The following is a 55452-nucleotide window of genomic DNA, read 5'->3' on the forward strand; positions in this document are numbered from 1 at the left end:
TGATTCATATGTGGACGCCGCCTATGGCAAGGGTTGATTTTGTCGGTTGCGGTGATCGGTTGCTTTCATATGTCCGGCCTGCTTGCGCGGCTGTCTTCTGCCGCTGGCCCTGATGGAAATCCGCCGGTGAGGTCCCTGATCAACCTGGCGCGCTTTGGAGGCGCGTTGAATCAGACGGGTTTGCTTCACCTTTGGCTCGATCGTTACGCATCATCGACTGCCATTGCCAATCTGGTTTCGGCCGGTGCTGTCAAACGGGTCGCCCGTAGGGCCTGTAGGTCTCGCCGCGCGTGAGCAGTACCCATGCGATGCGGGCGAGTTTGTTTGCGAGCGCGACAGAAACAAGCCGAAACGGCTTTTTCTCCAGCAATCCGTTCACCCAGTCCGTCATCGGCGTCGGGTTTCGCTTGGCGTGCCGCATGACTGCCGTGGCCCCGACGACCAGCAATCGCCTGAGATAGCGGTCGCCCTGTTTCGAGATGCCGCCAAGCCGGGTCTTGCCACCTGTTGAGTGCTGCTGCGGCGTGAGCCCAAGCCAGGCAGCGAACTGTCTGCCGGAGCGAAATTGATCCGGGTCCGTAACGGTCGCTGCGAGGGCGGTCGCGGTGATCACACCGACGCCGGGGATGGCCGCGAGCCTGCGGCTTGCCTCGTTCCCGGCATGCCAGGCCTTCAGGTCCTGATCCAGTGCGCCGATCTCTTCGGTCAATTCAGCGATCCGGCGGATCAGGATCTCAAGCGCCCGGTGGGCATAGGCTGGCAGGGCTTCATCGGCAAATGCCCGATCCGCCAGCTTCACCAGATTGGCGATGCCCGGATTTGCGACAAGGCCATATTCGGCCAAATGCGCGCGAAGCGCATTCGCGGCCATGGTTCGTTGGCGCACGAGTAGCGATCGGGTCCGGTGCGCCATCAGGATGCTCTGTTGTTCTACCGTCTTCACAGGAACGAACCGCATCGTCGGACGCCCAACGGCCTCGCAGATCGCTTCGGCATCCAGAGCGTCGCTCTTGCCGCGCTTCACGTATCCCTTGACGTAAGACGGCGGCATGATCCGCACGTCATGGCCCATGGCGATCAACGTCCGAGCCCAGTGATGCGCCGTGGCACAAGCTTCCACACCGATCAGGCAGGGTGGCAGCTTCGAGAAGAACGGGAGCATCTGTTTACGATGCAGCTTCTTCACCAGAACGGTCTTCCCGGCCCCATCCACGCCATGTGCCTGAAAGACACTCTTAGCCAAGTCCAATCCAATTGTTGCTATGTTCATCGGAACGCTCCTTTCCTGCTTTTGCGTGGTACTCCGCACCACATCTGGCGCTGAGCTCGCAGCGGCGTCCACATCATCAACATGGAGCGCGCCTCGATGGCGGCATCGATGGCAAAAGGCGCGACAGCCTCGAGAACAGCTTCAGTGATGAGCTTGTCGGGCCGGAACCCACCAAAGGTGATGCAGCGTTTCTGTCCGAGAAGAAGGTTTGGATTGTCACAGCGGTAGACGGGGCGTGGCGTGCGGCCTGTATAGACCACATGCAACCGCCGCCCGCATCTCGCACAGCAGAGGAGACCGGCCAGGAGCGCGCCGCCGCCGCGACCGGATTTGACCCCGCCAGCACGTCCGAAAGCGTTCTTGGCCAGTTGCGCCTGATTGCGTTCATATTCCTCCCAATCGATATAACCGACATGGTGGTCTCTGATGACCACATCCCAGTCTTCGGGCGACTTGCGGTTCTTGTAGGTGACATGCGCGCGGCCGTCCCGGATTTTTGCTTGCCGCCCGGTTTTACCATAGGCGTAGACCCCAGCATAAAACATGTTCTTCAATACGCTGATCACGTTGCGGTAGCGAATGGGCTGCCATTCGAAACTTGTCAGTCGAATGCCATCGGAAGGCCTGGGGAAATGAATGCCCTCACCGGACATGGCCAGAAGAACCTGCCGGGCGCTTCCGAGTTCGCGGAACCGGCAGAAGATCTGCCGGACGACCTCCTGGGTGCGGCGATCGGGATCGAACATCACCCCGGCGTCGCGGTCCCACAGGTAGCCGATCGGCGGCGTATAGCGCAGTTCGCCTCGGCGCGCTTTCGCTCTTGCGGCTTCAACCATCCGCGTGCGCAGGACGCCGAGCTCGAACTCGCTGATGCTGCCCTTCATGCCCAGAAGCAGCCGGTCATTGGGATGGCGCGGGTCGTAGACGCCGTCATGATCCACGACACGCGCATCTACCAGGCCGCAAAGCTCCAGCATGTGATGCCAGTCGCGCCCGTTGCGGGCCAGACGCGACACTTCCAAGCAGAAGACCGCGCCGATCGACCCAGAACACAGCATGGCGACAAGCCGTTCGAAGCCGGGCCGGGCCTCGCACCCGCTGGCTGATACACCAAGATCGTCGTCGATGACATCAATCCCGGCAAAGCCATAGCCACGGGCCATCTCGACAAGATCGTATTGCCGGCGCTGGCTTTCGAGGTTCGTCATGACCTGACTCTGTGTCGACTGGCGCACGTAGATCACAGCCTGCCGCTTCAGCAGCTCCGGTGGAAACGTGAGGGCCATGTCATTCATCACTTTGCCCTCCCGGACCGGTTCTTGCCGCGGTCAGGAGCACCTGGGCCAGCGCTGTCACGATCGACCGGTATTCCGGTTCCGTCAGCAACGCCGGCTGGGTCAAAGGCAGTGGCAACTGGGTTGGTGTCAGGATCTCGCGATGCTTCATTCGGGGCCTCCATGGGTGAATCGTCACCCTTGAAGCCTCGCCGAAAACCAAGGTGCCCGAGAACCGAATGAAGTTCGAAAAGCGCATCCGCGGACGCCAATGGAGCGCCAAGCTCGAAACCCTGACAAACTGTTGCATCCAAAATCCATGCAGGCGCGAGGATCGCAATACCTGGATCGCGCTCGAGCCCGACATGTTGGCCATCACCGCGATTGAGCGTCCGGAAAACCTTCACGTCCGCGCCAAAATAGGCATGCCATCGATAATGAACCCGATAAACCTGCCCGACATGGGCAGAATGAACGGGAACTGGCATTGACGAGGAAGAATGCGCTTTTTGCCGGCCACGACGAAGGCGGCCGCACTTGGGGCCGCATCGCTTCGCTCATCGCCACGGCGAAAATCAACGGCGTCGAGCCCTTCGCTTACCTCAAGGCCACCCTCGAGGCCATCGCTGCAGGTCATCCCGCCAGCCGGATCGACGAGCTCCTGCCCTGGAACTACATGCCGTCAAGCTGATCCAGGGTGAGGTGCAGACATCGCTTACTCTGGATCGCGGCCGGCGCGACAAGGGGCTGGGCAAGGGCGTCAAGAAAGGCCGGATCTGGGCCTATGTCCGCGATCAGCGCCCCTGGGCGGGCACGGCTCCCCCCGGTGCGGTCTACCGGTTCGCCCCGGACTGGAAGGAAGAGCACGTCCTTGCCCATCTCGGCGAAACCCGCGGCATTCTCCAGGCCGATGGCTACAAGGGCTATGCCAAGCTCTATGCCGCCGATCCGGACGGCAAGAGCCAGTTCCGGGAAGCCGCATGCTGGGCGCATCTTCGCCGCGACTTCCACGATGTCTGGACCGCGACGAAATCCGAGATCGCGCGCGAGGCGCTCGACAGGATCGGAAAGCTATACGACATTGAACGGGAAATCAGCGGCAAGCCCGCCGAGGTGCGGCTTGCCGTGCGCCAAAAGGACAGCAAGCCCAAGGTCGATGCGTTCCGGGACTGGGCCGAAAGGCAGCTCACCCGCATTCCCGGTAAGAGTGATCTGGCCAAGGCGTTCCGCTACGGGCTTAGCCGCTGGCCCTCGTTCACGCTGTTCTTGGAGGACGGGCGCGTAGCCATCGACAACAATCCCGCCGAGCGCGCGCTGAGACCGATTGGCGTCGGAAGGCGGAACTGGCTATTCGCTGGCTCGGATACCGGTGGTGAAACGCTCGCCCGCGCCATGACCGTGATTGAGACCGCCAAGTTGAACGGGCTCGATCCGCAGGCCTACCTCGCCGACGTCTTGGATCGCATCCACGATCACATGAACAATCGCCTGGCCGAATTGCTCCCCTGGAATTGGAGCCCGACAGATCAATCACGCAACGAGGCCGCGTGATGTCCGCAACGACCTACGTCTGCTCGATCGCCCATGTCGCCACCCGCCTGGGCGAAAATCCCGAGCTGCTTGAGGCCATCGTCAGCAACGACGACAACCTAACCTACGGCAATATCGTCAGCGTCCATGTCGGGCACGACGACTACATCACCGCGCTGACCGACGACGGCATCGACGAGATACGTGATATGCTCGCATCCGCACGCGTGTCCGTCGAAGAATGGCACAGCTTCCTCGACGACTTCGTCGCCGAGCCGGACATTATCGCCCGCGTCAAGGACCAGCCGCTGCGGTAGAAACCGGGCGGTTACTGATTTCATGACACCCGAACTCTTCAAAAGAGTGCTTTGATGTTGGCTGCGGAATGATCTGATCCGTCCGATAACGGAAAACGATTTAATAACAATAGGTTATTGCGTTTTTGTATTCGCGATGAGAAATCATGCCCATAATAGCCTTCATCGAATTGGCTTCCCTTTCCAGGATGCCGATCCGCTAAATCGACGGGAAGCCAAAGGATCAGCACGCTTTACGAAGAAGTTGGCAGTTGCGGGCCGATTGAGCGGTCTGGGCTATCTCGTGAAGAAGAAACCGCCACATGTCTTGCCGATAGGCCCTGTGGAAGTTCTGATCCCGTCGTGCCAGTACAGTTCGGTGGAGGTTGGGTATTTAATGGGTTTGGTCCACGAAAAGTAAAAGTGTTCTTCGGGTTTTGTGACTGACGGATGAGGGCCTTTGGGGTCCCTCGGATGGGTCCGGGCCGGGTTCCGGTCTGCCGTTCCTGATGAAGGGCATTCCCATGCAAACAGGTGTCTTGCGCGTGTTACGCGCGACCGCTGCCTCGTGGTGGTGGCACAAGGAACTACGCCGAACCGGCCAGACGTTGCTGGCACAGCGGCTCGAACGCCAGACCGTCCTGCGTGATCTCGGCTATCTCAGGCAGGCAGCGACGCTGCCGAATGCCCATATGATCTGCGGAAAGGGCGGCACGTTCATCCATCTCGGTTGGACCACCGTTTCAACCCTCGCCCCGATCGAGCGCTTTCCCTTGGCCGCCCTCGCGGTCGCACGAGGAACGCCGTTCATCGATATCCGACACGTCACCGATGTCATCGCCTTCGCGAACCTGCCGCGGGTGGTGCGGGACGGATCAGTCGACCCTGTCCATTCAGGTGCCGGCAGGTCTGTCTCGCTGACCTCCTACATCGACATGGTCGAAAAGCTCGGCGCGCGGATCACCAACAATCCACGGCCCCGTCAGTCAGCCTGATCACCATTCCCTCTCACCAACACTCGAAAGGAGGCCAGCCATGGCCCGTTCCCGCACGCCCAAATTCGATGCCTCCGAGGTCATCACGAACGAAATCATCCGCATCATCGAGCGCGGTGTCCTGCCGTGGCGCAAGCCCTGGACGGCAGGCGGCAGCTCACGCCCCCTGCGCGTGGGCGGTGAGCCCTATCAGGGGGTCAACAACTTCCTGCTGACGATGCGCACCGTGATGGCGGGCCACAGCTCGCCCTTCTGGATGACGCTGCCGCAAGCCAATGCGTTGGATGCGAAGGTCCGCAAGGGCGAGAAGTCCTCTGTCGTCGTTTACTACGGCCAAAGCCGGAGGGACGCCGGCGGCGAGGATGACCACGGGGAGAGGGATGATCGCTCCGAGGAGGCCCGCGTATTCCGCTTCCAGAAATCCTACCGCGTGTTCAACGCCTGCCAGATCGATGGCTTGCCTGACAGCTTCTTCCCCGACCCGGAGCCCGTGCCCGAGCATCCACCCTCCGAGCCCATCCCGCACATGCAGGCGTTTTTCGATGCCATCGACATCACAACCGTCTTCACGGGGACGGAGGCGTACTATTTGCCGCCCGTGGACAAGGTCTACATGCCATCTATCACGCGGTTCCAGGACCCGCGCAATTTCTACGGGGTCTGGGCGCATGAGCTGGCCCATGCCACGAAAGCCCCGCATCGGCTGAACCGCGATTTCGGGCTCTCGAAATTCGGCAACACGGCCTACGCGCGCGAGGAGATCGTCGCGGAACTGACCTCGGTGTTCCTGGGACAAACGCTCGGCTTCACGGCCCATACGCTCGAGATGAATGCCGCCTACCTGCACAACTGGTTGCGTGTCCTTCGCTCAGATAAGGCCGCGATCTTCCGCCACGCCGCTGATGCGCAACGTGCCTGCGACTACCTGATTGCCAGATCGGAGACGGGCAGGGCCGGGGAGAACGCCGAGGCCGCTTGAGGGTTGTGCGTCGGCAAAAGTGAAAGAAGGCTTTGGGAAGGGTGTTTCAACTTCTCAAAGGAGAGCCCTATGACCATCACTGCACAGCCCCAGACAGAATGCCCGGATCCGAGTGTGATCGCCGCGCAGAACGACGCGTTCCGCAAGCTCGCCTGCCTTGGAGTGCCGCCCGCGCAGCGCATCCAAGGCCGGATGCATGTCACCCGCTCGCTCATGGAGGCCGGCGATGGCTTCATGGCCGAGGCGGTGAAGGCAACCGGTGAGTTCGACACCTTCGAGCCCGAGAACGACCCGGACGGCTGGCACGATTTTGGGGCGGTCACGGTCCGCGGCGAAACCGTGTTCTGGAAACTGGATTTGTACGAAGCGGATTCCGATTTCCGCTACGGGGCCGAGACCCCGGACAACCCTGCAACAACTATGCGCGTACTGACCATCATGATGGCGCGGGAATGGTAGGGCAGGGGGGAGCCTCAAGTCCTACACCTCCGACGCGGAAGGCCCGCTGCCCCCAAAAAGGCAAAGCGGGCCTTTTTTCGCGGTGATCCCCGAAGCCGGGGATTGGTCCCGCGCGTAGAGGCGCGGGCCACCCCTAACCCATCTGGAAGGATATCCCATGACCACAAGCTTTGCCCCCCTCACCGTCGCCATTGGCGATCTTATCGCCCACCCCGCCAATGTGCGCAGCAACTCGCCGGAAACCTACGACCCCGAGAACATCGCGCATCTGAAGGCCAGCATCGCTGTGCTGGGCCTGCTCCAGCCGCTCCTTGTCCAGAAGCTCGACGGCAAATATGCCGTGCTCGCCGGTGGTCGTCGCCATGCCGCGCTGAAGGAGCTGGTCGCGGACAAGGCCGCAAAGGGGTTCACGGCGAAAACCAAGGTGGAATGCCGCCTTGTGCCGGAGGATTGCGACGTGACGACGGCGCTGTCGCTGGCTGAGAACATCACGCAAGCGCCGATGAATGCCATCGACGAGTTCGAGGCCTTCGCCCGGATGATGGAGATCGATGGCCAGACGCCCGAGACCATCGCTAAAACCTTCGGCACCACTGTTTCCGCCGTGAAAGGCCGGCTGCGCTACGGGCTGATCCACCCCGATATCCGCGCCGCGGCCCGGGCCAAGGTGATCACGCTCGATACGATGAAGGCCTTTGCAGAGCATCCGAGCCAGGAGGTGCAGCGCGAAGTCTTCGAGGCGCTCACCAAGGAAGACAGCTACCTGCAGGCCTACACGGTCCGTCAGGCGCTCAAGTCCCGCGGCGTCCAGGTCAGCGACGATATCGGGGCCTTCGTGCGCGCGGACTACGAGGCGCGGGGCGGCGCTGTCGCGGCTGACCTTCTGGAAGAGCATTCCGTGCTCGAGGATGCGGCGCTGGTCGAGACCATCCTGCTCGAGAAGCTCGGGGTCGCCGCCGAAGAGGCTCGCATAAAGCTGGGCTTTGCCTGGGCCGATGCAATGGTGCGCTATGATTACGCGACCATGGCCGACTATGGCCGCGTCTATCCCGGCCCAATCGAGCCGGATGAGGCCGCCCAGAAGCGCGTGGATGAAATCACCGCCGAGCTTGAGAAACTGCAGCTCGAAATGGAGGATGAAGGGCTTGAGGACGATGCCTACAACGCTCTCTACGACCGTGTGGATGCTCTGGAAGAGGAAGCCCGCGACCTGCAGGAGGCCTACAGCGCCGAGGACCTCGCGCGGTCTGGGGTGATCGCGTCGTGGCAGGGTGGGCAGATCACGCTCCATGTTGGCCTCGTCCGTCCGGAAGACACCGTCAAAGAGGCGGGCTCGCGCGGCTCCTCGGCCAACCCGACCGAGGAGGAGGCCCCTGACCCGGGCGAAATCACCTATCCAGCCTCACTGGCTGAGGACCTCAAGACCGAGCGGGCCATGGCGCTCGGTGCCGCGATGGCGCTACATCCGGAGGCCACGCTCGATCTGACGCTTTTCAAGCTGGTGAGCGACGTCCTGGCCAGCGGTATGAGCGTCACGCAGGCGATCAAGATCGACGCCCGCAAGGAATACCGCAGCCATGCCAAGATGGACGAGATCGACGAGACCTCGCTCGAGCAGGTGGCGGCGGCGCATGATGCGCTGGACCTCTCGTGGCTCGATGACAGCCGCTCGCCTGCCGATCAGTTTGCGGCGTTTCGCGCGCTGGAGGCAGGGGAGAAGGCCAAGCTCGTCGCCTATGCGACCGCCAGCACGACGCAGTCCTGCTTCGCACGGGACCGCCAGCGCGACAGCCTGATGCATGACTTCGAGATCGAGATCATGCCCGACATTCGCGCCCATTGGACGCCGAACGCGGCGCTCTTCAACCGCTTCAAGAAGGCTTGGCTCCTGAAGATCCTCGGAGAGGATCTGGGTCTCGCTCAGGAGGCGGTGACGCTGGCCTCGTCGAGCAAGAAGGAAATCGTCGCCTTCTGCGATAAGCTCTTTGCCGAGCCCTTCGCCACGCTCACCGACGCGCAGCGCGCTGCCGTGGCCGCCTGGTGCCCGCCGATGATGCAGACCGCCGGTCTCGCCTTTGATGAGGCGGAGCCCACTGCGGAAACCCCGCAGCCTGACAGCGAGGTCGCGCAAGCGGCCTGAGCCATTACGCGACCCGCGCGAGGCATTCCCGCGCGGGTCGACCCTCTTCCAAACCGAACAGAAAGACATCCCCATGGCTATTCTCAAGTTCTCTTCCTCCGCTGTTGCGGCACAAATCGCCCACGCGCGCGCCTGCAAGACCTTCCTTCCCAACTGGAACGGACCCGTGGACAGGCCCGCCTTGATCCTCATCGTCGGCAATGGCGTGCATCTGCGCTCGAACGGCATTGATGGCACAACCACCCGCATCGTCACGACCGAGCAGGCGGATCCCTCCTTCGCCTTTGCCGACGGCATGAATCCGTTTCGGGATGCCGATTGGATGGCGCAGCGGCGCATGGCGTTCCGCGACCTGACCGGTCAGTTCTACACCGACATCCTGGACGATGTGCAGGCGCTGATTGACAGGGGGCAGGGCACGATCCGGCTCGCCACGGATGGCCACAGCATCCGCGTCTTCGTGCGCCGCGCCTCGGACTATCTGATCGGCGGGACCTACGAGGTGCCCTCGGGCCTCGGCGGCACCTTCCGAGGCATCCTCAAGGATGCCTGCGACACCTTCGCGATCGTTCAGAACTGCGGCAATTGCGAGGATTTTGACGCCATGCAGCCCTATCGTGTGCCGCTTGATGCGCTCATGGAGATCGACGATCGGAGGGCGGCATAGTGGGATGGCTTTTCTACACCGACCGCCGTATCAAATCCTACGCGGATGAGAAGGCGGAAATTACACGGCTCTGTACCTTCGAGACCGACATCCGAAAGACAGAACTGCTCAAGGCCTGCAAGGTGGGTTCGACCTGGTATGCGGCGGCAAGGGTCACAAACCTCCACGGATCTCCGGTCGAAGATGCGACCTATGTCACAGACCCTGACGGCACCGTCACCTTCGGTGCCGTATTCCTCACCCGATACGACGACGGCTGCTGGGGCTACAAGGACATGGAGGAAAGCGCTGGTCCCGTCGAGTCGCGCGCTCCGCTCAGCCTTCTGGCGCTGCTCTCGGAATTGAAGGACCCAGAGAGCTATGCCCATGCCTGGCGCCAGCGCTGCCGGGACTGGGCTTCGATTCCGGACTACGAGGAAGGTGACAGGATCAGGCTCGCCGCGCCCGTGACGCTCACCGATGGCAGCACCTGCCAGATCGTCACCGTGACGCACTACAGACGCGGGCGGCAAAAACGCCGCTGCTACCGCATCGAGGAAACCGGCGGGCTCGTACGCCTGTCGAAAGCGACGCTTTCCGGCTCGGAGCTGCTCAGCTCCGCGAAAGGTGCTGCTAGCCCGGTGCTGGCGGAGTATCTCGCGGGGCAGGGTGGCTGAGTTTCCCGCTGAGACAACACCACGGGACCACGCGCACACATACTGCCGACTTGAAATCGTATCTCAAATGAGATACATCACGCCCATCAACTGGAGAACCATCCATGCCTGCCCAAACATCCATGCTTCATGTCCGTGTTGACGATCAGCTGAAAGCACAGGCTTCGGACGCACTTGCGGGCGTCGGTCTGACGCTCTCCGACGCGGTGCGTATTCTTCTGACCCGCGTGGCCGCAGAAGGCGGATTGCCTGCCGGATTGACCGCTGATCCAGATGCCTATGACGCCTGGTTCCGGGCGAAGGTACAGGAAGCGCTGGACGATCCAAGCCCCACAACGCCCCATGCCAAGGCGATGCAAGACGCCCAAGCATTGATTGACGGGAAGCGCCTTGCCAAATCTTGATGGGCCCGATCTTGAATGGAAAGCCACGGCCATCGCCGACTTGTTGGCAATCATTGACTACATTTCCGACGACAACCCGGATGCCGCCCAAGTTCTCAAAGATGAGATTGAACGCAAGACGTCCCTCCTTCCAGAACGCCCTCAAATGTATCGTGCGGGCCGTGTCGATGGGACCCGTGAGATGGTTATTCGGCCAAACTACATCGTGGTTTATGTTGAAGGCCCTGAGATGGTGACCATTTTGCGCGTTCTTCATGCTGCGCAGCAGTGGCCATGATCGGGGTGCAGGCCCCCCGCTAAGAAATTGCCCGTTCTCCGCCTTCAAAGTGTAGAGCGGGCTTTTTGTCCTTTGGAACTCAGACCCTGATCCAAAGGAAATCCCCATGACCAAGCCCAAACCGGCAAATCCGGCTCTCTCAATTTCCGACGCTAACCTCGCATCTGCCCTCGCGCAGATCGGCACGGAGATCGACCGCCAACCCCTGCGTAGCTCAGCGCTCGCGCGCATCATGCGCGAGACGTTTCATGGCAGCGATGCCGGCGGTGCCTGGGACTGGCGCATGGCCTATGACCTGATGCAAGCCGCGGCCGTCCAGGTGCTGCTGCGTGGGGACGCAGCGGCAGGTGACATCGCCGCTGCAAAGTTGCTTGCCTCGCGGCTGCTGACAGAGACGCGCCGCTCAGAGCAGCAGATCCGGCTGCAGCAGTTTTCCACGCCGCTGCCATTCGCGGCGCTGGTGGTGCGGGCCGCAGCGATCCGCAAGGGCGAGACCGTGCTCGAACCATCCGCGGGAACTGGCGCCCTGGCCGCTTTCGCCGCCCGGGCCGGTGCCACCCTTGTGCTCAACGAGATCGACCCCTTTCGCCAGAGCCTATTGCGCGCTGTCTTCGGTGGCGAGGTGACGAGCCATGACGGCGAGCATATCGACGATCTGTTGCAGACGCCGGTTCTACCCGACATCGTGGTGATGAACCCGCCTTTCGCCTCCTCGGTCGATCGCTCCCGCGACAAGCACATCGCTGCCAAGCATCTCATCGCGGCTGCAAAGCGTCTAGCACCCGGTGGCCGGCTGGTGGCGATCATGCCGCCGGGGTTCAGCCCGGAGCGTGATGGCGCGCACTGGTCCCGCGCCTGCGGTCTCCTGACGCCACGCTTGGCGCTCACGATGCCGGGGCAGGTTTATCGCAAGCTCGGCACTTCTGTCGAAACCCAGCTGATGGTCTTCGACAAGGTGCTTGAGGACGGCGAGATGATCCGCGCCACAGTCCGGAATCTGGAGGAAGCCCTTCCTCTTGTCGACGCCGTGGCCGCAACCCGGCCTGAGATGCGCCCCGCCCAACGGGTTGAAGCGATCCCTCATGCTCGACCGACCGTTGCATCCTCTGCCCCGCGCAAGACCGCCGCTGCGCCTGTCGCCCCCTCCAAATCCCGGGCCAATGCCGTTGTCCCGCTAGTTTTCACGAGCCTTGATATCCCGCGCGACAACACGCCGATCTCGGACATCTATGCGCGCTACCGTCCGCAGCGGATCGAGATCGCGGGTGCGCAGGAACATCCCACCCCGCTCGTCGAAAGCATCGCCATGGCCTCGGTTGCCCCGCCCATGCCCTCAAACACGGGCAGTGATGACTTGCGCCTGCCCGCACGGTTGATCGAGGAGGGAGATCTCTCCGAGGCGCAGCTCGAGACCATCATCATGGCGCATGATGCCCATGCGGGTGCTCGGCGTGTCCGAGGTGATTGCCCGCTACGAGGGCTACGGAGATTCCGGCAATTTCGAGGAGCTGGCGCTCCAACCGGACCAGACCGACCTGCCGGACGACTTGGAGACCGCGCTCCGCGATTTCGCCTGGTCGTTTGCCTATCACCTGCACCCGGGGTTCGAGAACAACGAGGGCGGCTATGGCGAGCTGACCTGGGACGTCAGCGCGGACAGCATCACGCTCGATCACGCGGACCGGTATGTCGAATGTTCCCACAGCTTCGACGAGGGGCTCTGAGATGGCCCATCCCCTTCATCACGCCGAAAGCTCTGCCCGGAAGTTCGGCGGCACGCCGGCCGACTACCAGGCGATCCACAACTGGTTCGATGCCAGCAAGGCGCATCTCGCGCTCTTCACGCATCGCGCCCTGCGCCACCATACGCAGGGCATATTCGAGGCCGAGCGTGTCTTCGGGGCGGTCGTGACCAACAACGCCGGACGTCACGTCCCGGTGCGCTGGATCGGCGAGCAGCATGTCCGCGAAGATTGCCAGGGTCGCATCCCGAGCCTTGCGGACTGGCTCACACGCATCCAGCCCGAAGCCTGGATGGCCAATGGCCACATCGACCTGCAAGACGGCGGGCCCGGGGCCGATCCGCGTTCGGATTGGCTGGCCGAGGTCGCCCAAGGCCGGACCATCCTCGGCCTTCAGGACTGGATGGCCGCACGATCCCCTGCGGTCTGAGGGCCTGGCCCGGCATAGGGCCTGTGACGGCGCAAGGCCATGTCCGCGCCAGGGGTCCGACCGTCGGTCGGGCCTCCAACGATCAGACATCATTACATGAATTGGAGAGTCAGATGACCCTCGCCGAAATCAAGGCCGCCGTGGATGGCGGGCAAACCGTCCATTGGGCCAACGAGGGCTACCGCGTGATCAAGGATCGTCTTGGTCAATACCTCGTCACCTATCTGCCGAACGGCAGCGCCATCGGGCTTACCGATCGGCGCGGTGACAGGTTGATCGGTCGTGAGGCGGACTTCTTCGTCTCCCGAGCCGCCGAAAGTCCAGCCGCAGGTCAGGGAGGCCGTGCGCATCTGGAGGGCGCGACCTCCCCACCAACTTCACCGCGAGCTGACCAGCGAGGCTGAAAGGAAAGAAGGCTTCTGGTTTTTGCGATCCCATGAGGGGTCAGAAAGCAAACTGGGGTGCTGGCACGAGGTCAGGCCCCGCAACCTCAAGAAAGGTAAGACCCATGTTCGCAGGAACCCTGACCAAAACCGCCGACACCGCCGCCGCAGCCTTTACCGGCATGATCCATTCCTCGCGGTTCGACATCGCAATCCAGCTCGAGACCCGGACCAAGATGTCGGAGCGGAGCCCGGACTTCGATGTCACCGCCGTCAACAAGTCGGGGCGCAAGGTGCGCATCGGCACGGCCTGGAGCGAGACCGGCAATACCACCGGCAACCCCTACCTCTCGATGCAGATCGACGTGGGCCTCGGCCCGTTCCGCGTCAATGCGGTGCAGAGCAAAGAGGCGCGGGAGGCGCAGAGCGACGACTACGAAATTATCCCGCTGGTCTCGAATGGCACCATGAAATCCGGCTCGATCTCGGGCGAGCTGACGGCGATGGATGCTGACAACGCCTTTGCCGGATACGTCGCCAACATGATGTTCGATCTCGACTTCATGCTGATCGAGAACGCGTTCAAGACCGAGGAGACCCATCCCGACTACCGCATCGAGGTCAGCTCGCCCAAGGGACATCCGATCCGCGTCGGCTCGGCCTGGATGGCGAAAAGCAATCGCACCGGGAACGACTACGTTTCGCTCCTGATCAACACGCCGGACGGTGATCTGCGGGTGAACGCGGTGCAGAACGAGGAGCAGCGCGGCGGCCAGACCTTCTCGATCATCCCCTTCGTCGAGAGCGCCGGGCCGGACCGCCCGGGCAGCACCGGCCTGGCCCTCGTGGGGTAGGAGGCCTCGCAAGGCGCGCCCGGTCAAACGGTTTTGAGCAGGCGCGCAATCCAGCCCAGAGAGGCCGGGCCCGGGAGGGGAGCCGCGGGATCGCGGTTCCCCTTTTGCCATTCCACGCACAAGAAAGGAAAATCCCATGTTCAACTTCGACCATCCCAAGCTGGCCGCGCTGGCTGAGACCGAAGGCTACAGCGATATCGTCGACTTCATGGAAGACTGCGCGCTCGACAGTCTCGTTCCCGCGATCTGCATGGCGCCCGGATGCGATTACACCGCCGAGCTTGAGCCCGATCAGAGGACCGGGTTTTGCGAGCTCTGCGGCCGCCCTTCCATGAAATCCGGTCTCGTCATCGCCGGCTTGATCTGACCGCCTGCCTTCCGCTCCCCTCTCATGACTGGAAACCTACTGATGCCTCGCAACACAGCAGACTTCGCAACGACACCCGCCCCGGGGTTTTCCGAACAAGAGATCGCCACGATCGATGCGGCGACAGTGATCCTGCGCCGCCATGTCCGGGCGACTACTTCTCTCCACTCCTGGGACAAGCTGACCGACTATCTCGCGCTCACCGCCGTTCGGGAACGGGTGGAGGTCTTCCGGGTGCTGCTTCTGGACCGCAAGAACAAGCTGATCCGCGACAAGGTCATGTCCCGTGGCAGTGTCAGCCATGTGCCGGTCTATGTCAGCGAGGTTCTTCGCGCCGCGCTGGTCCTCGATGCCTCCGCTGTCATCCTGTGCCACAACCATCCGTCCGGCGATCCCCAGCCAAGCCAGGCCGATATCGACATGACCCGGAAGATCGTTGACGCCTGCCAAGTGATGGAGATCACCGTCCACGATCATCTCATCGTCGGTTATGGTCGGGAGAAAGCCGCGTTCAGCATGCGGGCGGCGGGCCTCCTCGGCGCGTGAGGCCAGATCATCGACGCTGGGGTTGACGGAAATGGCGGATGCGATGCGGACGTGCGCTTGCGAGACAGTCGCAGCAACCTGCGCGGACGGCTCGGTGGGTCGCGCGTTCACTTTGGGACGGACGTGCTGCGCGGTGGAGTAGAGTGCATTTACACTTATTTCGATTGTTTCTCTTATTTCTCTTGAAGAGTGTGATCTGCAGGCGCATATCTGCATCAAACCCAAGGGAGAAAACCATGACCGACACCACGCACGCGGAGGTTGAGAAGGGCTTGGAGAAGCGCCTTCCTACTCCAGAGGAAATCAGCTCTGCTGCGCATGCGGCCACGGCCATCGCCATCGCTATGGATGCCGACGGAAACCTGAAGGTTTCCGGTCAGGATGGGGACCATGTTCACATCGCGCCCGCCGTCGGCCATCTGATCATCGACCTGCTGGGTCATGTGGCCTCTGGCAATATGGTGACCCTCGTCCCGGTCGGTACGATGCTGACCACGCAAGAGGCAGCGGACATGCTGAATGTGTCTCGGCCGCATCTCACGAAGCTCTTGAAGGCGGGGGAAATCGAATTCGAGGAAGTCGGCAAGCACAGGCGCGTCCCGCTCGAAGCCTTGACCGCCTACCGGGAGAGAAAGCGGCAGGAGCGTGAGGACGCGCTCGATGAGCTCGCTCGGCTCGGCCAGGAGTTTGACGCAGCTTGAGTATCGTCGCCAATCCCTTTGTCGTGATCCTGGACGCGAACGTCCTGTTTCCCTTCCGCGTCCGGGATGTCCTGCTGACCTTCGCGCATGAAGGCCTGTTCCGCGCACGCTTCACGGACGAGATCATGGCCGAATGGACGGAAAACCTGATCGAATTGAAGCCATCGCTTGAGGACAGCATAAATTCTCAAGCCCGCATGATCCGGCAGACCTTCGACGAATGCTTCGTGACGGGACATATGTCTCTGATCGAGGGCCTCGATATGCCGGACAAAGATGATCGACACGTCCTCGCGGCCGCGATCCGGTGTTCCGCCCAGGTCATCGTGACGGAAAACAAGCGCGATTTCCCGTCGGGTCTTCTTGATGACTATGACATCCAGGTACTGGGCGCCGATGATATGCTCGTGAACACATACGAGCTCTTTCCCGTCGAAGCTGCTCGTGCGCTTGGGCGGGTTCGTCGCCGGTACAGGAACCCGAGCATGACCGTGAGCGAGTTTCTTCTCGATCTCACCCGGGCAGGCCTTCCGAAACTCGCAGCGGTCGCGCGACGAGACATCGAGGCGCTTTGACAGCCTACGTGGAGTGTGCCGCAAGGACGCAGACCAGGAAGGTCGGCCCGAAGGTGGCGAGCTTCAAACGTGATCGACGCGTCTCGCATGCGGCGCGGTGGTCACCGCCAGCCTGACGGCTCTCCCCTGCTCGGCTTCGCGTGTCGCAGGGGAGATATCGGCCCTTGGCCGATCGCGCATTCGGCCATGCGGCCTCACCGCGGCGTTGCGCTTGGCGTCCCGGTTTGCCCGCCTCGCGAGCACGTCCCTCCCCGGCCGCTCCGCCGGATTGCGCTCAGGTCTGTTTTGCGGGGCAAAACGATCCCGCCGCTTCATCCGTCTCCCGCGTCCGGTCGGGCCGTTTGCCTGCTCGGGTCGGGCAAACCTACCGTCAAAACACACACACATGAGCGTGGAAGCATATCCTCCGGATGGCCCCCAAATCAGCCCGCGTCAAGGATCGCAAAACTTTTCGGCGAGGGCAGAGCCCGTGGCGCGGGGCGGTCCCGTGCGTGAGGGTGCGCGTGTGTCGGGTGCTGCGCTCGGAAAACTTTTGCGCCCGGCAAGCCGGCGGCTGCGCCGTCCCTGACCCGGGCAGATTCGGAAACCAGACATTCGGCCATGCCACCACACTCACGTGGTGGTCGAACCCAATATCTGGAGAAAGAACATGGCTTACGACACCGTTAACACCTACGAGACCATCGAGCTTTTCGGGCTGACCGAGAAGGACGCGCAGCTGCCGATCCCGGAGGATCACGTCCTGACCGACCGCATCATCCGCGAGAGCTTCGAGTCTTTGCTCGGGCCGCTGCGCGGGACCGGGCTTGAAGCGGAAATCGAACCGCTGGCCCATGGGCTGGCGACGATCCTGCAGCGCCGCAAGGTGGCGCTCGGCAAGGAGGTCGACCGCACCGCCGACAAGATCGGCGCGCTGGCAAAATCTCACGATGGATCGGAGATCGCCGAGACCGCGCTCGAAGAGGCGCAGGCGCGCTTTGTGCAACTGCGCGAGATCGTCGGCGCCATCGAGGTGATGAGCGAGGCGGCGGCGGAATGCTACGAGGTCGAGACGGGCCACGCCTTCATCCCGGCAGCCGGGTCGCGCGCAAGCGTCCGGGCGCAAGAGACCGGGGCGGTCTTCGAGGCGCGGCAGCTGCTCGAACAGCATGATCGCGAAACCGCCGAGAAGTCGAAAGTCGAGGGGGTTCCCCTGATCGTCTCGGGCGCCACCGACTGGACCGATATCGACCTCATCTTCAACACGCTCGACAAGGTTCGGCAGCGCATCCGGCAAAACCGTAACCAGGAGATCTTTCTCTGCCACAAGGGCGGCAAGCATGGCGCCGAGATGATCGCCGCACGGTGGGCGCGGGCGCGCGGCGTCGCGCAGGCGCGCTTCGATCCGCGCTGGTCCGCACATGGGCGGGCGGCTCCGTTCAAGTGCAACGATGAGATGCTCGACGACAATTTCGCCGCGACGGGTGTTGTGCTCTTCGGCGGCAACGGGGTGGCGCTGAACCTCGGGCAGAAGGCCGAGGCAAAGGGACTGACCGTGATGCGGGTCGCCGATCCGGCGAAGAAGGCATCGGATGAATGACCGAGAGAGGGTCGCGCACGGCGCGGCCCTTTCTTCCCGTCCTCTCGGGTTGCCTTCCAGCCGTTGGAAGGGACGGACTGAAGATCATTTCCCTGACCGGCGAAAGGGCGTTCCGGCCCGGCTTCGGCGGGGTTGTTTCGTTTGGGACGGGCCTTTTGGTGTCCTGCCGCGTCAGAGCCCGAGGCCCTGCCGCAGTAGGACTGGCGCTATCCGCGCGGGAGCCGCTGTCACGGCGAAATGGCCCCAGAAGGGGCCATTCCAATCCGTGAGCTAATGGCTCGCAGGTATAGGAACGATCAGCACATCCTCATCCGGGCACATCTGGCTGTGATACTGGATCATGGCATCGGCCGAGCGGAAGTGCTTGTGCTCGCCGGACGACGTCGTGAACACCGGCTCTTCCGTCTCGTCCGGGAAGACACCCATGACGACCCAGACGGTTTTGCCGTTCGCAGGGTCTTTGTGGGGTTCGTAGCGCAGGCGGCCCCCGCGTTTGATGAACTGGCGCACCTTGTTGCCGAGTAGCAGGGCGCGCTTCGGTTGTCGGACAGCCTCGCTCGATTGGTCCATTTATGCCTCCTTCTTGGTCCGTCTGTGTCGTGCCACAGGTTGGGTGACCGGCGGCGCAACGGGTCGTGTCGGCTCGCCGCTCAGGAAGAAGCGGTCGGCTGAGAACGTCATGCTGGCTCTCGGTCATGAACCCATGACGCGGGTCTTCGCAGCGTCACTGAGACAGTCGCGAAAAGCGGTCACCGTGGGTACTCACCACCAAGAACCAAGCCCGGAATTGCTACTTTGAATCAGGCTCAGGTTGAACCTTGCTGTTCCTTCGTTGCGCGGAAAGACGCCAATCAACGTCAGGGCAAGGCACTGAAAGTCGATAAGTTTTTGAATGTGTCTCAGTTTTTGGGGGGCCGCTGAAGATCAGCTTTGACGCGTATTCCTCGTTTGGATGGCGCACTGGGACTGCAATTCAGCTCCAAATTTCCGCCGGGTCGATTTGCGACGGACGGATGGGGGCGAGCGGTTTTCCAGCCTGGAATGGAGCGACCTTGGGAGCGGAGTTTCAGGCCGAAGCAGGCCCCGAACGAGACCCCAAGTATCGAGAGAGGGGCTTGTGGGAAACCGCGGCGGGACGTTGGGTCTGGGCGAATCCCGCGCTGGCGCGGGACCGCGTGCCGAGGTTCCGGCCGGCGGTGCCGACCTCCACCCCGTGCCGGACACCCCCGCGCTCCCTTCGACCAAGGGCGCTGCGGTCTGTCTCTCCGAGCCAGCCCTCAGCGCGGCCGAATGGTCGCTCAGGGGCCTCCGTCTCGGCCAGAGGTCTGGCCCGCATTTCGCGATCGGTTCGGGGCGGCAAAACCACGCAGAAAGGAACGCGCAGGTTCGGGCATCCGCCAGTGTGCGGCAGCGCCTTCGCGGTGTGGCGATTTGATTGGGAGAGCATGCGTCGGCCACGTCCCGGTGCAAGGGCGAGCCCTTCTCCACTGCGCTGCGCTTTGTTGCGACCGCAGGCGGTGCACCCGTCCGGTCTGGGCCGTCGCGGTGGTCTCCCGAAGTCGTCCAACATCGAAATGAGCACCACAATGAACAAGATCATCGCCCGTCTGCGCTCAATCCTGCGAAGCCTTTCCACCATGGCGAACCTCAAGATCTCGGTCGCGCTCAGCGCCCCCGGCTTCCTGAAGGTCGAGGTCAGCTATTCCCGCAACCTGGATCGGCCACCGGAGGAGGGCTGATGGCCGTCGTCGGCCTCGGCCAGCTGACCTTCCCGCAAAGATCAGAAGAGACCTGCGCAGTTTGCGCGGGTCACATGTCATCAGAGGTCAGGACAGGGGATCGACGGGCGTGCGCCCGCTCACCCCCGCCCTGGCTGTTTCCTTTGATCTTGTCCGCCCAACAGACCTGCCCCGGAAAGTCAAAAGACAAGCGCCGCGCAGGCGCGTCGTCTCCGACGAGGACCGTGTCCTCGGCCTCCGGCCTGCGGGCCGCACCAACCTCGTCTCCGATCCTTTGACTGTCCGGTTCAGGCCCGTGGGTCGGGCTTCGCCCTCTCCCACTCTGTTCCGCCGAAAACATGCGTTTTCGGTCGGATCAGGTGGCCGAGGCGCAGCCCATCGGCGGAAGGAGGGCACCAAGCCTCCCCGTCTCACCTTGAAGGAGGCCACAAATGGCTAAATCGGATTTCGACATCTACCAGCACGTCACCAACCAGATCATCGAGGCGATGGAGGCGGGCGTTTCGCCTTGGCGCAAGCCGTGGTCTGGTGGCGAGCGGGGCGGCACATTCCCGCTGCGGGCGAATGGCGAACCGTATCGGGGGATCAATGTGCTGATGCTCTGGCTTGCCGCCCATGCCAACGGGTTTGCTTCGGCGCATTGGTTCACCTTCAAACAGGCGAAGGACCTCGGCGCGCATGTGCGCAAAGGTCAGAAGTCGTCGACGGTGGTGAAATACGGGACCGTCGAGCGCGAGAATGATGATGGCGAGGCGGTCGCGATCCCCTACGCCCGCGCCTATCGCGTCTTCAACGCCGACCAGATCGAAGGCTTGCCGGAAGAATTCTACAACCGTCCCGAGGTGCAGGAGGATCTTGGCACGCGTCCCCTGCCGGAAGTTGATGTTTTCTTCCAGGCGGTCGGGGCCAATGTCACGCATGGCGGTGCAAGGGCGTGCTATATCCCGTCGGAAGATCGCATCCAGATGCCGCCCGTGTCCGCGTTCATTTCTGCGCAGCACTATACGGCAACGCTCTGCCACGAGGTCACGCATTGGACCGGGCATCGGTCGCGGTTGGACCGCTTCAAGGTCGGTAGCACCAAGGCGGACTATGCCCGCGAGGAGCTGATTGCCGAAATCGGTAGTTGCTTCCTTGGGGCGCACATTGGCGTGGAACCGACCATAAACGAGGCCGCGTCTTATCTCGATAGCTGGCTCGGAGTGCTGAAAGAGGACAAGCGGGCGATCTTCAAGGCGGCGAGCGCCGCGCAGAAAGCCGCGGATTTTGTTCTGGAGGCGGCCGCCGCCGGCGGGGCTTTACGCGCCGCCTGAGCAGATCGGCAAGACTTCGCAAGGGGCCCGCATTTGCGGGCCCCATCTGTTTGAAGTCCATACATATGTATGGCTCTATGGACGCCACTAAAGGCACGCGGCCTGGCCTCAGGAAAAATTTGCCGCGCCGAGACAGATGTCTCGCCGCGGCGGCCTGTGGCCTAGGTCTGTCGCCCTGCATCAGGGCGCCGCGCATATGTCAGCCGAAATCCGACTGCGTTTTGCGGAGAGGTCGATGCGCAATCCCACACGCATGTTTTCCATGAATATCCCCGTCGACGTGCATCGCGCCCTGAAGCGCGAGGCCTTCGAGCGGGACACGACAATGGGCGAGATCGTCCTGGAGGCGCTCAGCCAATGGGGCTTGCGCCAGAAGACCGACGAGGAAGGAGCAGACCGTGAAGACGATCGTCATCGCGAACAACAAGGGCGGCGTCGGCAAGACCACCGTGGCGAGCCAGATTGCCTTTTACCTTGGTCGCGCAGGCTATTCGGTAATTGCCGTTGATCTGGACGGGCAACGCAACCTGACCAGCGCCATGGGCGGCGCGCGGGTCGTCGGAAACGCGTTGCAGATGCTCGAGAGCGGCGAAGCGCCAAGCTTTTCCGTCGTTCCTGGCGAGGTCGTCCTGATCGAAGGAGACCGCGACGTGCCCGTCAGTTCGGACGATACGGTGCTGCAAGGCACCGTGGCGGCGCTGGACGGGTTAGCGGGTGCGGACTTCTGCATAATGGATACGCCACCGACATTCTCGGCGCTGGTCTACGGCGCGCTATTGACGGCGGATTTCATGCTGTCGCCCATCGAGCTGAAACGGTTTTCACTCGATGGTGTCGAGGGCGTTCTGAAAGCCTTCGTGCAGGTACAGGAGATCAACGAGGGTATCCAGTTCCTGGGCCTGCTGCCGTCGCGATTTGACGCCGTGAAGAAGAACGAGCGCGAGACGCTGCTCGCCGTTGCGGAGTCCTATTCCAACCTTCTGGTGCCGCATGCCATCCGGAACCGGGTCGGCTATGAGGCGGCGGAGGCGGAAGGGATCCCGGTGTTCGAGGTGCCGACCGCAAGCGGCAAGGAGGCCGCCGCGGAGTTCGGTGCCTTTTTCGACTGGTTTATCGACGCTGTCGAGAAGGAGGATTGAGCTATGACTGACAAGAAATTTGGCAGCACGATGCAGACGCTGGACCGGCTCAAGAAAAGCGGCGATCTCGCGGCCCTGACACGGAAGAACAAACCGGCGCAGGCAGGGCAGCGCGACATCCCGATTGACGACATCGTGCCGGACCCCGAGCAGCCCCGTCGGCATTTCGACAAGGATCAGCTGGCCTCGCTGGCGGAGAGCATTCGGACCCAGGGGGTGCTTCAGGCGATCACGGTGCAGCCTGTCAACGATGCCGGGAAGCACATGCTGATCATGGGCGAGCGGCGTTTCCAGGCCGCGAAGCTGGCGGGACTGACCAAGATCCCGGCCGTCGTTCGCGAGATGACGGACGCGCTGCGCATCGCGCAGCTGACCGAGAATGTGCAGCGGGCCGATCTGACGACCCTGGAGGTGGCCGAGGCAGTCGCCGCCATGCGGGCAGCGGGCCAGTCGCGCAGCGCAATTGCCGAGGCGCTTGGCTGGAACGAAGGTGAGGTGTCGCGCTTCGCCTCCCTGGCCAAGATGCCGGATGCGTTGCGAGATGCAGCCGCCCAAAATGCCCCGATCCGCGCCCTGTCGGATTTGAACACGCTCTGGAAGAAGGACGAAGCCGCCGTTCGGCAGTTTCTTAGCGAGACAGACGCCGGGGATGTCTCCCGCGTGACGGTCGAGCGTCTGAGGGGCATGATCGAAGGCAAAGAGGCCGTGCCCGACGTGGGTGCTGCGGTGTCGCTGGCCCCCACGGTTCCCCAAGCTGAAGGACCGAAGCATACTCCTGATGCAAGCCTCGACGCGGCGGAAGCGGCAGGGCAGGGGAGCGCGCCAGGCAAAGCGCCTGCGGCCTCATCTCAGACTGTGCCCCGGCCGCGCGTCGCCAGCGCGTCGCCCGCCCTTCTGGTCCGTCATGCAGGACAGCTTGGCCGGGCCCTGCTCGATCAGCCCGCCTCGACCAGCCGGACCGTTATCATCCGCTTCGAGGAGGAGGGGCGGCTGGCGGAGGTCCCGCTGGCCGAGGTCGAGCTGGTGGAATTGCTGCGGGACTGAGGAGGAAAAGAGATGGTGAAGATCGCGCTTTGGAACGCAATGCTGCTGATCCGCACGCCGGTTCAGGCGGCCCTCACGGTGCTGATGGTGCTGCACTTGGTCGCCGCGCTGGCCGGGGCGGTGATGATCTTTACCGGCTATGGCGTTGATGCCGTCGATAAGATCCCGTTCGTTTATCCGGTCATCGCGCCGGTTTTGATGGCCGGCGTGTTCGTTGTCCTGAGCGCGTTGTCCTTCTACCTCGATAGCCTCGTCTTCCGTGTCACCCCGCGCAATCGCCTGCTGCTCCTCTGGGGCTAGCGCTCGGCAAAGCAGGCCTGACGGATCGAAACGCACCGCCCCCGCACGGTGCGTTTTTCGTTGGAAGCAGCGTGGTATCATGCATCTTCGATGGGGGCGTGGACCCCATCTCCGACCCGCGGCGACATCTTGCCCAGCCTTGACGATGAACGCGGAAAACGTGGTCCGGGACCACGTTTGGGGCTAGGGTTGTGACTAATGCAGGATAGGCTAAGCGCCAGCAAGTAATGCACCTTTGAGTTAGAATGCCGACGAAGAAGAAAGCCGCGATGACCTACCTGCCGCCTGAGCGCCATGCCCAGCTGGCGGCCTTGGCGGCATCGGAAGGGCAAACGGTGTCGGTCTTCCTGGGGCGTCTGATCGGTCTGGCGCTGGATGGGGACGAGGCCGCGCCGCCGCCGCCAAGCCGACCGACATCCCGCGCGCGGCGGGAGGGCAAGGTGACGGTGCGACTGGCTGCCGATGTGCGGCAGGATCTGGAGGAAGAGGCGCGCTCCCAAGGCGTCACAGCATCCACTTGGGCTGCCGCTTTGCTGTCGGCTCGGATGCGCAATGCACCGCAGATGGTGGCGGGCGAGAGACGGGGCGTGCGTGCCGCCTATCGCCAGCTTCGCGGCCTGGCCGTCAACGCCAACCAGATTGCCTATGCGCTGAACCGTGGTGTGCTCATGGGGGCAGGCGCAGATCTGACCAAGGCTGAAGTCGAGGGCCTGCGCCAGGACGTCGCCAAGTTGCGCATGGCGCTCAGCGTATATGCAGAAGGTCGCTTCCGGTTTCAGTCCGGGGAAGGTGAGCAGCCATGAGCGACTTCAAGTCGGAGCTGGGGTTTCAGGACTGCTGGGACTCAGAGGTCAACAGGAAGCTGAACAAACCGGCTGGGGGAGCCGTCGAAAGCCGGAGCAGAAAGCGTATGGCCGGCGCCGAGGATGCGGATCGTGCAACTGCGCAGGCACAGACGATTTCGGCGGCAGACAAGGCCCGGCTGGCGCGTGTCGTCAAAGGCGTGCCGGAGGTCATGGTGAAGGTGTCCAAGCCCGCCAAAAACGACAAGTCTGGCAATCCGATCAAGGTCAGCCGAGCGTCGGAAGCGGTTAGAGCCTCGGAGCATCTCGCCTACATCAGCCGGAACGGAAAGATCGAGGTCGAGAACGACCGGGGGGAGGCCTTCAACGGGCGGCAACAGGTCGGCGCGATTTTTCGTGAGTGGATGGAGAAGCATGACGAGGATCGCCGCGAAGGCTCTGCCACGGATCGCACCAGGATCACGACCAGCATCATGTTCTCGATGCCCGGCACGTCGAATGCGGAGGCGGTGAAAGATGCAGTCAGGGCGTTGGCGAGGCAGGAGTTCCAGGGGCGGCACGACTATGCGATGGCCCTGCACACGGATACGCACCACCCCCATGTGCACCTGACGCTGCGCACCGTTGGCGAGGACGGTCAGAAGCTGAACCTGCGGAAAGCCGATCTGCAGCGCCTGCGGGACACGTTTGCCGAGAATCTCCGGACCCGCGGTATCGAGGCGGAATCCACTCCCCGCCATGCCCGCGGCGTAGCGCGTCGGGGCGAGGTCACGCCGGTCTACAAGATCAGGCAGCGGGGCGGTAAGCCTTTGGCCGATGCCCGGAAGATGCGCCAGGTTCGACGCGATCTCGAAGACAATGGTGGTCGCTTGCCGCAGAAGGCATGGGATGACGCGTTGATCGCGCGGCGCAACAGGGTGATGGCGACGTATGATCAAGCCGCAACGATCTTGGCTGGATCCGCCGACCCGAAGGATCGTGATTTGGCGCGGGAAACCAAACGGTTTGCAGCACGACTGACCGAGACAACCACGCAACGCGCAGAGATTGCGCGCTCTCTGGTGGGGCAGGGCGCTACGCGCTCCGGGTCGCGCGGACGCGAAAACGCGGTCGATCGCCCAGAGCGTCAGCAGGATCTGTCAAAGGGGAACCCAGGCAGGGGTGGTCGTCAACGATAGAGGCTGTTGCGGTGTGCGAGGGCTGCAACAGCCCGTCGACGGCCTCGCAAATTTCAAAACCTGCCGTTCGGTCGATCAGCGGAGAATGGCAAGTTTAAGCCCGAACTATCCGCGTCCATGCCGAAAATTCGCGGCCGCGGCATTCGGCCGTTCCCAGCCCAGTCTGGACATTCGAGAGGTCCTGGCATCAACTGGTGCCGTCCGCAGGTCCCCGGCGGAAGCGGACTTTCGCTGCAGGTGCGAGTCTTGCAGCCCATCCATGGGAATGATGACATTGCCAATCAGCATGAAGCGCTGCCGCATGATCACTGCCAGCCCTCGCATAGACGGCGGATGAATCTGATAGGATCCTACTGAAAAAGGCGGCAACAGGTTTTCCGAAAGCCACCAAATTTGGGCCCATCTTCCCAAAAAAAACCTCGGCAATTGACAATGCAACTGGACGGCGAAGCTGTATCGTCGGATGTTCGCCGCCGAATGACATCAATAACCCTCGGTGCCACGCTATGCCTAACGCCAGCAACTACGTCGAACTTAGCCGACAGTTTGTCGAGATTAGCCTGCTGGATGTCGCACAGGCAGACATCGAGGCACAGATTGCGTGGGGGCACCTCTCACTTCCGACATGGCCCGACATCATCAAGCAGCACCGCGTCGTCCTTCTGTCCTCCGCAGGCACGGGCAAGACGTGGGAAATCGCGCAACAATGCCGCAAGCTGCGTGGGGAGGGTAAGCCAGCCTTTTTCATCCGGCTCGAATATCTCGCATCCGGCTTTTCCGATATTGTCTTTGAGGGCGACGGCGATCTCGCTTCCTTCAATGACGCCGTTTCAAAAGATGAAGAGATTTGGATCTTCCTCGACTCTATTGACGAGGCGCGCCTTGACGGACCAGCAGCGTTTGACAAGGCACTCAGGACATTGAGCCCCCATATCAGAAACAACCTCCAGAGAACGCATATCATCCTGACCAGCCGCGTCGGTGCTTGGCGACCGACAGATGATGCTGCCCGCGTCGATAGCCTGTTTCCCTACAACAAGCCAAAGGAAGCGGATCAGTCCAACAGCACGGACGACACAGACGTCGATGATTTCCTTGACGATCCAGAACCAGACGCTGTGGATGCGGAGCACAAATCGCCGATCACCTACTATACGCTTCGGCACCTGACACCCGACCAAATGCGTCTCTATGCAGACGCCAAGGGAACGCCAGATGCAGAAACCCTTATCTCAGAAATCGTGCGTCGTGACTTTCAGAATCTGGCGGGCCGCCCTAAAGACCTCGATGACATTATTGCTTTCTGGCGCAAAGAACGACGTTTAGGCAACAGGCGAGAAATCGTTGAGGCCAATATCGAGCGCAAACTCAAAGAACATGATCTGAATCGAAGCACGCGTGTCGATTTGACACCGGATAAGGCGCTCACAGGGGCAATGAAACTTGCAGCAACCGTTGCCCTAACGCACCAAGCAAAGATCATCGTTCCGGACCAAACCGACCACGACGACGGTTTTGCGGTAAGCGACGTGCACGCTGACTGGATGCCTACAGAGTGCTCGGCCCTACTCGAACTGCCGATCTTTGAGCCTGAAACCTACGGCTTTGTGCGGTTTGACCATCGTGATAGCCGCGAGTTTCTGGCGGCTCAGTGGTTCTACGAACTCATCAAACTGGGGCAGTCGCGCCACGTCGAAGGACTGTTCTTCAAGACCCAGTACGGGGTCGAAATCGTGATACCCAGCTTGCGACCGATCCTGCCATGGCTTGCCTTGTTCGATACAGCCATCCGAACCCGTCTTCTCCGTGACTGGCCCGAGATTCTCCTTGAGGGCGGCGATCCGGCATCCCTCCAGGCAGAAGACCGGACGAAGCTGCTGGAACGATTTTGCGCGAAATGTGCGGCTACACCGGAGCCGTCACTGTCCTTCGACCTTGCGACGCTACAAAGGCTTATCTCGCCGGAGCTAAGCGATGTCTTTCGGTCCATCCATGAGCGGTACGGCAGCCACGGCGAGGTTGAAAGATTCGTCTTGCGCTCCATCGAAATCGGCTTGCTCGCAGACCTCGCCGATGTTGCCCTCGCTGCTGCCGGCAAGACGGGCCAGTCCCGATACACCCGCTTCGCCGCAATGCGGGCTATTTCTGCTGTTGGTACAGATGCGCAGATTAAATCGGCAGTCGAGGCCATCGCCAAGGACCCTGCGTTGGGGGAGCGGCGCGAACTGGCGGATTTCATTGAAACCTTCGGTGCGCGTTATCTTTCGTGCGATCTTGTCATGGGGCTGGTTGAAAAGGCTGGCGGAGGGGAGCGATACAGCGCGGACGGTATCAACCGGGCGATGCAAGGCTATGTGCGCGCCTGTTCGGTCGAGGACACCTTCGCAATCGTTTCGAGGACAGCGCGGAACCTCAAGGCAGAGCCGTACATAGAGCGTCGATACTTCGAGGTATCAAAAGACAATGCGTGGATGCTGAATTTTGGCATTCCGGCCTGTGAGCGCCTTGTTGAAGAGCGCAATCCGCTTGCGCTCCAAGAACCCGCCTTGAGCATTATTGCGTCAGTTACGCTCGCCCAAGATTACGATATTCGCGACTCCAAGTCCAGACTTGGTGAGCTAGTTCCGGCGTGGCGCGAACTCAATGCCGCCTTGTTCTGGCACGACATCGAGACTGTTCGATCCTTCAATCAGCGCGGCGATGGAGAACGCGTAACCGATTGGTGGCGTGCGCGCTTCTATCGTGATCAATGGCGTTTCACCGCCGAAGATATTGAAGAAGCCATCGCATGGATTTCGGATAAGGAATTTCAAGATGACAAGATGGTGGCTCTGACACTTGCATTCAGCCTGTACCTCGAAGCGGGCCGACCGCCCGCGATCCGCAGGCGACTATGGGCAACCGTCAAAGGGAATGCAGAGCTATCCGAATTGCTCAAACGCCTACTCAATCCACCACCAGAAAGCGACGAAGAGAAGCGCTACAAGCGTTCCGAAGCTAGCTGGAAAAGGCGTCAAAGGGCACGCGAAGAAGCCAACGCTGCTGCACGTGCAGGATGGCGCGAACACCTGCCTATGCACCTCGATCATGTGCGTGAGGTCGAGCCGCCGCCCGAGGGAAACTTTTGGAACTCGCAGGGGTATCTCTTCGATCGTATGCGCGAACACAGAGGGTCGAACAGCAAATGGAGCCAGACGAATTGGCGAAGTCTCGCAGAGGAATTCGGACAGGAAACCGCCGAAGCGATGCGGGACGGGCTGATGGCGATGTGGCGGCGGTTCAATCCGGTGCTGGCTTCGGAAAAAGGAGAGAAAGGAAACTCCTATCCACGCCTTCAGATTATGGGCTTGTCCGGTCTTGAGATAGAAGCCCGCGAAATCGAAAGCTGGCCCGCCGACCTTTCGGACGACGAAGCGCGGCGAGCAGCTCGCTATCTGTTCTGCGAACTGAACGGCTTCCCATCCTGGTTCAAGCTGTTCGCGGACCAGTATCCCGAGATTACGTTGGATGTCGTCGGTCGGGAAGCTGAATGGGAATTGTTCGACGTGACCGCCGACGATCCCCCGCATTATGTGATGAACGACCTCGCGTGGGATGCACCGTGGTACGGCGAACGACTCGCACCACACCTTCTTGAACATCTCCGCACCCGGAATCCGGTTTTCGTTCAGCCGCTTGGGATCGCACTCGGCGCAATCTTGCGGTGCGAGGATATTCCGGACGGGGATGTGGCATCACTGTGTTTAGGGAAGATCGATGCCAGTACAACGCCGGACACGCACATCCATCTTTGGTATGCGGCGTGGGTGTCTGTCGATCCTGCACCCGCCATCGAACGTCTGTCGGAGGCACTGGCGGCGCTGGAGCGCGAAGAAGCCACCGAACTTGCAATTGGCTTCATTAACGCCCTCAACGGTTCTCGCCGGGATCAGGGCATTGGCGTGCGGAAAAACCATGTTGCCGCCCAGCATTTGAGCGACCTCCATAAGCTCATGCACGAACATATTCGGCCTGATGAAGACATCGAACGAGCAGGAGGCGGTGTCTACAGTCCGAACTCCAGAGACGACGCTCAAGATGCGCGCGGTCACATCTACGAAGCGCTACGCGACATTCCGGGCAAGGAGACATTCGATGCTTTGATGGAAATCGCGCAGGCTGCACCGACTGAACAAGCACGAGCATGGCGAACAGGGCAGGCGATCATGCGTGCAAAGGCAGATGCCGATACACCATGGTCAGTCAATAGAGTGAACGAGTTTGCATCGCAGTTGGAATGCACACCGACTAACCCACGCGAACTGTTCGACATCGCCGTCAGTCGGCTTCTCGATCTGAAATATGAATATGAAGATGGGGATTTCAGCCCCGCTGAAGTTATCATCGAGACCAATGAGGAAACAAAGCTCCGTAACTACCTTGCAGGTGAACTTCAAAGGCGCTCGCAGGGTCGCTATTCCATCTCTCAGGAGGACGAAATGCCGAACAAGCAGCGAACGGACATTCGTTTCATGCGTGCGGGCATTCAGGGAATGGTTCCCGTCGAGTTAAAGATTGCTGACAACAAGTGGTCAGGGCCGCGGCTATTCGAGAAGTTGCGTGACCAACTCTGTGGTGACTACCTTCGAGACGAAGGTAATAAAAACGGTGTGTTCCTGCTTGTCTCACGAGGAAAACAGCAGCACTGGCAGACTCCCACCGGAGAACGGCTTGACTATGAGGAACTTGTCAAAGCCTTGCAGAAATATGGTCTCGAGTTGCTTTCAACGGACAGTGACTTCAAACCAGCAGCCATCGAAAACATTCAAGTTGTTGGGATCGATCTCACGAAGCGTCGTGAAGTTCGACAGAATTAGACGATCAAAGTGCAAGAATCCCGATCTTGGTGTTTCGCCCTCCCAACACCCGGGCTGTTGCTATTCTGGCGGAGGTCATTCTCCATGGCGCAAATGGAGCACTCAAATGACCTTGCGAAGGTCTGGATTGGCGAAGCTGCGCCGCAGCATCGCCGCCCGGAATCAATGGCCGGTACGGGCCGGGCTCTCCAGTCGTGTCTCCTGAAGGATGCACCATTTTGGATGGCGGAAGGCAGCGTTTCGACTAAAATAGATCTGCGCTTGGGCAAGCCAAGACCTAGCCAGTTTTTCGGTTAGATCTTGACCAATCACCCCCTGAATGCTCAAGTTGTGTGGCAAGCGTTTGCGCAATAGAAGCATCCATTGGCATTGTAGCCTTTGGCTTTTGCGGCAGAAACAGCTGAGTGGCAGTCCGAATGCCAGCCGAGTGAAACCCTGTTCCACGATGACGCTGGATTTTGACAGCCTACCTCATCGCTCCGATGCACTTCATTGTCGCCATTACCTTGAGCGTTTGAATTCACGTAATAGTCCGGCAATTTCTATCCTCCCGGTTAGTAGTGACTTCGATGGTCACCGCCAGGACGATTCGAGTCCAGTAATTTCAACTAAGGGATAGCAAGCGACCGCCGTAAAGGACTGACACCGGTTATCCACCCTGGCTCGCACGAACGTCGGCTCAGGGACGTAGGCGACCCGCCCTCGAGGCGGCAAGCCGAACCTCTGCCGCACCGCCGCAGGTCGAATTCAGATCCATTACTGCCTTCAAGGTGATCATCTGGTTTATTTTATTTCTGGACTATGATCGACCGCGAGACCAGCTTATCTTCATGCGAGCGGAGCCAAGTCAGAGTATTACAAGAGAATATCACGAAATATGAATGAGTTATACACAATTATCCTTAGCGCACTTGTTTCGGTCATCGTTGCATACGCAACAGCGAAGGCGTCTGGTTACTCAAAAGATGTAGTTGAAGAGCGCAAGGAGTGGCGTGTCCGAATACGACAGCTTACGACCGAAGCGGTAAAGTTGATGTTGAGAAAAGACACTCAATCACCTGATTTTATTTTAATTATTGGAGAGTTCCAGATTCGCCTCAATCCCAATGACAAGGATGACAATGACATCCTTGAAACTCTCCACAGGGCCGTAGAGACACCTGATGACTTCTTGAGAAGAAAGTTCTTGGCCCAAACTGCCCGGCTTCTTAAGCACGACTGGGAGCGAGCCAAAGCTGAAAGTCGTCTGCTGGGTTTTTTCAACAAGCCAAATGGGCCAGACACAAGAAGGCTTAGGTCATCTGACTATATGGGTTCATGATTTAAGAATAGTGTCCGAAGGGTAGTTTAAAAATTTTTCCTCCAATCACCGACAGCTCTATCCCGCACAGCCGACCTTCACCCTCCAAAATGCTGCACGATGGACGAACGGCCGGTCTCGCGAAGCTTCACCGCAGCGCTCGGCCACGAGGCGAACGGCAGGTCAGGGCCGCGTTTTCCTTCAACGGTACCCTCACCGCGTCAGTTTGCAAATGTCGCTATCTGCGCATTGCCGACGCTCGACACGCCGCAGACTGCGCGTGCGGCGAATGGCAGGTTCGTCCGGATAGGGTGAGTTCGAGCGCGGCGCAGCGAGGGTCCGTATCGGCGAAGGCCGCTAAATCTAAGGCCTTGCTTTTGACAAAGAGGCAGGAGCGAGCGATGCCGCCCGGCGGTTCTACTTCGAGCGGCTGCCTTTGGTCTGATCCGACATCTGACGCTCAGGAACAGGTCTTATCTCCTTGGCTGTATCCGGACGCACCTGGGCCTCTTGTTCCTTGGTGACGTTGGCGAGTTTCTGGACACGGACCTGTCTTCCGGCCTTCATGCTTTGTGACAGCAACTTTGCGGCATGGTCGCGGGCCGTCTCACGGTCCTTTTCCGAAACCCCTTCCGCCCGGAGCCGCGCGTCCATGTGAGCCAGAACGCTGGCCGGACCTTTGGCGGCATGGTCGCCGGGTTCGTAGCGCTTGATCCGGTCTTCGAGCCGGTCCGACTTGGTGTCCTGCTCGCGCTGCTTGGCGGCCATCGGTGTTTCCTCAGTGGTTGCCTTCGCCGCAGATTTGCCCTGTGCCGCGCGTTGCGGCTGTGCTTCGCGCTCGATGTCCTTGGCGTCCCAGAGGCGGCGGTGTCCCTGGCGTTCGACTTCCTCGCTGGTCTTCTGGTCCTTGGTCTTGTAGGTCACGGGCTCGACGCCGGGAGAAAAGAACGTCGCGTGGTCTCCGACTTTCAGGTCATGCTTGTCGAGCGCGGCAGGGAGGGTGACGCTCCAGATGTGCTCTTCCTTGCCCGCCTTGTTGGTCAGGGCGACGAAAGGCACGGGATCAGCCCCTTCGCGGTTGCGATAGGGGGCGGTGCCGAGGTCGGTGATCCTGCCGGAGATGCCGTCAGAGTAGCTTTGGCGCGGCGCGGCCTGCCGGTCTTCGCGGTCGGTCGTCTTGGCATTGGCGGAAATGGGGGCACGGTCCGTCCGCTCGATGGCACGTTCCCCGATCATCTGGCTCCGGCGGTTGGCTTCCTCCTGATCCTTCTCAGTGGGGCGGTAGCCTTGAACCTTCAAGCCCTGGGCGGTGCCTTCGATCCACATCTCGCGCCGAAACTCTTCCGGCCCCTTCGCCTTCAGGCTCTGCCAGCCGCGATGCGCGGCCAGCTCGATCATGTCCATTGCGGTCCCGCGATCCGCGTTTCGGGTGCTGAGCTGTTCGCCCTTGTCGATGATCGCGGGCCGGGCGTCATCATAGGACCGGTAGAGGTCCTGCTGACCCTGTGCCTTCGTGACAAGAAACCTGTCGTGGTAGCTGACAGGCAGGTCAAAGCGATCCTGATCCGGTTTGGCCTTTTGTCTCTCGCTTGGCGAGATCGAGCCCTGGTCGGCTGACTTCTTCTCCGGGCTGGCCTTCTCCGCGACCCGATCATGATAGCCGGTCCAGAAGTCCATGTTGGTCTGCGTCATGCGGGAAGGGGCTGCGCCATCGCGATTGAGGTCGGTGAGATCCTTGCGGACGCTGTCCAGCGTGGGAACGGATTTCTGGATGTCCGTGCCGGTACTGACAGTGCGGGCGACGGTGCGCGCGCCTTTGTCGGTGGACTCGATCACGCGCGGGTGCTGGCTGGCATCGGCATCCGCGAAGGCACGCCCTGCGGCGGCGGCCGAGGTGAAACGCTCTTCCTTGTCGGTGTGCGCGTAGGAGAGCGTGAAGCTCGTGCTCTTGTCCGTCTCAGGCATTCCGTTTCCTTTCGGCTTTCGCGGGGGCGACATCACAGCCGAGGGCGGCGAGGATGTCCGCCGTGCCGTTGCGTGTTCCGACCTGTCCGGCCTTGTTCAGTTCCTTGATTTTCGCCTGTGCCTTCTGCCCGCTCAGGGCCAGCCGGTCGAAGGAGATGCCCTCCGGGTTGGCGATCTCCTCGTCGGTCATCGGCACTTCGGCAGGTTCGCCATTGGCGACGTTCGCGGCCTGGATAGCTTTCAGACCGGCCAGCTTGTCTACCTTGTCCTGAAGGACGGAGATGCTCTCGCGCAGGGCAGCGTTTTCGTTTCTGAGGGAAGCCACGGCTTCACCTATGGCGTTGCGGCCGATTGTGGGGACCACGGGCGGCGGTACCTTGGAGCGTTCGAGAAGCGTCGCTTCGGCATAGAACCTGATCTTCTTCGCCCGGATCGGTGGGTGTCCGGCGACGAAGACCAGGGCCTCGCTCTGGTCCATTTGCAGCAGCTCCTGCGGCAGCATGAGAGAGCGTTTCTGCTCGCTGTGGCTGATGGTCGTGCCCTTGCGGTTGGCGAGGTATTTGGATTTGGACTCGCTGCGGGCCTCGACGCCATGGGTGCCGAGCCGTTCCGACAGGTTGCGCGCCTCTTTCACGCCCTTCGGGGTGAAGACGATGCTGACGCCGGAGTTGTCCATATAGGCATCGGCGCCGTCCTGGCCGTAGATGTCGGCCAGCTGGGCCGGGGTCTGGACGATGGTCAGCACCTTCATCCCGTAGCCCGCGAAATAGCCGATGCCGCGTTTGAAGGCCGGAAGCTCGCCTACCGACGCGAACTCGTCCATGCAGAGCAGGATCTTGTATTTCAGCGCCGGATTGTGCTCGGGCAGCTCCTGCATGTTCGCATCGACGCAGGACTGGAAGAAGAGGTTCATCAGCGGCCCGAGGCGACCGAGGTTGTTGGGCGTGATGCCGACATAGATCGTCGTCCGCTTGCGGCGCAGATCGGCGAAGGCGAAGTCCGACGCGGCGGTCGCCCGATCGAGCATCGGGTTGGCGAAGAGACCGAGATTGGCGGTGATCGTGGATTTCACGCTCTCGAAGGTGTTTTCGCTCTTCGACAGGAAGTCGTTGAGCGTCGCGACGGTCTGAAGCGACAGCCGACGCCCGGAGTCTTTCCTGCCCTCGATCCGCTTCTGGAAGGTCTGGACGAAATCCGGGGTCAGGGTGAGCTGGCGGTAGATTTCCCCCAGGGTGAAGGGCCGTTCCGGCGTCTCGGCCAAATAGCCGCCGACGCCGACAAAGGCCGTCTGTGCCGCCCGGTCGAAGAACGGATCTTTCGAGGCCACCGGGATGAACAGGTCGGCCAGCCGCTGAAGATCCTCGATCTGGTAATCGGTGCCGCGCCGGACCGTCGAGAGCGGGTTCCAGCGATGCGTGCGACCATCCGGATCGAGGGGATCGAACAGGAACACCTCTTGGCCCCCCGCCTTGCGGAAGCCCGCGGTCAGGGTCCAGTTCTCCTTCTTGATGTCCAGGACCACGGCGGAGTCCGGCCAGTTGAGGAGGTTCGGGATCACCACGCCGACGCCCTTGCCGGACCGGGTCGGGGCATAGAGCAGGACGTGTTCGTCCCCGCCATACATCAGCAGGTTCTTGGGGGTCAGATGCCCGGCCTTCTGGATCTTGACCGCGCCGCCTTGCTCGATTGCCCGACCCCATTTGTCGACCCGCTTGCCATAGTGGCTGGTGGGCAGGGAGCCAGTGAAACCCGCGATCAGACCGGCTTTCGACCGCATACCCGCCTGCCGGATGTCGCGGGCGCGTGCAAACTCGGCGCGGCCATGCACGTCAGGCTTCGGCTGCGCTTTCAGGATGGCGGCGGCGATGACGATGGTCGGCAGCAGCCCGGCATAGCCGGAGAGCTTGATCCATTTGACCGTCTCGGGCTCGGTGTATCCGGCCAGTGCTGCTTGCGGCCAAAGCAGCAGATCGCGGGGCAGGTGGAGCGGAACCTTCAGCCCCCATTGCATGACATAGGCGGCGGTGACGAGCCCACCGGCCACGGCAAAGACCACCGCGGCCGAGATCGCGGCAGCCCGTGCGGGGGTGCCAAGGCGATGCCAGTTCTGGACGATCATGCGGCATCCCCCAGCTTCCTGCGGGGATCGAAATAGACCTCGGTGACCCTGCGCCCGGCGGCGGTCTTTCTGATCTGCACGACCACGTCGACCATCTGGTAGAGCATGTCCTTGATCTCATCGCGCTTGAGGTCACGCCCCGCCTCGCTTTCCTTCACCAGAAGGGCCAGCTGCTCGAAGGCGAGCTTGGCGGAGTCGGCGTGGATAGTGGTGATCGACCCGCCATGCCCGGTGTTGACGTTGCGCAGGTAGTAGAAGGCCGATGCGTCGCGAAGCTCCTGCAGGAAGATGCGGTCGGGCCGCATCCGGAGCGCGCTTTCCAGCAGGCCGCGGGCCGTGACCCTGGCCTCACCCTGACCACCCTTGGAATAGATCATCCGCACCACGTTGGGCTGCGGAAGCTCCAGCTCGACGGTGTCCTCGATGGTGATCAGCCGCTCCTCGGTCGGGATCAGCGGGATCAGCGCCTTCGAGAAGGTCGTCTTGCCCGATCCGGTGGAGCCCGAGACGAGGATGTTCTTCTTCGCCAGAACGGCGGCGTGCAGGAAGGTCTTCCAGTCGCCGCCGCGGTGATGGTCTAGGAGGGCTTCATCTTCGTCTGACAGGGCGGAGGGGGCGTTGCTGACGCCCTCGAACATGCCCTGACCCAAAAGCTCGTCTAGCGTGAAGGTCCGCTGCGCCGGTTTGCGGATGGTGATGCTGACCGTGCCCGCCGGGACGGCAGGCGGCAGCACGATCTGGATGCGCTCGCCCTGCGGCAGGGAGCCGGAGAGGAGCGGTGTCGTCTCGTTGACCTTCTGCCGCGAGAACGTGCCCACGGTCGCGACGAGGCCGGTCAGGAAGGCATAGGTCAGGTCGGGCAGCTCGACCTGCTCCCATGTCCCTTGGGCATATTCGACGAAGACCTCGCCGGGGCGATTGATGCAGATTTCCAGAACGTCGTGGCGCTCTAAGAAGGGCGATAGCGGGGCCAGGTGAGAGGCCAGCGCCGGGGGCACGGGCCTGTCTTGCGGCGGGATGTTCCTCTCCATCATTTCAGCCGGTAGACGCCGGAGAAATCGAGATCGCGGGCCACCATGACCGATACCTCTTCGCCCTGGTTCTTCCGCAGGATCACGGGCACGTCGATGGTGTTTTCCAGTTCCGTCTGGGCGAGGCTGCGCGCCGCCGCGCGGGAGTTCTCGTAAGAGTCATCATCGCCATCGCCGGAGGTGGTGGCGATGATCAGGGCATCGTCGATGATCGACAGCATCATCGTGCCGCCGAAGCGGGTCCAGAACTGGGTGTCGATGTCGCCATCGAAGCCGGTACGACCAAGGGCATCGGCACCGGGAGAGCCCAGGTTCACGATCACGCCGTTGGGTGTTTCGGCACGGGTCCAGATCACGAAGAGGCGCTTGCGGCCCCGCTGCATCCCGCCCTTGTACTCGCCGACGATACGGGTGCCGCGATCCAGCAGGATCACCGCGCCCGTGGTCGAATAGATATCGTCGGTCACGGTGCAGCGGACCATGCCGGGAGCCGTCGAGTCCATTGCTGTGTCGAGCGAGCAGGGGATCGTCGTGCCCTGCGTCACCGTCAGGTTGGGATGGGCGAGGACGGTGGCCTTTTCCGACTGCCGGTCGTTGGTGACCAGTTCAGCCGCGAGCCCGTTCAGCTTGCCGCCCGCGCCCTCGGTCGAGCCGCCAAAGAGATTGGCCCCGTCATCAGTGCCTGCCTGCGCCGCCGATCCGGCAAGCCCCGTGATATTGCCCTGATAGGCCATGACAGGCGCGCGTTTTGAGGACTCGTAAAGCTGTTCGGCCTCGTTCGGTTCCGTCGGAGTCAGTTGTTCTTCCCGGCGCACGCGCTCGATTGGGCCGACGGGTGCATCGGGTTCGGGGGCGGCCTCCTCTGGCTGGTCTTGCTGTTCCTGCTCTCGGGGCAGTTCCGCAGGCTCGAAATTCTGCCCGGGCCGGATCGTGGTCTGCTGGCGCTCTGTTTCTTCGGGCGGCGCAGGCTCTTCGTCGGAGGGCCATTGGAGGAGGGCCATCGTGCCGAGGAAGACCAGGCCAGCGGCCACGAGGAATTTCTTGTTCTTCTCGTTCAGCCCGGAGGATTTCGCGCTGATGATCGAGGAGATGCCACGCTCGCCTTCGATGCCGTCCTCAATGGGTTCGGGTGCACCGTCCTGCGGTGCTTGCTCTTCAGTCGTCATGATCACTGTCCGATGATTTCGCGCTGCACGGAGCGGTTGGTGGTGCCGGTGCCGGTGTAGCCACCAGACGAAGATCCCAGCCCCATGTTGTAGATGGCGGTGACCTGGTTCCCGAGGCGCAGGCGCATTTCGGGGGCCACGTCATGCACGATGATCTGGTTCTTGCGGACGGTGGTGTTCGCCATGCGCTCGGTGCCGGTGCTGTCCACGACAAAGACCGAGGGCATCCGGTTCATCCGCGAGAAGGTCAGAACCGTCATCTCCCCGTTGTCGTAGGCTTGTGACGGCTGGAGGTCATGCGACCCGGCGACCAGATAGCGCCAGTTCTTCGAGCCTGAAGTTGCTACGGATCCAGCCAGCCTTGCCTTGGCGGCCTCTTCCTGCGCCCGTGCTTTCTGGTCTGCGGCTTCTGCGCGGCGGCGGTTGGCCTCGTCGGTCGGATAGGCGAACCTGATCTGGAAGTAGACATCCTTGGAGTTGTTGGTGATCGCGCCGTCCCTGACGATCAGCTCGAAGGAGTAGGTCCGGGTGGTGCCGTCCTCGCGCATGGTCGCGATCTGGAGATTGGTCGGCGGGTTGGCCTCGCGCGGCTTGAGGTAGAGGATATTGCCGCGTGGCACGATCTCCCAGGCGACGGTGTCACCGCTGCCCACGTCGATGATTTCCTCGGTCTGGGCAAAGACGACCTGCACGGAGGTCCGCAGGGTGCCGACGACACGGACCACGTCCCATTCGTTGTAGCTGACGGACCGGACGCGGCTGTCGGAGCGCGACGGGTTCGGGATGTCGAGCGCCAGAGCAGGCGCGGCGGCGGTGAGCGCCAGACAGGTGATGAGGGCTGCACGCAGGATCATTCCGTCACCTCCGGGTCGGCCCGATAGCTGCTGACGATGAAGCCCAAAGGATTGATCGTGCGATCCTCGGTGCTGATCTCCGCATCGGCGTCGAAGTCGAAGCCGATGGTCGAGACCCAGAGGCTTTGCGTCGTCAGGTTTTCGCGCTCGTTGGTCTCGGTCTTGTAGAACCGGACCTGTGCCAGCCCGTCATTCAGGAAGGAGATCGAGCGGATCTTGATCTCTGCCTTGGTGTCGGTGCCATAGGCGTATTGCGGGCTCTTGGGGTTGGAGCCGTTGTAATAGGTCGAGAAGCGCGCCTGTTCTTCGGGCGAGGACATCAGCGTCACCTCGTGGAAGATCGCTTCCCGTTCGGCATAGGTGTAGCCCTCGCGCTCGCGGACATAGCGGGCCAGGAAATAACGCGTGACGGCCTCGTCATAGGTGTTTTCACCGTCGCTGAGCCGGGTCATGACCTCGGGCACGCCGCTGGCCTGATCGACCCGGATGACGAAGGGCACCACTTCCTTCAGCGGGGCCATGAAGCCAACAGCGGCCACGCTGGTCAACGCCATGACGCTGGCGGCACCGGCGATGATCCAGGCCGTCCGCTTGGAGCGTTCGGCGGCAAGGCGGCTGTCGTAGTCGAAGCTGCGGGCCTCCTTCAGGTAGGCGGCAAGGTCCTTGTCCTGCGATACCGTCATGCGTCGTCCCCCTCCCGCGTGTCCGCGATCTGGGGCGTGACGCCGATTTCCTTCTGCTTTTCGAGGACGGCGGCCTGATAGTCCCACTTGGTCGGGTTCAGTGGCCGGACGACCGAGCCTTTCACATCCGGCAGCGGCGTCGTCGTGGCGCAGGCCGAAATGCTGAGGACGGCCATCAGGAGGACAAGTTTCTTCATCGTGTAACCTTGGAGTCTAATCGTGGAAGAGGTGGATTTGTCCGCCTCAGCTCTGTCGTGTCGCGGAGCCACCGGAGGGGGGCGTGCTGCCTCCCTGCCGGGGTGCCGCATTTCCCAGAAGCTTCCGCTCCACGAAGCGCTGCGCGGCGCCGGTCGAGGCACCGGCCCCGGCGCTCAGCGCCGCCGCGATGGAGGGAAGCAGGAAGAAGAAGATCGTGCCGCAGAACATCGCGACCATGAAGGCTGAGATCGAGGCCGCCCCATCGTTGACATTGAAGCTGGTGTAGACGTCCGCAACGAATGCCGTGATCGTCATCATGAGTACTGTCACCAGAAGCTTCAGCAGCGCGAAGTTCAGCGACTGGCCCAACCAGGCAAAGAACCAGCCGCGCGTGACATCGAAGAGAGCGAAGGCGACGAAGAGCGGGCCGATGGCCGCCATGAGCGCCAACCCGAAATGAACGATTAAACTGACCACGAACGCCAAGGCAGCAAAAGGCACCGCGATGAGGATGAGAACGATGGACAGCACGTAGCCGTAGATGGAGCCGGCAAGGCCTGATCCATAGTGCTCTTGAACCTCGAGGCTCAGTTTGCCCGCCATTGCCATGACGGGATCGGAGGGCAGGTCGGTCGATCCGCCGGTCAGCGTTTCCACGAAATCGGGGATGCCGTTGAGGATCGTGTCCCCGACCCAGGACGAGTAATCGCCGGCGCTGGACACGAGGGTCCAGATGATCGCCAGTTTTACGCCGCGCAGGGTGAAATCCATCAGCGGTTCGTGGATGGAACCACGGATAATCGCCCAGCCATAAAGAAACAGGTAGATCGTCAGGGCCGTCGTCAGCGGTGCAGACAGCTCGGAAGAGATGGTGCTGCTGATGTCGTTCATCTTGTCGGTGAGACTGTCAGCAAAATTGTCGTAGAGCGCTTGCAGCATGGTGGCGGTCCTTCCGTGTCCCGGTTCAGTCGAACGACGGGTCCCCGAATGTCTTTTGGAAGCCTTCGCGATACTGGTCTCGCTGGGCCTGCTGCTCCGCCAAATCAGCATTGACGCAATTCGCTTCCTCTGATGCGCGATCAGAGACTTCGCAGGATTCCAACATCGCGGCCCGCTCGACGGGATTGGCGGTGAAGTAGTCGACCGTGTGGTTCTCGGCCTCTTCCTTGCAGCCCGCGAGAAACGCAGAAGCCGCAAGAGTGATGATCAGGGGAAGGGGCAGGTGCATGGTGTCTCCTCAGAAGTTGTCGTCGCCGTAGATGCTGGTGAAGGCCGCGCTTTCCTTGGCGCGGCGTTGCGCGGCGACTTCGGTCTGGCGCTGCTCTTCCACCTGTCGCTGCGCCTGCTGGAGCATGGCGAGGCCCTGAATACGGTTGGTGTCGTTCTGGAGCATGGCCTGTTCCACCGCGATCCGGGCGTTCAGGGCGTCCACCTCCTTCTGCGTGGAAACGGTGCCGATCTTGCTGCGCAGTTGCTCAAGCCCTGCCAGCCGGTCATCCGACAGCGTCACGATCCGGTCGCCGACAGCGGTGTCGCGGGCCGACTGGTTGCGGATGCGGTCCAGTTCGCTCTGGTAGAAATCGTCCGCGTCGATGTTGGCCCCAACCAGCGCAGAGAAGTCGGCCGCGTCCTGCGCCTTGCCTGCCAGATCGCCGAGGTCATCGAGGTCAATGTCGAAGTCGCTGGCAATCTGCATGGCATCCGGCCCGAGCAGTTCGCGGACATCGGGCGAGTTCAGGGCACTGACGATGGAATCCATGTCGGTCAGGCCGTTGATCGAGGCATAGAGCGCCTTGGCCTGTTCCAGCTCTTCGACCATCTGGGCGATTTCCTTGACGAACTCGGCCTTGGCATTGGCGATGGCGGTGTTGTCGACCACGGGTACGCCTTGCGCATGGGCCGTGGCCGAGAGGGAGAACGCCAGCGCTGCGGCTGGCATGAGAAGCCTTGTCATCGGAGGTCCTTCCTTTTTTGGAACAGGCGGGGGAGCCAGTCTTTCGGGGCAGGGTGATCCAGCATCAGCGCGTGCATGATGGCGTTGGTGGCGGTGCGGCCCGACAGGACGGTCAGCACGTCATCGAGGCCCGACAGATCGAGGTCGCAGACCACCGAGTTCTGCGCCTGTTTGATGAGGAAATGGCCGAGGGGCAGCTCGTCACGCACGATCTGAAACTCCCGATCGGACAGGCTGAACTCGTCGACCAGGTCCTTGCGGCTGGCGCGGTCGGAACCAAAGAAGATCTGGCTGGCGCATTGCTCGATGATCGTGCGGGCAATGGGGCTGTTCACGACGTCGGAGGCCGACTGCGTCCCGGCCACGATGATGCCGTTCTGCTTACGGATGACCTTCAGCTTGTTCTTCACGAAGTCCGAGAAGTAGGGGTCGGACAGCGCCTTCCAGAACTCGTCGATGAAGATCGCGATACGCTGGCCGGTGATCAGTTTTTCGACCCGGTGCATGAGGTACATCATGATCGGGTTGCGGATTTCTGGATCGTCGAGGAAGGCCGTGATGTCGAAGCCCACCAGGTCTGCATCGAAGGCGATGGTGTCCTCGAAATTGTCGAAGACCCAGCCGAGGCGTTCGTCGCTCAGCCAGCGATCCAGACGGTTGCCGATGTCTTCCGCGCCGCCGCCGAACCCCAGTAGCTCGCGCAGGGCGGAGACGGTGCGGCCACTGCGCGGCAGGTTGGACAGGCCCGTGACGGCCATCTCGATCCGCCGGATGTCCTCGGCCGAGAAGGTTGCGCGCTCGCCGCCCAGCATGGATTTGACCAGGTCAACCATGAAGGCCTGGCCGTCGGCATCGAGCTCGATTGCCATGAACGGCGCGCAGCCGGTCGGGCGACCGGACTGGAAATCGAGATAGGAGCCGCCCGAGGCACGGACGAAGATCTCGGCCCCGTAATCCTTGTCGAAGAGGACGCGCTTGGCCCCGAATTTTTCCAGCTGCGACAGCAGGAAGGTCTGCACGACCGTCTTGCCGGAGCCGGAGGGGCCGCAGATGAAGGTGTGGCCGAGATCGCCGACATGGAAATTGAAGTAGAAGGGGCTTCCGGCGCTGGTCTGGAGTTTGCTGACCGCACCGCCCCATTCATTGCCGTGCCGGTGGCCGGTCGGGTAATTGTGCAGCGGTGCCATGGCCGTGTAGTTGCGGCTGGTCACCATCGCGACCCGCGCCCGGTGCGCGTGGTTGCCAGGAAGCTGCGCCCAGAATTGCGGCTCAAGCCCCATGTCTTCGCGGGCGACGACAGCCCCGGATTCCGACAACAGGGTATGCGCATCGGCGGCGCGGGCTTTCAGCTCCTTCGCATCGTCGGTTAGGACCATCAGGGACAGGTTATGCTCGCCCATCACGAACTCGCCCGACATCAGATCGTCGCGGGCGTCGCGCAGCCCGTCCGCCTGGGACACGGCGGGGTCATTCGCGTTGCGCAGCCGCCCTTCCTTGAGCGTCATCTGACGCATGGCCTCGTTCTTCGCGGTGCAGCGAAAGGACTGTGTGAGGACGAAGCGGAAGGGGGCCGTCAGCAGGTTGTCGAACATGTTCGGGTGCGTGCGGGCGTGGTATTCCTTGATGCCGAACATCGCGCCATAGGTGCTGGCGGAGGCATGGCGGATTTCCAGCGCCTCCCGCCCGAAGATCACCCGGTCGGTGTAGATCGCATTGCCAATGGTCCCGTGAACCAGCGGGACCGGCTCATACCGGCCAGAGATCAATTGCTTGAGGACACTGGCAGGCTCGGAGATCAGCAGGTCGCGGTGGTCCCGAGTGATCGAGAGCTTCCGGGGCCGGAAGCGGCTGAGGCTGCGGGTCAGCTGCGTGGTCTTGTCGTCGAGATCGTCCAGAAGATCCTGGTCCACCTCGATCTGGCTGGTGCGGGCGCGACGGACGCCCTTTGCCAGCCGACCACCAGGCAGGCTGCGGGGCTGCACGTAGACCGTCAAATACAGATCGTTGCGGAACAGACGCTTGGCCTCGATGCGGCTGCGATAGCTCTCGTCGATCCAGCGGGCGAGGTCGGTGACAAAGTTGCCGGACGGATAATCGTCATCGGTGGCACGGACCACATGGACATAGGCCATGACGCTGTCGTCGGCGATGTTGCGCAGCGCGTGGCTGAGCTGGTTGTGCAGCGTGTTGATGAGCTGGGTATCCGCCGTGCGGAAGGAGACGCCCTCAAGCTTCAGCATCTGGAAGGCACCCCTGTTGCGCGTGATGATCGTGTGCGCGTCCGAATGGCGGATGAAGGGAAGATAGCGGTCTGCCGTATTCTCCGTCTTGATCTTGCCCGTCAGGCCCATCAGTCGATCTCCTCGATCTTGTAGAGGCGGCGGAGACGCAGGGGGGATGTCGATGATCCCCCCCAAATGCTCCGGTTCCGGCACCGGGCATTTGTGTCCAGCCAACGAAACAGGATTTGGAAGGCGTTCTGATCGCGCTCGACGATCAGGCGAGAGACGCCGAGCAGGGGGATCGCAATGGGCAGATAGAAGATCGAGTCCGCAGCGATCATCGCGAGCCCGCCAATGCCGCAGCACATGGCAAAGGCTTCGACTGGGATGCCGAAGATCATTGCCGGGCGCGTGAGGGCGAGGAACAGTACGTCCTCGTTCATCTTCACCTTGTCCATTGCATTGTTCATTCTGGGCCCTCCCGCCGGTTAGCCGGTGATCATTTTCAGCACCTCGGAGGAGGCGTAGATCAGGACGACGCCGCCAACGGCCCAGGCGGCACGGCGCAGGTCGACGAAGTTGAAGAGCCAGCCCGCGCCGATGAACATGAGGGCGATCAGGGCAATGGGCTGCTTGGCGCTTTCGAACTCGTCGAGGATATTGTTCAGGAAGTCGGTGAAGCCTGCGGCGGCGGCGGGCTGCGCCGCTGCGGTCAGAACCGCAGCCAGGAACATCGGGGCGCCGATGCTCCGGTGGCGGGTCAGAAACTTCTTCATGGTTGCGTCCTTTTATTGAAAAACCAAGGCGTTCGATCCGGTGGCCGCGCCGAACACGTCCCATCGTTTCGCGGCCTTGTCGTCGCTCAGGGAGGGCGACCGCTTTTCTATCGAGGGGGCGGTCACGGACCCCTCTCCCAGCACGCGGGCCACGTAGCCGTTGTGGAAACCACGCGTGAAAGAGCCGGTGTTGTAGGAAGAAAGTGCCTGATGCAGGGCCTGTGTCCGGTCTGCTCCGTCATCGCGCGCCCGGTCATAGCCGTCGCGCAGCACGATTTCCGCAGCCGTCAGATTGCGGCAGGCATCGAACACCGTGGCAGGCGTCAGCCCGAGCCAGGACAGATTGGCGCTGTTGATCTGCCCGAGGCCCATGTCGATGGACTTCCCCTCCGCGATCAGGCGGCTGGCGATCTGCGCGGCCTCATTGGCGGAGCGCGGCGCATAGGACGCACGATCCGGGCCGTTCACGCCGATGGCGAACGGGTTGAAGCCACTCTCGGCGGCGACGAGCTTTTCCATGATGGAGGGGGCGACACCGGGCGCGCAGTTCTCAGCGACGGCCCGGAACGCAGTGGCATTCATGGGCTCAGCCTGCGCGAGGCGCGGTGAGCCGACGGTGAATGCAGAAAGGATCGAGAGGGAGAGGAGGGAACCGCAGAGCGGTCGGAGGATCAGCCTGCGCGCAGCGCCAAGGCGATCACTCGGTGCCTTCGTCTTGTCCAGATTTCGGGGCAGGCACCCAAACGCCTTCGGCGTCAGGGAAGATACGCATGTGGAAGCTGACCAGCGCGTCGGAAGACTTGAAGACGCGGGCTTCGCCAGTCTTTGAGGAAATGACCGGGCTGGCCGCGCCGGTCGACTGAACAGCCCAGAGCTCCCAGTTCCATCCTTTTGGCGTGTGAATCGGGCGGTAGTCGAGCTTGCCACCCTTCTCAAGGAAGTTTTGCACTGCATCAGTCGTAATCACGCGTGGGTTCCACATTGGCTGACACCTGTCGTTGAGTTTTTTTGGACAGGTGCTGCGTATCCTTGAATCACGCCTTTTTTCAACTTTAAAGCCAAAATTTAAAAAAAGCGCCCTACAGCAAAAAAGTGCCGATTTCCTTTATAGAGCGCCTTAGTGCTGATTCGCGTATTTGACAAATAGCGCTTCCTCTGGAAGCTTGGCGCTGTTCTTGTCGTCGCCGGCTATAGAATGATCACCTTGCTGTGACCATCCTGAGAGCGGAACACCGGCGGGGACATGCCGAGTGAAGAACCGAGGGGCCAGAAGTTTTGCTATTCTTTGGACATGCGATGAAGCGCGGTGTCGCGACTGCCCTAACCTGTACAGGCCTGCTCCTGGCCGCACCTCCGGCTGCGCAAGCCTACCAAGTAGACTGCGCTATCTTGATCTGTTTGGCAGGAGGCTGGCCCGACAGCACCGAGTGCAACGAGGCGCGATCCGTTTTCATCAGCAGGATCACGCCTTGGCCGGTGGAGCCTCCATTGCAGATCTGGAATTGCCCTTTGGGCGTGGGCTACCGCCCACCTCAGGAGCCGAACGCTTTGCCGCTCCTGTACGAGGCTTCCAGCACGCGGAAACCTTCTGCTATGCCGCCATTCTCGGCTGTTTTGGAGGGGATGCTCCCTCCGAGGCCAGGGCGGGACGAGATGCTGTCCCTGATCGCGAATTATGCCGATGTCAACGGCGTGGCCGACGTCGATATCAGCGGGGCCGAGTATGACTTCGTCCGCTCCATCCGCGTCTACAACGTCGAGTTTGCCCGACAGCGCGAAAGCGGCGACGATGGTGATTGTCGCCGGAGCGAGAAGGTCCGTGTCGGTACCTATGGGGTGCAGGGCGACTTCAGTTGGTCAAGCAGTTCGGTGACGTCACTGCCGGACGCGTTCGAAGGTCTCGTCGGTTGGGGTGAGCACTGCCCGAGCCTCTACGGGAGGGCCGTATTCATCGATTGGACCGACTATCAGGGAAACTATGGCTTCGAGCAGGTGGATTACTGATCACCGCAGGTGCCGACATCGCCGGTACCGGTAGCGTCCAGGGCACAAGAATGCGGCCACGAAGGCCGTGACGAGAAGGAGCAGTAAGGACTTAAGAAATTAAAACCCCCGCGAAGGCGGCAACCTTCCACGGGGGCTGAGGGACTTAGGGCCGGCAAGCCCGTAATCATCCGCAATCATGATTTAGCCTATCAGCTTCCCAACCTTGCAGGCAAGTCAAAACGCATTTGTGCGATCTGTAGACGTTAACCTGCCGCCGCCTCGCTTCACACGAACGAGGATCGAACAGATGCAAGTATCCCAGACTTTGCCTGCCCGGCGGTGTGAGGCCGTCAAGCCAACACTTCCACGCGGCATGGAGCGCGACGGCTTTGTCGCGCTTGTGGATGCGATTGCTTCCAGCCTTGGCATTGGTGCTGCGGCGATGATGACCTTTCGCACGATGATCGCGTCGACCAGGCCGAGCGCGTTCAAGCGCGGCCCGGACGAGCCGTGCTGTTACCTCAGCCAGAACGAGATCGCGCACAAGCGTGGCGTCACGGCATGCCGCATCCGAGAGCATGAGGCGGCACTCGTCCGCGCAGGGCTCATCGAGAAGCGGACGATGGCCAATGGCGCGCGGTCCGGCTTTTCTGGCTGCGGCGTTTTCTTTGGCGTCGCGATCGCGCGCGTCGAGGAGTTTCTGTGCCTGCGCGACGAAGTCGAGGCTGATCGCAGGGCTCATGCGCGTCTGCGGGGGCAGCGCAGTTCACACAAGCGCCACCTGAAAGGCTTCCTGAGCGAGTTGATCGAGCATCAGGGGCGGACAGCAGAGGTCGCGCGCATCCAGCAGAAGTTCGCAGGGTGGCCGGCAGGCCAGGCGCTTCACCGGATGTCGCTGGAAGAGCTCCAGAAGCATGAGGCTGAAGCCGAAGCGCTGACGATTTCAGCGTCTGACTTGTTGCATGAAACGCATGATCGACCGCTCGAAAACGAGCGCTCTTATTTACAAGATACAACTCAAGATTCTAACGAAGTAACTTGTAACGATCCCGTCGATATGCGGGGCGTGGGCAAGCCCACGCACTCTACAGCTTCTGGTCCGCAGCCTGACGGCCACGTCCACTGCTTAGAAAAGCAGGATGGGGCTGTCAGCGAGGCGCACAAGTCCAAATTCATCCAGAATCTGGGCGGTGGTCGCCTATATGGGCTCTGTTCCGAAGAGATGAGGCTGTGGCTCGACATCGAGCGACAAAAGCGCGGCAGGCTGGATTTCCATTCCTTCGTGATCGCGGCGCAGAAGCGCCTGCCTGAGCTGGGCATCCACCCATCTGCCTGGGAGGAAGCCGTGGGCCTACTGGATGAGGATGCCGCGATGCTTTGCGTGCTGATCACCGATGCGAAAGTTGCCGACCCTGAGGTCACCATCCTTTCCGCGGGAGCCTATCTGCGCGGTATGGTGCGGGCGCAGCGGACTGGCTCTCTGAACATCATGGGAAGCCTGATCGGGCTGAACGAGCGAAGCAGGAGGCGCTATTGAAACCGCTCATCTTAGCGGCGGCCATTGTGGCGGCCCTCGTAGAACATGGGGCGGTTCAAGAGCTATGTATCGAGCCTATCAGGCCGGAGGCTGCACAGCTTCTTGATGCTGGGTTTACCGGTGCAGAGGTTCGGGTGGAGTTTCGACGTTTCTTCAGTCAGGTCGAGGAGTACCTGAATTGCCTTAACAAAACGTCAGCACGGATCAGGGATGATGCGCGAGCCGCGGCCTACGATTATCAGCGTGTGCTGGAGACGACGGAGCCGGGCAAAGCCGATCAAGGCGATGATGGGTTTCGTCCGCCAAGTGTCGCCATGAAGGATACCGGCGAACTCTTCTTGAATTATCGACCAAACGCTGGCGGCACCGGACATGCCAGTGCCGCCAGGAAATCGTCCGCAGGGAGGTGATAGAGGAAGATTTCTATCGTGAAATTTTTGCGCCAGGTCAAAATCTGATAGTGAAGTTTATGTTAATTTACCCTCCAGATCCCTTCTTCCTGAGCCACTCGCGATTCAGAAAGAAGTTTCTGTAAATGAGCCACAACATTCCTTTCGGCGGCCATTGCAATATGCGGGTCAGATTTCTTGTAGACTGAAGCGGCGATATTCTGGACTGTATCGGAAGTATTTAGGAGATGCTTGAGGATCTGGGTCTCGCGGCGCATCCGGTTGGCAAGTAACCGTTCGATGTAAGGGCGCGGATCCTGGAGTACGGGCCCGTGACCCGGCAGGCAGATCCTATCGTCGCGATCAATAAGCCGTTGAAGCTGGTCGCAGTAATCACGCATGTTGCCGTCAGGGGGGCTGACGATCGAACTGTTCCAACTCATCACGTGGTCGCCCGTGAATAACACTCCATCCAGCCTCGCAAAGCAGAGGTGATCGCTCGCGTGACCGGGTGTGTGAAGGACAGTAAGACCGGCAATCCTTTGCCCGTCTTCCAAAAACCCGTCGGGTTGAAATGCATCGTCTGGAAAGGCACGCGAAACATAAACGGGCAGACCTGTCCGTTCGCGCAATCCCGGCACGGCACCGAAATGATCGGAATGGTGGTGTGACACTAGAATTCCGGCCGGGTTGCCTCCCAGATTCTCGACAATTGCTTCGAAATGTGCACTGTCTTCTGCTGGACCCGGATCGAGAATGAACCGACCGTCAGGTGTATCAATGATGTAGCTGTTCGTCCCGTGATAGGTCATCTTCCCGGGATTGCTCGCAACGATCCTCAGGATTCCCTCGGCCACCTGTTCTGCACGCGCGCGACACGGTTCCGGCTCTGTGTGAAACATGCTGCGTTTTGTCATTGAATACGACCACTTTCTGACAGTGAAAAGTCTGGGACTTGCAAAGCCGCCTTTTGCTTTGCATAGCTTTGGAAGCCTCGGGCTGGCGTCCAGCGCCGGTCAGAACCGGCGCTGGAACAAGGCAACAAAGCCCAGCAGTCAAGCGTGACCCCGATTATGGAAACCTGTATACAGCACTACAGCAATTGCTGCCTTCGTCAGGTCTCCAAGCAGGAACGGGTAAAGCCCGGCGTTCAGCAATTTTTCGCCATAGCCGACAAAGCCACCCAACCAGAATAGCCCTGCGCAATACATAAGTATCGAACCGGAGAGGACCGCTACAGATGCTCTGATTGAAGGCGGAAGCCCTGCCAGCTTTTGAACCATCCATCCTGCAGCCGCCGCCGCGAGCGCAAACCCAATCAAGAATCCGCCAGTGGGACCCGCAAAATAGGCCAGACCCGCCGGTGCGGGAGGCGTGCCAGCGAAAACCGGCAGGCCAAACAGACCTTCCAGAAGGTACGCAGCGACAACTAGACTACTGCGCACCGGCCCCAGGAAAAGGCCGAGACCCAAGACCACCAGGGTTTGTGTTGACATCGGTACCGGGTAGAACGGCACCGCGATTTTGGCGGATAGTGTCAGAAGTATTGTGCCGATGAGTATTATTGAGATCTCTCGGGTCAGTCTTGCGACCGGTTGGCGTTGAGTGGCTTCCAAATTCATCTGTTTCGTCCTTGTTTCTGTAGATCGTTGATTTGCTGGATAGGGAAGCTCACATGCGCTTGGCGACTTCTTCCAGCATGACCTCGCTCGCACCGCCGCCGATGGCCTGAACACGGGCGTCGCGCGACATGCGTTCAACCGGGGTTTCGCGCATATAGCCCATGCCGCCGTGAAACTGGACGCAGTCGTAGAGCACGCTGTTTACCAGTTCGCCGCAATAGGCCTTGACCATCGAGACCTCTTGCACGCAATCGTGGCCCGCCGCGTCCAGACCTGCGGCATGATAGACCAGCTGCCGTCCCGCCGCGATCCTCGTCTGGCAGTCTGCCAGCCGCTGGCGCACCACCTGCTTGTCCCATAGGACACCGCACGAGGCGCCCTGGGATCGTCGGACTCCCGGAGCTTCGCGACGATCCACTCCGGTTTTGTTTTTTCTGGGCCATTCCGCTATCCTCAAATTGGCTCGAAATCCTATTTTAGGGAGGATCGTTGTGTCAGGCGGTCGCCGCTAGGCCGTCCGACTGTGCGTCCCGTTTCGGTGGCCGTATCCGGAACAGAAGCGCATAGAGCACCGGAACCGCGACGAGCGTCAGGACCGAAGCAAAGGCGAGGCCGCCCATGATCGTCACCGCCATCGAGGCAAAAAACGCATCGGGCAGAAGCGGAATCATGCCAAAGATCGTCGTGCCGGCGGCGAGCACCACAGGGCGAAGACGGCTGACTGAGCCGTCGATCACCGCCTTGTAATCGGGCACACCCTGTGCACGTAGAAAGTCGAACTCTTCGATGAGAACGATTGCGTTCTTCATCAACATTCCCGAAAGCGACAGGAAGCCGAGCAGGGCCGTAAATGTGAAGGGCAGACCGGTGAACAGCAACCCCAGGACCATGCCCGTCACGGACATTGGCACCACGAGCCACAGGATCAGCGGTTGGCGGACTTTGTTGAACATCAAAATCGAAATCGTCAACATGACCAGAAAGCCTAGGGGAAGCTGCTTGCCAAGCGACTCCTGAGCCATCTGCGCACTTTCGAATTCGCCGCCCCATTCCATTGCAGAACCGTCGGGAAGCGGGATGGATTCGATCTCGGTGCGGACGCTTCGGAATGCCTCATCCGCGGTGAGATCGCTGCGGGCACCGCCGAGGGCGGTGATCGTCCGCTCCCGGTCGCGCCGGTGAAGGAGTGCCTCGACAAGACGGGGATCGAACCTTTCGACGAGGTTGGCCATGGGGACATAGGCCCCTGCCCCGTCGGACCATACCGACAGGTCACGAAGGCGGTCGACCCCGTCGCGTTCGTTCTCGGGAAGCCGGAGTTGGATCGGGATCAACACGTCGTCCTCGCGCAGGTCGCCAACGCGCAGTCCGGACGTTCCATAGCGGATGGTATCCGAAATCGCTCCGCGCGTCGCGCCGGCCAGCCGCATTCGTGCCTCGTCGACGACGGGTTCGACAAGGATTTCACGCTGCCGCCAATTGGTGCGCGGATTGGTGATGGTTCCTGCCTCCTCGTATATCCTGATCGCATCATCCGCGAGCTGGCGCAGGACGACCGGATCGGGGCCCGAGAAACGAACTGCAACATCGGCACCGGCCGGCGGTCCGAACACGATTTCTTCGACACGGATCAGAGCGTGGGGGAATTCGGCTGGCAAATCCCGGTTGAGCCTGCTCGCGATCGCCGGGATCGTTGCGGCGTCCGCAACCCGGACGATGAGCTGGCCATAGCTGGCATCCGCCTGTTCCGGATTGTATGTCAGCATGAAGCGGCTTGCCCCCCGCCCTACGAGGGCCGTTACCCCGGTCACAGCATCCTCATCCAGAAGTATCCGCTCAAGCCGCAGCATCTCTTCGTCGGTCGTGTTGATATCGGTTCCCTGCGGCATCTGGAACTCGACGTAGAAAATAGGCGTGTTCGAGGCGGGGAAGAAGGCCTGCTTGACCTGGGCGAAAGCCATGACCGACCAGACGGTGATCCCGATGATCGTCAGAACGACCGGGATGCGGACGCGCAGCGCCATCCACAAAATCCCGCGATATGTCGCGTAGAACACGCCCTTGTAGGGATTATCCGAAATGTTTTTGGGGGCCTTGAGCAGCAGCTTGCCGAGATACGGCGTCACCGTGACTGCCAGGACCCAGCTTGTTAGCAGCGAGATGGCGATCACCGCGAAAAGCGAAAACAGAAACTCGCCCGTGGCGTCAGGCGACAGCCCGATACCGGAAAACGCCATGATCCCGATAACGGTCGCCCCCAGCAAGGGGATTGACGTGGCGCTTTCGGTCTCGGCAGCAGCGTCTTCCGCGCTTTTTCCTCGCGCCATGCCGATCACCATCCCTTCTGTGATGACGATGGCGTTGTCGACCAGCATCCCCATCGCGATGATCAGGGCGCCCAGGCTGATCCGCTCCATCTGTATCCCGAACACTGACATGAAGAACAGTGTGGAGAAAACGGTGAGCCCGAGGGTCGAGCCCACCACGAGGCCTGCGCGCCAACCCATGGTCAGCATCAGCGCACCGACCACGATCGCGACCGACTGTCCGAGGCTGACGAGAAAGCTTGAAACGGATTCGTCCACCACGACATGCTGCTCGTAGATCGGTATGATCTCGACACCTTCAGAAAGCCCCAACTTGAGCCGTTGAAGCCGTGCTGAAACCGCCTGACCGACTTCGACCACGTTTTGGTCCGTCAACGCGGAAACGCCAAAGGTAAATGCCGCCGTGCCGTTCTGCCGGATGATCTGGCTAGGCTGTTCGGCCGCCTCGCGGGTCACGCTGGCGATGTCGCTGACAGCGATCTGGCCGACATTTCCGGCCGTGCCCAGCCGCAGCTCCTCTATCCCTTCGGGGCTAATATAGCCCGGCGGAACCGATAGGCCGATCCGGGCAGGGCCCTCGGTGATCTCGCCGTTGGTGAACACCTGGTTTTCGTCTGCGAGAATGCCCAGGATCTGGGTCGGCGGAAGGCCCAGCATCTCGAGGCGTGCAGACGGGATCGAGATGGTGATTACCTCTTCGGAGAGGCCCTGAACCTCGACCTTGGCGACGCCATCGACAGTGACCAGTCCGAGCCGGAGCGTCGTGGCCAAATCCCTCTGCTCCGATGGGCTCAGACCTTCGGTCGTTACCGCATAGAACATGCCATAGACGTCGCCGAAATCGTCATTGATGATGGGCGGTCGCGCTCCTGCGGGAAGGTCCCCCTCCACGTCGCTGATGCGGCGGCGCATTTCGTCCCAAACCTGCGGGATCTCGTCCGGGCCATAGGTCATCTCGATCTCGACGGTGATCTGCGCCATGCCCGGCATCGACTTCGATTCCACCCGGTCGAGCTGCTTCATTTGCTGCAGCGCATTTTCGACGACGTCGGCGACCTCCTCTTCAACCTCCAGAGCCGTGGCGCCGGGATACGGCACGAAGATGAGCGCCGTTTTGAGCGTGAAGCTCGGGTCTTCAAGTCGACCGACCGTGTTCAGCCCCCAATAGCCGCCGAGGAGACAAAAGATGATGGTGAGCCAGACCGCCACAGGACGCTCGATGCTCGCTCGTGAGATGCTGAGTGCCATGGTTCTATTCTTGTCCTGTCAAAAAGAACGGGATCAGAGCCCCGAAACTGTCACGGTCTGATTGTCCCTGAGCCGCCACCAGCCGCCGGAAACAACCAATTCGTTGCCCTTCAGGCCATCCAGAACGACAATCTCATTGTTGATCGGAAGACCCAAACGGACCGCCCTGCGCGCGACCTGGCCGGACGTTTCTTCGTAGATCCAGATGGACGGTTCGGTTCGGCTCGTCGTATCCACCGCCGAAACCGGAACGATCACGGATTGCGGGCGATCTGCTTCTGCGGCAATGGAGATGCGCACATCCGCAGTCATCCCGGGCAGAAGACGCGGGTCGATATCACCCGTGATCGCAAATTCCACGTCGTAGGTCTGCGCCGTCCGGTCGGCATCGGTCGCAAACGAGCGAAGCACCAGAGGCGCGGTGTAACCCGGAACAGCCGGAAAAGTTGCAACGATCTCGAAGGCATCGGGTGCCGACCGCGCAATGGCCGCAAGTTCCTCTGGCAGGGAGATCACGAGCCGCATCTCGCTGACATCCTGTAGACGCGCGACAGGCGCGGCCGACGTGACGTTGACATATTCTTCAACGAAGGTGCGCGCCACAATCGCGTCGAATGGCGCGACGATTTTCGTTTGGGACAGGCGCCGCTCTGCCTCGCGGAGCGCGACTTCTGCCTGGACGAACTGCGCGCGGGCCGTGTTGAGGCGCGCGTCGGACGCCACGCCACGATCGGCGAGGTCCGAGGCGCGCGCGAGTTCGGAATTCGCCAGGTCGTAGGACGCCTGAGCCCGGTCGACGGCGAGTTCGAAATCGATTTGGTCGAGCTCCGCGATCACCTCGCCCTCGCGAATCGTGTCGCCGGGCTCAACCTCAAGGCGAATGATCTGCCCGGGTATCTGAAACGCAAGGTCCACCGTTCGAGCAGGTTCGACGCGGCCTGCAACGCTGCGAGACTGACTTACGACGCGATTGAGCGCACGGGTCACTTCGACCGTGACTGGTCGCTCCACGTTCGCTGCAGGCCTTGTATCGACTTCTGCCTCCAGGGTGTCCGTCGCGGTCTGGGCCAGCACATCGGTCAGGAACGGCGAAACAAACGGGACGGCAACGGCCGACACGGCCGCTACCGCAATAACAAAAACGATCCGCTTCAAACTTCGTGTCTCTCTATTCGAGTTCATTAATCATGGCCCTCAATTGCTCGATGACGCGTCCCCTGAGATCCGCGCCACCGTCGGGAAGGCCCAGAAGTTTCTGGAACCGAAGTCCCTGGATCGCTAGGACGACAACCATAGCACCCGGAGTGTCTTGTGTGTCGGACAGGATACGCTCAAGGTCGCCGGTCAGTTCAGCCCGTAGCGGATCGAGCAGCCGCGGATCTGACGCGGCAGCCGCGAGAATCGCCATCGAGAGGTCGTCATCGACGGCTCTGGCTTGCACGATTGCTTCCAGGTGCCCACGCAGGGTGCGGGATCTGCGATCTTCCGGGACTGATGCCAGGCGTTCGTGATGTTCTGCGAGCATCTCATCAAGCAGCCCGGCAAGAAGCGCTCTCTTGGTCGGAAAATTGTATAAGAC

General features: G+C 61.4%; 57 protein-coding genes and 3 pseudogenes (1 of these 60 only partly in view). 34 read left to right on the forward strand and 26 right to left on the reverse strand.

Annotation, left to right across the window (positions count from 1 at the left end; genetic code table 11):
• Positions 1 to 250: 250 nt before the first annotated feature.
• Genes BMW90_RS20450 through BMW90_RS26785 form a run of 3 tightly spaced genes read right to left on the reverse strand, consistent with a single transcriptional unit; the run spans position 251 to position 2716 of the window.
• Positions 251 to 1270, reverse strand: a complete 1020-nt coding sequence (locus tag BMW90_RS20450; RefSeq protein ID WP_074838651.1) for an IS110 family RNA-guided transposase — start codon at positions 1268 to 1270, stop codon at positions 251 to 253.
• Entirely contained in the window at positions 1267 to 2565 is a 1299-nt protein-coding gene (locus tag BMW90_RS20455; protein ID WP_083416135.1) for a recombinase family protein, read from the reverse strand. The genes BMW90_RS20450 and BMW90_RS20455 overlap by 4 nt, the downstream gene beginning before the upstream one ends.
• On the reverse strand, positions 2558 to 2716 hold the full coding sequence (locus BMW90_RS26785; protein ID WP_162804721.1) for a hypothetical protein: 159 nt from the start codon (positions 2714 to 2716) through the stop codon (positions 2558 to 2560). Before BMW90_RS26785 ends, BMW90_RS20455 begins: the two co-directional genes overlap by 8 nt.
• Positions 2717 to 2783: 67 nt before the next feature.
• On the opposite strand from BMW90_RS26785, the gene BMW90_RS20460 reads away from it, so the two are divergent.
• From BMW90_RS20460 to BMW90_RS20565, 22 genes and pseudogenes are all read left to right on the forward strand, one after another.
• A complete protein-coding gene (locus tag BMW90_RS20460) occupies positions 2784 to 3035 on the forward strand; it encodes a hypothetical protein (protein WP_074838653.1) in 252 nt (83 codons plus the stop codon).
• Positions 3020 to 3235: pseudogene (locus tag BMW90_RS20465) on the forward strand (transposase domain-containing protein); the annotation flags it as partial. The gene BMW90_RS20460 and the pseudogene BMW90_RS20465, both read left to right, overlap by 16 nt.
• Positions 3211 to 4095 (forward strand): annotated as a pseudogene (tnpC, locus tag BMW90_RS20470) (IS66 family transposase); the annotation flags it as partial. The pseudogenes BMW90_RS20465 and tnpC, both read left to right, overlap by 25 nt.
• Complete coding sequence (locus tag BMW90_RS20475; protein WP_074838656.1) at positions 4095 to 4391, forward strand: hypothetical protein; 297 nt, start codon at positions 4095 to 4097, stop codon at positions 4389 to 4391. The pseudogene tnpC and the gene BMW90_RS20475, both read left to right, overlap by 1 nt.
• A 488-nt stretch (positions 4392 to 4879) precedes the next feature.
• Positions 4880 to 5365 (forward strand): hypothetical protein, encoded by a 486-nt coding sequence (locus BMW90_RS20480; protein ID WP_074838658.1) that lies wholly within the window; start codon positions 4880 to 4882, stop codon positions 5363 to 5365.
• A 40-nt stretch (positions 5366 to 5405) separates the two neighbouring features.
• Positions 5406 to 6344 carry an ArdC family protein gene (locus BMW90_RS20485; protein ID WP_074838660.1) on the forward strand — a complete coding sequence of 313 codons (939 nt, stop codon included), beginning with the start codon at positions 5406 to 5408 and terminating at the stop codon, positions 6342 to 6344.
• Between the two features lie 69 nt (positions 6345 to 6413).
• The gene (locus BMW90_RS20490; protein WP_074838662.1) at positions 6414 to 6803 is read left to right on the forward strand and encodes a DUF3768 domain-containing protein; all 390 of its coding nucleotides are present in this window, start codon (positions 6414 to 6416) and stop codon (positions 6801 to 6803) included.
• A 157-nt stretch (positions 6804 to 6960) separates the two neighbouring features.
• Complete coding sequence (locus tag BMW90_RS20495) at positions 6961 to 8943, forward strand: ParB/RepB/Spo0J family partition protein (protein ID WP_074838665.1); 1983 nt, start codon at positions 6961 to 6963, stop codon at positions 8941 to 8943.
• A 73-nt stretch (positions 8944 to 9016) separates the two neighbouring features.
• The gene (locus BMW90_RS20500) at positions 9017 to 9610 is read left to right on the forward strand and encodes a regulator (protein WP_074838667.1); all 594 of its coding nucleotides are present in this window, start codon (positions 9017 to 9019) and stop codon (positions 9608 to 9610) included.
• The gene (locus BMW90_RS20505; protein WP_074838670.1) at positions 9610 to 10266 is read left to right on the forward strand and encodes a DUF6927 domain-containing protein; all 657 of its coding nucleotides are present in this window, start codon (positions 9610 to 9612) and stop codon (positions 10264 to 10266) included. The genes BMW90_RS20500 and BMW90_RS20505 overlap by 1 nt, the downstream gene beginning before the upstream one ends.
• 104 nt (positions 10267 to 10370) lie before the next feature.
• Positions 10371 to 10670, forward strand: a complete 300-nt coding sequence (locus BMW90_RS20510; RefSeq protein WP_074838673.1) for a type II toxin-antitoxin system RelB/DinJ family antitoxin — start codon at positions 10371 to 10373, stop codon at positions 10668 to 10670.
• A complete protein-coding gene (locus BMW90_RS20515; RefSeq protein ID WP_074838676.1) occupies positions 10657 to 10947 on the forward strand; it encodes a type II toxin-antitoxin system RelE/ParE family toxin in 291 nt (96 codons plus the stop codon). The genes BMW90_RS20510 and BMW90_RS20515 overlap by 14 nt, the downstream gene beginning before the upstream one ends.
• A gap of 106 nt (positions 10948 to 11053) precedes the next feature.
• A pseudogene (locus BMW90_RS20520) lies at positions 11054 to 12388 on the forward strand (strawberry notch-like NTP hydrolase domain-containing protein); the annotation flags it as partial.
• Between the two features lies 1 nt (position 12389).
• A complete protein-coding gene (locus BMW90_RS20525) occupies positions 12390 to 12671 on the forward strand; it encodes a DUF6878 family protein (RefSeq protein WP_407657407.1) in 282 nt (93 codons plus the stop codon).
• A 1-nt stretch (position 12672) separates the two neighbouring features.
• The gene (locus tag BMW90_RS20530; protein WP_074838681.1) at positions 12673 to 13119 is read left to right on the forward strand and encodes a DUF6915 family protein; all 447 of its coding nucleotides are present in this window, start codon (positions 12673 to 12675) and stop codon (positions 13117 to 13119) included.
• 113 nt (positions 13120 to 13232) lie between these two features.
• Positions 13233 to 13523, forward strand: a complete 291-nt coding sequence (locus BMW90_RS20535; protein ID WP_074838684.1) for a hypothetical protein — start codon at positions 13233 to 13235, stop codon at positions 13521 to 13523.
• 104 nt (positions 13524 to 13627) lie between these two features.
• On the forward strand, positions 13628 to 14356 hold the full coding sequence (locus tag BMW90_RS20540) for a DUF736 family protein (RefSeq protein WP_074838686.1): 729 nt from the start codon (positions 13628 to 13630) through the stop codon (positions 14354 to 14356).
• Positions 14357 to 14492: 136 nt separating this feature from the next.
• Entirely contained in the window at positions 14493 to 14723 is a 231-nt protein-coding gene (locus BMW90_RS20545) for a hypothetical protein (protein ID WP_074838688.1), read from the forward strand.
• A gap of 42 nt (positions 14724 to 14765) precedes the next feature.
• Positions 14766 to 15269, forward strand: a complete 504-nt coding sequence (locus BMW90_RS20550; RefSeq protein ID WP_083416136.1) for a JAB domain-containing protein — start codon at positions 14766 to 14768, stop codon at positions 15267 to 15269.
• Positions 15270 to 15505: 236 nt separating this feature from the next.
• Positions 15506 to 15970, forward strand: coding sequence for a helix-turn-helix domain-containing protein (locus BMW90_RS20555; RefSeq protein WP_074838692.1), 465 nt, complete (start codon positions 15506 to 15508; stop codon positions 15968 to 15970).
• Positions 15967 to 16545, forward strand: a complete 579-nt coding sequence (locus BMW90_RS20560; RefSeq protein ID WP_074838695.1) for a PIN domain-containing protein — start codon at positions 15967 to 15969, stop codon at positions 16543 to 16545. The genes BMW90_RS20555 and BMW90_RS20560 overlap by 4 nt, the downstream gene beginning before the upstream one ends.
• Positions 16546 to 17194: 649 nt before the next feature.
• The gene (locus tag BMW90_RS20565; RefSeq protein ID WP_074838698.1) at positions 17195 to 18124 is read left to right on the forward strand and encodes a DUF2493 domain-containing protein; all 930 of its coding nucleotides are present in this window, start codon (positions 17195 to 17197) and stop codon (positions 18122 to 18124) included.
• 270 nt (positions 18125 to 18394) lie between these two features.
• Here BMW90_RS20565 and BMW90_RS20570 read toward each other — a convergent pair whose 3' ends face one another.
• Complete coding sequence (locus BMW90_RS20570; protein WP_074838702.1) at positions 18395 to 18694, reverse strand: hypothetical protein; 300 nt, start codon at positions 18692 to 18694, stop codon at positions 18395 to 18397.
• A 1016-nt stretch (positions 18695 to 19710) separates the two neighbouring features.
• On the opposite strand from BMW90_RS20570, the gene BMW90_RS26790 reads away from it, so the two are divergent.
• Positions 19711 to 19863, forward strand: coding sequence for a hypothetical protein (locus BMW90_RS26790; protein WP_170850596.1), 153 nt, complete (start codon positions 19711 to 19713; stop codon positions 19861 to 19863).
• A gap of 431 nt (positions 19864 to 20294) precedes the next feature.
• Positions 20295 to 21176, forward strand: a complete 882-nt coding sequence (locus tag BMW90_RS20580) for an ArdC family protein (RefSeq protein ID WP_074838708.1) — start codon at positions 20295 to 20297, stop codon at positions 21174 to 21176.
• Positions 21177 to 21375: 199 nt separating this feature from the next.
• On the opposite strand, the gene BMW90_RS26455 is transcribed toward BMW90_RS20580, so the two are convergent.
• Entirely contained in the window at positions 21376 to 21591 is a 216-nt protein-coding gene (locus BMW90_RS26455) for a hypothetical protein (RefSeq protein WP_139211493.1), read from the reverse strand.
• On the opposite strand from BMW90_RS26455, the gene BMW90_RS20585 reads away from it, so the two are divergent.
• The 7 genes from BMW90_RS20585 (at position 21575) to BMW90_RS26460 (ending at position 31817) form a co-directional block, all read left to right on the forward strand.
• Positions 21575 to 22315 (forward strand): ParA family protein, encoded by a 741-nt coding sequence (locus BMW90_RS20585; RefSeq protein WP_074838711.1) that lies wholly within the window; start codon positions 21575 to 21577, stop codon positions 22313 to 22315. The genes BMW90_RS26455 and BMW90_RS20585 overlap by 17 nt on opposite strands.
• Positions 22316 to 22318: 3 nt before the next feature.
• Positions 22319 to 23359, forward strand: a complete 1041-nt coding sequence (locus BMW90_RS20590; RefSeq protein WP_074838713.1) for a ParB/RepB/Spo0J family partition protein — start codon at positions 22319 to 22321, stop codon at positions 23357 to 23359.
• A 12-nt stretch (positions 23360 to 23371) separates the two neighbouring features.
• Entirely contained in the window at positions 23372 to 23659 is a 288-nt protein-coding gene (locus BMW90_RS20595) for a hypothetical protein (RefSeq protein WP_074838715.1), read from the forward strand.
• A 245-nt stretch (positions 23660 to 23904) separates the two neighbouring features.
• On the forward strand, positions 23905 to 24462 hold the full coding sequence (locus BMW90_RS20600) for a hypothetical protein (protein WP_244526564.1): 558 nt from the start codon (positions 23905 to 23907) through the stop codon (positions 24460 to 24462).
• On the forward strand, positions 24459 to 25640 hold the full coding sequence (locus tag BMW90_RS20605) for a relaxase/mobilization nuclease domain-containing protein (protein ID WP_074838720.1): 1182 nt from the start codon (positions 24459 to 24461) through the stop codon (positions 25638 to 25640). The genes BMW90_RS20600 and BMW90_RS20605 overlap by 4 nt, the downstream gene beginning before the upstream one ends.
• Positions 25641 to 26146: 506 nt before the next feature.
• A complete protein-coding gene (locus BMW90_RS20610; protein ID WP_074838723.1) occupies positions 26147 to 30496 on the forward strand; it encodes an NACHT domain-containing protein in 4350 nt (1449 codons plus the stop codon).
• An 877-nt stretch (positions 30497 to 31373) separates the two neighbouring features.
• Positions 31374 to 31817, forward strand: coding sequence for a hypothetical protein (locus tag BMW90_RS26460; protein ID WP_139211494.1), 444 nt, complete (start codon positions 31374 to 31376; stop codon positions 31815 to 31817).
• 396 nt (positions 31818 to 32213) lie between these two features.
• On the opposite strand, the gene BMW90_RS20620 is transcribed toward BMW90_RS26460, so the two are convergent.
• From BMW90_RS20620 to BMW90_RS26465, 15 genes are all read right to left on the reverse strand, one after another.
• Positions 32214 to 33761 (reverse strand): LPD7 domain-containing protein, encoded by a 1548-nt coding sequence (locus tag BMW90_RS20620; RefSeq protein ID WP_074838727.1) that lies wholly within the window; start codon positions 33759 to 33761, stop codon positions 32214 to 32216.
• Complete coding sequence (locus BMW90_RS20625) at positions 33754 to 35880, reverse strand: type IV secretory system conjugative DNA transfer family protein (RefSeq protein WP_074838729.1); 2127 nt, start codon at positions 35878 to 35880, stop codon at positions 33754 to 33756. Before BMW90_RS20625 ends, BMW90_RS20620 begins: the two co-directional genes overlap by 8 nt.
• A complete protein-coding gene (virB11, locus tag BMW90_RS20630; RefSeq protein ID WP_211568982.1) occupies positions 35877 to 36878 on the reverse strand; it encodes a P-type DNA transfer ATPase VirB11 in 1002 nt (333 codons plus the stop codon). Before virB11 ends, BMW90_RS20625 begins: the two co-directional genes overlap by 4 nt.
• 32 nt (positions 36879 to 36910) lie before the next feature.
• The gene (gene virB10 / locus BMW90_RS27060) at positions 36911 to 38077 is read right to left on the reverse strand and encodes a type IV secretion system protein VirB10 (protein WP_074838733.1); all 1167 of its coding nucleotides are present in this window, start codon (positions 38075 to 38077) and stop codon (positions 36911 to 36913) included.
• A gap of 2 nt (positions 38078 to 38079) precedes the next feature.
• Positions 38080 to 38931, reverse strand: coding sequence for a P-type conjugative transfer protein VirB9 (virB9, locus tag BMW90_RS20640; RefSeq protein WP_074838735.1), 852 nt, complete (start codon positions 38929 to 38931; stop codon positions 38080 to 38082).
• The gene (locus BMW90_RS20645; RefSeq protein WP_074838738.1) at positions 38928 to 39614 is read right to left on the reverse strand and encodes a VirB8 family type IV secretion system protein; all 687 of its coding nucleotides are present in this window, start codon (positions 39612 to 39614) and stop codon (positions 38928 to 38930) included. The genes virB9 and BMW90_RS20645 overlap by 4 nt, the downstream gene beginning before the upstream one ends.
• Entirely contained in the window at positions 39611 to 39811 is a 201-nt protein-coding gene (locus BMW90_RS20650) for a hypothetical protein (RefSeq protein ID WP_074838741.1), read from the reverse strand. The genes BMW90_RS20645 and BMW90_RS20650 overlap by 4 nt, the downstream gene beginning before the upstream one ends.
• A 46-nt stretch (positions 39812 to 39857) precedes the next feature.
• Positions 39858 to 40751 (reverse strand): TrbL/VirB6 family protein, encoded by an 894-nt coding sequence (locus tag BMW90_RS20655; protein WP_083416137.1) that lies wholly within the window; start codon positions 40749 to 40751, stop codon positions 39858 to 39860.
• Between the two features lie 25 nt (positions 40752 to 40776).
• Positions 40777 to 41040, reverse strand: coding sequence for an EexN family lipoprotein (locus BMW90_RS20660; protein WP_074838743.1), 264 nt, complete (start codon positions 41038 to 41040; stop codon positions 40777 to 40779).
• 9 nt (positions 41041 to 41049) lie between these two features.
• The gene (locus BMW90_RS20665) at positions 41050 to 41766 is read right to left on the reverse strand and encodes a type IV secretion system protein (RefSeq protein WP_074838746.1); all 717 of its coding nucleotides are present in this window, start codon (positions 41764 to 41766) and stop codon (positions 41050 to 41052) included.
• On the reverse strand, positions 41763 to 44117 hold the full coding sequence (locus BMW90_RS20670) for a VirB4 family type IV secretion/conjugal transfer ATPase (protein ID WP_074838748.1): 2355 nt from the start codon (positions 44115 to 44117) through the stop codon (positions 41763 to 41765). The genes BMW90_RS20665 and BMW90_RS20670 overlap by 4 nt, the downstream gene beginning before the upstream one ends.
• Positions 44117 to 44458 (reverse strand): VirB3 family type IV secretion system protein, encoded by a 342-nt coding sequence (locus BMW90_RS20675; RefSeq protein WP_244526565.1) that lies wholly within the window; start codon positions 44456 to 44458, stop codon positions 44117 to 44119. Before BMW90_RS20675 ends, BMW90_RS20670 begins: the two co-directional genes overlap by 1 nt.
• A gap of 18 nt (positions 44459 to 44476) precedes the next feature.
• Positions 44477 to 44764, reverse strand: a complete 288-nt coding sequence (locus BMW90_RS20680; RefSeq protein WP_074838752.1) for a TrbC/VirB2 family protein — start codon at positions 44762 to 44764, stop codon at positions 44477 to 44479.
• A 12-nt stretch (positions 44765 to 44776) separates the two neighbouring features.
• On the reverse strand, positions 44777 to 45346 hold the full coding sequence (locus tag BMW90_RS20685; protein ID WP_074838755.1) for a lytic transglycosylase domain-containing protein: 570 nt from the start codon (positions 45344 to 45346) through the stop codon (positions 44777 to 44779).
• A 115-nt stretch (positions 45347 to 45461) separates the two neighbouring features.
• On the reverse strand, positions 45462 to 45746 hold the full coding sequence (locus BMW90_RS26465) for a hypothetical protein (RefSeq protein WP_139211495.1): 285 nt from the start codon (positions 45744 to 45746) through the stop codon (positions 45462 to 45464).
• 671 nt (positions 45747 to 46417) lie between these two features.
• Between BMW90_RS26465 and BMW90_RS27065 the strand changes: the two genes are divergently transcribed.
• From BMW90_RS27065 to BMW90_RS20700, 3 genes are all read left to right on the forward strand, one after another.
• Complete coding sequence (locus BMW90_RS27065) at positions 46418 to 46768, forward strand: hypothetical protein (protein WP_244526566.1); 351 nt, start codon at positions 46418 to 46420, stop codon at positions 46766 to 46768.
• A 289-nt stretch (positions 46769 to 47057) separates the two neighbouring features.
• A complete protein-coding gene (repC, locus tag BMW90_RS20695) occupies positions 47058 to 48287 on the forward strand; it encodes a replication initiation protein RepC (RefSeq protein ID WP_074838760.1) in 1230 nt (409 codons plus the stop codon).
• Complete coding sequence (locus BMW90_RS20700) at positions 48284 to 48697, forward strand: hypothetical protein (protein WP_074838763.1); 414 nt, start codon at positions 48284 to 48286, stop codon at positions 48695 to 48697. Before repC ends, BMW90_RS20700 begins: the two co-directional genes overlap by 4 nt.
• Before the next feature lie 62 nt (positions 48698 to 48759).
• On the opposite strand, the gene BMW90_RS20705 is transcribed toward BMW90_RS20700, so the two are convergent.
• From BMW90_RS20705 to BMW90_RS20730, 6 genes are all read right to left on the reverse strand, one after another.
• Positions 48760 to 49593, reverse strand: a complete 834-nt coding sequence (locus BMW90_RS20705; RefSeq protein ID WP_240672155.1) for an MBL fold metallo-hydrolase — start codon at positions 49591 to 49593, stop codon at positions 48760 to 48762.
• Positions 49594 to 49731: 138 nt separating this feature from the next.
• The gene (locus BMW90_RS20710) at positions 49732 to 50298 is read right to left on the reverse strand and encodes a biotin transporter BioY (protein WP_074838768.1); all 567 of its coding nucleotides are present in this window, start codon (positions 50296 to 50298) and stop codon (positions 49732 to 49734) included.
• Positions 50299 to 50347: 49 nt separating this feature from the next.
• Positions 50348 to 50716: an acyl-CoA dehydrogenase family protein gene (locus BMW90_RS20715; protein ID WP_074838771.1), complete on the reverse strand. Its 369-nt coding sequence runs from the start codon at positions 50714 to 50716 to the stop codon at positions 50348 to 50350.
• 76 nt (positions 50717 to 50792) lie between these two features.
• On the reverse strand, positions 50793 to 53873 hold the full coding sequence (locus BMW90_RS20720; protein WP_074838774.1) for an efflux RND transporter permease subunit: 3081 nt from the start codon (positions 53871 to 53873) through the stop codon (positions 50793 to 50795).
• Between the two features lie 33 nt (positions 53874 to 53906).
• A complete protein-coding gene (locus BMW90_RS20725; protein ID WP_244526568.1) occupies positions 53907 to 55028 on the reverse strand; it encodes an efflux RND transporter periplasmic adaptor subunit in 1122 nt (373 codons plus the stop codon).
• Between the two features lie 13 nt (positions 55029 to 55041).
• Positions 55042 to 55452, reverse strand: partial view of a TetR/AcrR family transcriptional regulator gene (locus BMW90_RS20730; protein WP_224769550.1) — the 3' portion only. 141 nt of this gene lie beyond the right edge of the window; only the last 411 of its 552 coding nucleotides appear in the window; the start codon falls outside the window, past its right edge; the stop codon is at positions 55042 to 55044.

The sequence above is a fragment of the Marinovum algicola genome (genome assembly GCF_900109145.1).
In the GTDB taxonomy this organism is placed as follows: Bacteria; Pseudomonadota; Alphaproteobacteria; order Rhodobacterales; family Rhodobacteraceae; genus Marinovum; species Marinovum algicola.

Excerpts from the sequence above, each read along its gene's own strand:
- BMW90_RS20450 (WP_074838651.1), bottom strand. The coding sequence starts at position 1,270 with ATGAACATAGCAACAATTGGATTGGACTTGGCTAAGAGTGTCTTTCAG.
- BMW90_RS20455 (WP_083416135.1), bottom strand. The coding sequence starts at position 2,565 with ATGAATGACATGGCCCTCACGTTTCCACCGGAGCTGCTGAAGCGGCAG.
- BMW90_RS26785 (WP_162804721.1), bottom strand. The coding sequence starts at position 2,716 with ATGAAGCATCGCGAGATCCTGACACCAACCCAGTTGCCACTGCCTTTG.
- BMW90_RS20460 (WP_074838653.1), top strand. The coding sequence starts at position 2,784 with ATGAAGTTCGAAAAGCGCATCCGCGGACGCCAATGGAGCGCCAAGCTC.
- BMW90_RS20475 (WP_074838656.1), top strand. The coding sequence starts at position 4,095 with ATGTCCGCAACGACCTACGTCTGCTCGATCGCCCATGTCGCCACCCGC.
- BMW90_RS20480 (WP_074838658.1), top strand. The coding sequence starts at position 4,880 with ATGAAGGGCATTCCCATGCAAACAGGTGTCTTGCGCGTGTTACGCGCG.
- BMW90_RS20485 (WP_074838660.1), top strand. The coding sequence starts at position 5,406 with ATGGCCCGTTCCCGCACGCCCAAATTCGATGCCTCCGAGGTCATCACG.
- BMW90_RS20490 (WP_074838662.1), top strand. The coding sequence starts at position 6,414 with ATGACCATCACTGCACAGCCCCAGACAGAATGCCCGGATCCGAGTGTG.
- BMW90_RS20495 (WP_074838665.1), top strand. The coding sequence starts at position 6,961 with ATGACCACAAGCTTTGCCCCCCTCACCGTCGCCATTGGCGATCTTATC.
- BMW90_RS20500 (WP_074838667.1), top strand. The coding sequence starts at position 9,017 with ATGGCTATTCTCAAGTTCTCTTCCTCCGCTGTTGCGGCACAAATCGCC.
- BMW90_RS20510 (WP_074838673.1), top strand. The coding sequence starts at position 10,371 with ATGCCTGCCCAAACATCCATGCTTCATGTCCGTGTTGACGATCAGCTG.
- BMW90_RS20530 (WP_074838681.1), top strand. The coding sequence starts at position 12,673 with ATGGCCCATCCCCTTCATCACGCCGAAAGCTCTGCCCGGAAGTTCGGC.
- BMW90_RS20535 (WP_074838684.1), top strand. The coding sequence starts at position 13,233 with ATGACCCTCGCCGAAATCAAGGCCGCCGTGGATGGCGGGCAAACCGTC.
- BMW90_RS20540 (WP_074838686.1), top strand. The coding sequence starts at position 13,628 with ATGTTCGCAGGAACCCTGACCAAAACCGCCGACACCGCCGCCGCAGCC.
- BMW90_RS20545 (WP_074838688.1), top strand. The coding sequence starts at position 14,493 with ATGTTCAACTTCGACCATCCCAAGCTGGCCGCGCTGGCTGAGACCGAA.
- BMW90_RS20550 (WP_083416136.1), top strand. The coding sequence starts at position 14,766 with ATGCCTCGCAACACAGCAGACTTCGCAACGACACCCGCCCCGGGGTTT.
- BMW90_RS20555 (WP_074838692.1), top strand. The coding sequence starts at position 15,506 with ATGACCGACACCACGCACGCGGAGGTTGAGAAGGGCTTGGAGAAGCGC.
- BMW90_RS20565 (WP_074838698.1), top strand. The coding sequence starts at position 17,195 with ATGGCTTACGACACCGTTAACACCTACGAGACCATCGAGCTTTTCGGG.
- BMW90_RS20570 (WP_074838702.1), bottom strand. The coding sequence starts at position 18,694 with ATGGACCAATCGAGCGAGGCTGTCCGACAACCGAAGCGCGCCCTGCTA.
- BMW90_RS26790 (WP_170850596.1), top strand. The coding sequence starts at position 19,711 with ATGAACAAGATCATCGCCCGTCTGCGCTCAATCCTGCGAAGCCTTTCC.
- BMW90_RS20580 (WP_074838708.1), top strand. The coding sequence starts at position 20,295 with ATGGCTAAATCGGATTTCGACATCTACCAGCACGTCACCAACCAGATC.
- BMW90_RS26455 (WP_139211493.1), bottom strand. The coding sequence starts at position 21,591 with ATGACGATCGTCTTCACGGTCTGCTCCTTCCTCGTCGGTCTTCTGGCG.
- BMW90_RS20590 (WP_074838713.1), top strand. The coding sequence starts at position 22,319 with ATGACTGACAAGAAATTTGGCAGCACGATGCAGACGCTGGACCGGCTC.
- BMW90_RS20595 (WP_074838715.1), top strand. The coding sequence starts at position 23,372 with ATGGTGAAGATCGCGCTTTGGAACGCAATGCTGCTGATCCGCACGCCG.
- BMW90_RS20600 (WP_244526564.1), top strand. The coding sequence starts at position 23,905 with ATGCCGACGAAGAAGAAAGCCGCGATGACCTACCTGCCGCCTGAGCGC.
- BMW90_RS20605 (WP_074838720.1), top strand. The coding sequence starts at position 24,459 with ATGAGCGACTTCAAGTCGGAGCTGGGGTTTCAGGACTGCTGGGACTCA.
- BMW90_RS20610 (WP_074838723.1), top strand. The coding sequence starts at position 26,147 with ATGCCTAACGCCAGCAACTACGTCGAACTTAGCCGACAGTTTGTCGAG.
- BMW90_RS26460 (WP_139211494.1), top strand. The coding sequence starts at position 31,374 with ATGAATGAGTTATACACAATTATCCTTAGCGCACTTGTTTCGGTCATC.
- BMW90_RS20620 (WP_074838727.1), bottom strand. The coding sequence starts at position 33,761 with ATGCCTGAGACGGACAAGAGCACGAGCTTCACGCTCTCCTACGCGCAC.
- BMW90_RS20625 (WP_074838729.1), bottom strand. The coding sequence starts at position 35,880 with ATGATCGTCCAGAACTGGCATCGCCTTGGCACCCCCGCACGGGCTGCC.
- virB10 (WP_074838733.1), bottom strand. The coding sequence starts at position 38,077 with ATGACGACTGAAGAGCAAGCACCGCAGGACGGTGCACCCGAACCCATT.
- virB9 (WP_074838735.1), bottom strand. The coding sequence starts at position 38,931 with ATGATCCTGCGTGCAGCCCTCATCACCTGTCTGGCGCTCACCGCCGCC.
- BMW90_RS20645 (WP_074838738.1), bottom strand. The coding sequence starts at position 39,614 with ATGACGGTATCGCAGGACAAGGACCTTGCCGCCTACCTGAAGGAGGCC.
- BMW90_RS20650 (WP_074838741.1), bottom strand. The coding sequence starts at position 39,811 with ATGAAGAAACTTGTCCTCCTGATGGCCGTCCTCAGCATTTCGGCCTGC.
- BMW90_RS20655 (WP_083416137.1), bottom strand. The coding sequence starts at position 40,751 with ATGCTGCAAGCGCTCTACGACAATTTTGCTGACAGTCTCACCGACAAG.
- BMW90_RS20660 (WP_074838743.1), bottom strand. The coding sequence starts at position 41,040 with ATGCACCTGCCCCTTCCCCTGATCATCACTCTTGCGGCTTCTGCGTTT.
- BMW90_RS20665 (WP_074838746.1), bottom strand. The coding sequence starts at position 41,766 with ATGACAAGGCTTCTCATGCCAGCCGCAGCGCTGGCGTTCTCCCTCTCG.
- BMW90_RS20670 (WP_074838748.1), bottom strand. The coding sequence starts at position 44,117 with ATGGGCCTGACGGGCAAGATCAAGACGGAGAATACGGCAGACCGCTAT.
- BMW90_RS20675 (WP_244526565.1), bottom strand. The coding sequence starts at position 44,458 with ATGAACAATGCAATGGACAAGGTGAAGATGAACGAGGACGTACTGTTC.
- BMW90_RS20680 (WP_074838752.1), bottom strand. The coding sequence starts at position 44,764 with ATGAAGAAGTTTCTGACCCGCCACCGGAGCATCGGCGCCCCGATGTTC.
- BMW90_RS20685 (WP_074838755.1), bottom strand. The coding sequence starts at position 45,346 with ATGAATGCCACTGCGTTCCGGGCCGTCGCTGAGAACTGCGCGCCCGGT.
- BMW90_RS26465 (WP_139211495.1), bottom strand. The coding sequence starts at position 45,746 with ATGTGGAACCCACGCGTGATTACGACTGATGCAGTGCAAAACTTCCTT.
- BMW90_RS27065 (WP_244526566.1), top strand. The coding sequence starts at position 46,418 with ATGCTGTCCCTGATCGCGAATTATGCCGATGTCAACGGCGTGGCCGAC.
- repC (WP_074838760.1), top strand. The coding sequence starts at position 47,058 with ATGCAAGTATCCCAGACTTTGCCTGCCCGGCGGTGTGAGGCCGTCAAG.
- BMW90_RS20705 (WP_240672155.1), bottom strand. The coding sequence starts at position 49,593 with ATGACAAAACGCAGCATGTTTCACACAGAGCCGGAACCGTGTCGCGCG.
- BMW90_RS20710 (WP_074838768.1), bottom strand. The coding sequence starts at position 50,298 with ATGAATTTGGAAGCCACTCAACGCCAACCGGTCGCAAGACTGACCCGA.
- BMW90_RS20720 (WP_074838774.1), bottom strand. The coding sequence starts at position 53,873 with ATGGCACTCAGCATCTCACGAGCGAGCATCGAGCGTCCTGTGGCGGTC.